We start from the raw sequence: 57,671 nt of genomic DNA, 5'->3' as shown, positions 1-57,671 counted from the left end.
AAATCTTATGCTTCAGTTATAGATGAAGGATTTGAGTTTTTGAAAGATAAAAAACAAGAACGAAAAATACCAGAATCAATAAATGAACCTATATTCGCAGCACATAATGTATGTGATGTAGATAGGGTAAAAAAAGCTTTGAGTGACCCAGATGTATTTACCATGGTTCAATGTGCACCAGCAGTTAGAGTAGCTTTAGGAGAGGATTTTGGATACTATCTAGGATATTTAAGTGCTGGAAAAATGGCAGCAGCACTTAGAGCATTAAATTTTGATAGAGTTTATGATACTAATTTCGCAGCGGATTTAACTATAATGGAAGAAGGTAGTGAGTTAATTAATAGAGTTACAGAAGGTGGAACTCTTCCAATGTTTACATCTTGTTGTCCAGCTTGGGTTAAATTTATAGAAAAAAATTATCCTAAATTAACTAATCACTTATCTTCTTGTAAATCACCTCAGCAGATGGGTGGTGCAATATTTAAGACATATGGCGCAGAAATAAATAATGTGGATGCATCTAAAATATTTAGTGTTTCTATAATGCCATGTACATGTAAAAAGTATGAATGTGATAGAGAAGAGATGGATTCTAGTGGATATAGAGATGTAGATGTAGTGTTAACTACTAGAGAGCTAGCTTACCTAATAAAAGACATGGGAATTGATTTTAAAAATTTAGGAGAAGAAAAGTTTGACAGCCCTTTAGGTAGTTACAGTGGAGCTGGAACTATATTTGGTGTTACTGGTGGAGTTATGGAAGCAGCTATAAGAACAGGTTATGAGCTTATAACTGGAGAAAGTATACCTAATGTAGAAGTAAAACAAGTAAGAGGAGAAAGTGGTTTTAGAAAATCAACTATTAAGGTAGGAGATTTAGACTTAAGAGTTGGTGTAGTAAGTGGACTGAAAAATGTAATACCAGTACTTGAAGATTTAGAAAAAGGAAAGTTGGATATAGATTTTATAGAGGTTATGACTTGTCCTGTTGGATGTGTAAGTGGTGGAGGTCAGCCAAAAATTTTACTAGAAGAATATAAAGACTTAGCCTATGAAAATAGAACAAAAGCAACATATGTGCATGACGAACACTTGGCAATTAGAAAATCTCATGAAAATCCTGACATTAAAAAATTATATGCTGAATATCTAGTAGAGCCATTAGGAGAAAAATCTCATCATTTATTACACACTACATATTGTATAGGAAAGGAAGTGGCTAAATAATGAATTATTTTGTTATAGCAGACCCTGATAAGTGCATAGGATGTAGAACTTGTATGATAGGATGTGTGGTTGCACATTCAGATGAAGATATTTTTTACAAAAGTCCAGATGAGATAAACTTTAACCCAAAACTTTCTGTCATAAAAACAAAGGAAGTTAGTGCTCCAATACAATGTAGACATTGTGAAGATGCTCCTTGTGCAAAGGCCTGTCCAAATGGAGGTATAGTTAGGGTGGGTAATACAATAAAAATAAATGAAGAAAATTGTATAGGATGTAAGACTTGTATGCTGGCATGTCCTATAGGAGCGATAGATATAGTTACACTAAAAGATGTAGATAAAGGAAAGCTTTGCTTTAGAGAAAGAATGACAGCAAATAAATGTGATTTCTGTATAGATTCACCAGAAGGACCAGCATGTGTAAATGTATGTCCAACAAAAGCATTTACTATAGTTAAAGATGAAGATATAGATAACACTGTTAAAAATAAAAGAAAGTTAGCTATATTATAATATAATTAATAAAAAGATGGAGTTCTAGTTGTTATTAGAGCCTCCATCTTTTTTGTATAATTTTTATAGAAATTAAGAATTAATTATTGTACCAACTTATCTAACCTATCCTTATTTAGCTTTGCCATTCCTATAGAAGCTGTGATAAGTAAAGCATAAGCGATTATAACTGATAAAATTATAATAGACCAAGAGAATTTATAACCAAAATTATCAACGAGCAATCCAAATAATGTTGAACCAAGTGCAAATCCAATTGCAAAAATTAATTGAACAATCCCAAAAATACTGCCAAACTCCTTTTGACCAAAAAAAGTACCAGTTAAATAAGCAGGTCCAATCATATAAGCAAATACAGAAAGACCCTTTAAAATAGCAAATACAAATGCAAGATTAGCAGATTTATCAACAAATAGTAATGATAAAGTAGCTATAAGTACAAATATAAAAGATATAATCAGTGGTTTTATTTGACCAAATTTATCAAATAATAATCCTCCAAATAAATTACCAATAAGAGCAAATAAGGCAAAAGTAGAACCTACTGTTCCTATTAAAATTGGATTTATATAATTTCTAAGGTAGGTTGGATATTGTACAGATAATGATGAAACATATATACCTACAAAAGCAAATCCAATTGTCATAATCCAAAAATATTTATTCTTTCTAGCTTCTTTTAATGTATAACCCCATACTGAAGGGGACTTTTTATTAGATGTTTTGTCATTTTTTATTTTAGAGCTTATTTTCTCATTAGTATCTTTAGGCATTTTAAGCATAAATAATGTTACAGGTATACCAACTATTAGTGCTACAATCCCAAATATTAGATAAGAACGGCTATATCCTTGAGATGCTAATGAGCGAACTACAAGTTGTTGTAGAAATATACTACCAATAGAGCCACCAGCAAAAGCAAATCCCATAGCCTTTCCTTTACTTTTTTCATCAAACCAAGCACTTATTAAAATTGGTATTCCTATCGCAGATATAATTGTAGCTCCAATTTGTACAATGCATGATACCGTATAAAATTGCCATAGTTCAGTACATATAGAAAATGTAGCAAAAGCAATGCTAGAAATTATACAGCCTAATAAATATAATATCTTAATATTGACCTTAGAAAATAATTTACCTATAAATGGTGATGCAATTGCTGAAGCAATAGTACCAAAAGTAAATATTAGAGAAAAAGATGCTAAGCTAAAACCTTCTCCTTCTACAACATAACTTATAAATTGGGGCTGTATACTTGCTACAATACTAAATGGTATAGCTTGTATCAACATACAACCAAGTACTATAATCCAAGCAGATGAAAAGTTTTTAATGCTAAAATTCTTGTTTAGTAGTGTCTTCATGGTATCATATCTCTCCTTTAGATTATAATTTGTAAATATTAATCTAATTATTCTAATTTTATATATTAGTTTTGGATAGTTGAATTAGTTATATGTAATTTGGGGTATTAATATAAAAATTATCTGTAAAAATTGATTATTTTAAATAGATAGGGTAAATTAAAATATATAGATAAATGAAAGGATGGATAAAATGTCATTTGAAAAAATAAATAATAATAATCTAGATAAAATACACAGCAGGAAGTGTATTATGTTTGTAAATTTTAATAAAAAAGAATTATCACTAATTAAAAATGTTAGTAATTTTGCTGGAATAAGAGACCATATCATTTTAAGTGATAAAAATGGTGAAAACATAGTAAGAGACATTTTGGATGGGAATATATCAAGTGAATGTGATAATGGAATTAAAAGTAAGTCTGTAATATTTAATAATATTTCCAGTACACAAGTAAATGCATTTTTAGAAGGATTGAAAAAAGTAAGAATAAATAGACCTTTTACAGCAATGGTAACTGAGACATCTATTGATTGGACATTAAATAATTTAATAGAAAATTTAGTTCAAGAACGCAATGCTATGTCTTCAGGAAAAACAATTGAGCATAAGTAAATTAGTTTTTAGAACCATCTTCTAATAAATTTAACCTCCTATGGCGAAATTCCTTTTCCTCGCCATAGGAGGTGGAGGATGTAAGCCTAACCGATAGGTTATTTATTTTACTTGATTTTCAAAAAATGTATTGTATTATAAAAACAGTAGTAAAAACTGAAATGAAGTAATTACAATGAAATTAGATAGTAATAATCATTCAGTATTTTTGTTACACTATCACTTAGTTATGTGTATAAAATATAGAAGAAAAGTAATAGATAACTCTATATCAGATAGACTAAAAGAAATCATAAGTTAGCGAAAGCTATAAGCGAAGCAAGTTGGTCGGAGCTCAGAAGAATGTTAGAATATAAAGCTAATTGGTATGGTAGAGAAATAATAGTAGCAGATAAGAATTTCGCATCTAGTCAATTATGTTCTAAATGTGGATATAAAAATCCATTAGTGAAGAACTTAGGACTAAGAGAATGGGAATGTCCAGAGTGTGGAGCATTCCACGATAGAGATATCAATGCAAGTATCAATCTACTAAACTTAGCCATATAAGTGGTAATCATAAGGGTTAGGAACTAGCCCAATAGCTTGGAGATACTGATAACAATAGTTATCTTGACCAAGAAGCCACCACTTCAAACATTACCGTAGGTAGTTAAGTGTATGGTAGTTCACCTAATATGTGTTAAGTATCATATTATACTGTAAGATATAAAAATCTTAATACAAGTGGATGGAGGAAAGTAAAATGAAAGTATTATTTACAATAAATTATGGAGAAGAAAAATTTAAAAAAATAAATGAATTAGGATATGATGTTATACATTATTCCGAAGATAGTATAGAAAATAATGAAGATGTAAACACTGCAGATGTGCTAGTTACATATAATCCTTTTGACAGACTGGATATTTCTAAAATGGAAAATTTAAAATATATACAAACAACAAGTGTAGGTATAGACCAAATCCCAAAAGAAGATGTGTTAAAAAGAGATATCAAGATAGCTAATAATAGGGGAGGGTATAGTATACCTATTGGTGAAAGCATCGTTATGTATATTTTAGAAATTTATAAAAATAGTGCAAAATTTTTTAAACAACAGCAAAATAAAGAATGGAAAATGGATTTTTCTGTATCAGAATTATATGGTCAAAGGGTTGGATTTCTTGGAACAGGAACTATATCATCAGAAGCAGCTAAAAGGTTAAAGGCCTTTGGTGTAGAAATATGGGGAGTCAATACTGATGGAAGCAACAAAAAATACTTTGACAAGTGTTTTTCTACTGAGGATATGAATGTTGTATTTAAGGAAAGTGACATAATAGTTGTAGCAATGCCTTCTACAAAGAGTACAGATGGAATAGTAAATAAAGATATGTTTAATCTTATGAAAGAAGGTTCTGTATTTATTAATGTAGGTAGAGGAAATACAGTTAATCAGAAAGATTTAGAAGAATGCGTAGAGAAATTTAGAGGTGTAGCATTAGATGTATTTGAAAGTGAGCCTTTAAGTAAAGATAATAAACTATGGGAAAGTGAAAATGTTATAGTAACTCCTCATAACTCTTGGGTGTCTGATAAAAATAAAGAGAGAACATTTAATATGGTCTATAATAATTTAAAACATTATATAATAGAAAATAAACCTGTAGATAATGTTGTTGATATATCAAAAGGTTATTAAATATGTAAAAATTCTAATGAAAATAAAAAACTCTTATTAGTGTTATTAGAGATACTATAAGAGTTTTTTTTGTAATAAATTTAAAGTCAAAAAAGTGATATACTAAAAAATATATAAATAGGAAATAATTAATTATAGGGAAATTTTAAAATGATTCAATTTAAAAAATATGAAGAGGTGCTAAGAGTGAGCGTTAAAAATGAAATTAATAAACTTATAGAACAAATAAAATATCATAATGAAAGGTATTATAACCAAGATAGCCCAGAGATATCTGACTATGAATATGACAAGCTAATGAAAGAACTAATATCTTTGGAAGAACAAAATCCAGAACTAAAGAGAATTGATTCTCCAACAAATAGAGTAGGAGGTAAGCCATTAGATAAATTTAATCAAATTGTACATAAAACTCCTATGCTGAGTTTATCAAATGCTTTTTCAGAGCAAGATTTGAGAGATTTTGATAAGAGAGTTCAGGAATATGTGGGAGATAGTGTTGAATATGTCGTTGAATTTAAGATAGATGGGCTTTCAGTAGGTCTTACCTATAATAATGGAGCATTTGAAAAAGGAGCAACTAGAGGTGATGGAGTCGTAGGAGAAGACATTTCTCAAAATTTAATGACTGTCAAAAGTATACCTCTTAAAATAGATGAAAAAAAAGAGTTAATAGTTAGAGGAGAAGTATATATATCAAAAGATAATTTTAGAAAAGTGAATGAACAACAAGAAGAACAGGAACAACCACTATTTGCTAACCCAAGAAATCTTGCAGCAGGTTCATTAAGACAACTAGACTCGAAATTAACTGCAAAGAGACCATTAGATATATTTGTATTTAATATGGAAAATATAGAAGATTATACTTTAGAGAGTCATAGTGAATCCTTAGAATATTTAGAAAAACTAGGTTTTTCAGTAAGTCAAAGTTATAAAGTTTGTAAAAATATAGATGAAGTTATTGAACATATTGAACATTGGACAGAAAATAGAGGTAATTTAGAATACGAGATAGATGGAATGGTAATAAAAGTAAATAATATAAAACAAAGGGAAGAGATGGGATATACTGCAAAGAGTCCAAGATGGGCAATTGCATATAAATTTCCAGCAGAAAAGAAAAAAACTAAAATAGTAGATATAATAGTAGAAGTTGGAAGAACTGGTACAATAACACCATCAGCAGTACTTGAGCCAGTTAGACTTGCTGGGACTACTGTAAGTAGAGCAACACTTCATAATGAAGACTATATAAAAGAGAAAGACATAAAAATAAATGATACAGTATTGGTTCAAAAAGCAGGAGATATAATACCTCAAGTTTTAGAAGTTATAAAAGAAGCTCGTACTGGAGAAGAAGTAGATTTTAAAATGCCAGAAAAATGTCCTGTTTGTTCAGAACCAACAGTAAGATTAGAAGGAGAAGCTGCTGTAAAGTGTATAAATATGTCTTGTCCTGCTCAAATAAGAAGAGGGATTATACATTTTGTATCAAGAGATGCAATGAATATAGATGGTTTAGGAGAATCTATAATTACATTGTTGCTAAATGAAAAAATAATTCAAGATGTGTCTGATTTATATTATATAAAAAAGGAAGATGTAGTTGATTTAGAAAGAATGGGTGAAAAATCTGCTGATAATTTAATAAATTCAATAGAAAAGTCAAAAGAAAATGATTTATGGAGACTTATAAATGGTTTGGGAATTAAATTTATAGGTGTTAAGGCAGCTAAGATACTTGCCTCAAAATTTAAAGATTTAGATGATGTGATTTCTGCAACAAGTGAGCAATTAGAAGATTTAGAAGAATTTGGGGGTATAATGGCAAATAGTGTTGTTGAGTTTTTTAAGGAAGATAAAAATATAAATGTCATAGAAAAACTAAAAAGTGTAGGAGTAAATACAAAATCATTAGAGAATACAGGTGAAACAGTAGAAAGAATATTTGAAGGAATGAAAATAGTATTGACTGGTACACTTCCTACATTAAAAAGAAATGATGCAAAAGATATGATAGAAAAAAGAGGTGGCAAAGCTACATCTAGTGTAAGTAAATCGACAACTTTTGTTTTAGCTGGAGAAGAAGCTGGCTCTAAACTTACAAAAGCAAATGATTTAGGAATTAAAGTTATAGATGAAGAGAGATTTTTAGAATTATTAACTTTATCATCGAAAGATGAAGTAAAAGCTGTATTAGAGGGCTAAAAAGTCATTTAATTTAGTAGAAAACTACTATAATTAATGATAGAATAGTTCAGTAAGCTATCGAATTATGAAAAATGACATTATATAAGATTAATAAAATTAAAACTTATAAAAATAAATTTATAAAATATATAAGGATTAAGAAAGGATATAAAAAATGACCAGAAGTTATGATAGAACTAATGAACAGATAAGACCTGTAAAGATTACTAGAAATTATACAAAGTATGCAGAAGGTTCTGTTCTTATAGAAATGGGAGAGACAAAGGTTATATGTACTGCATCAGTGGAAGAAAAAGTACCTCCTTTTTTGAGAAATAGTGGTACTGGATGGATAAATGCTGAATATTCAATGTTACCAAGGGCAACTCAACAGAGAAAAATAAGGGACGCATCTAGAGGAAAAATCGACGGAAGAACTCAAGAAATACAGAGGTTAATAGGAAGGGCAATAAGGTCTGTTATAGACTTAAATAAACTAGGAGAAAGAACTATTTGGGTAGATTGTGATGTGATTCAAGCTGATGGTGGAACTAGAACTGCATCTATAACGGGGGCGTTTGTAGCAGTTGCTGAAGCAATCTATAAATTATATAAAGCAAAAACATTAAAAGAAATGCCAATAACAAATTTTGTATCTGCAATTAGTGTTGGAATAGTAAATGAAACCCATATGCTAGATTTATGTTACGAAGAAGATTCTAAAGCACAAGTAGATATGAATATAATAATGACTGACAAGTATGAGTTTGTAGAAGTACAGGGTACTGGTGAAGAGAAACCTTTTTCAAGAAAAGATTTAAATTTATTGTTAGAGTTAGGAGAAAAAGGGAATAAAGAACTAATAAGACTTCAAAGAGAAGTTTTAGGTGAAATAGCAGATGAGATATTAGGAATGGATTATGGTAATGAAGTAGTGATTGCTACTAATAATGCTCATAAGCTAGAAGAAATAGGTGAAATCTTAAAAGATTTTGAATATGAGGTGTATTCTCTAAAAGATGTTGATTTAGCAGGTATAGAAATCGTAGAGGATGGAAAAACATTTGAGCATAATGCATTAATAAAGGCTAGAACAATAGCTAGAAAAACTAAACTTATAGCTATAGCTGATGATTCTGGCTTAGAGGTAGATGCTTTAGGAAAAAAACCAGGCGTTTATTCAGCTAGATATGCAGGAGAGCATGCTACAGATGAAGGAAATAGAGAAAAGCTATTAAAAGCCATGCAAAATGTGCCAATGAGTAAAAGAAATGCAAGATTTGTCTCTGCAATAGCAGTAGTTTTTCCAGATGGAAAAGAATTTGTAGTGAGAGGAATTTGTGAAGGAATGATAGGCTTTGAAGAAAAGGGCAAAAATGGCTTTGGATATGATAGCTTATTTATAGTAAAAGGATATAATAAAACCTTTGGTGAAATACCTAGTGTTATAAAAAATTCAATCAGCCACAGAGCAAATGCACTAAAAATTATGAAACAAGAGTTTATGAAAAGGGTAGTGAAGTAATGAAAATAGGCATAATAAGTGATACACATATGATGATTAAAAATATGGAAAAGACAATACCATATTTAGAAGAATGTGACTTAATAATTCATGCAGGAGACAACTTTACAGACTCAAGATATCTTCATAATATGACTAAGGTTGGAATTATTGCAGTTAAAGGAAATTGTGATTTTGATGCTATAGAAGAAGAAATTGTCTTTGAAGTAGCAAATAAAACTATATTTTTATGCCACGGAGATAAGTATGGTGTAAAATATGGCACACAAATGTTAGAAAATAAGGCTGCTGAGGTTAATGCTGACATAGTTATATTTGGTCATACTCATACTCCATTTAGAGAAATTAAAAATGGTGTGCTTTACATAAATCCTGGAAGTACTTCACTTCCAAGAGGAGTATCGTATAAGAGTTTTGTAATTATGGAGATAGAAGAAGAGGACATAAATATAGAGGAAATACGCATATAAAGGTGTATTTATCCAAAAAAATGGCAAAAAACACTCAAAAAATTAAATTTTATCAAATAAGTACAACGATATTAATGGAACACTTGTAAATAAAAAAACTTATGTGATATAATTAAGTGGTTGAATTATAAATAGAATGAATTATGATACCATTATCGGGTATTACATAAATATCACTAGGAGGATTAGAAGGATGAAAGCAGAACTAATTAAAAAAGAGGGTAATAAAGTTACTTTAAAAATAACAGTAGATAACAATAAATTTGAAGCAGCAGTAAATAAGGCTTATAATAAAAGCAAAGGCAAATATAATATACCTGGATTCAGAAAAGGTAAAGCTCCAAGAATTGTTATAGAAACTCAATATGGAAAAGGTATCTTCTATAATGATGCTATAGAAGTGTTATTCCCAGAAGTTTATCCAGAAGCTATCAAGGAATTAGATATAGATCCAATAGACAATCCAGATTTAGATATAGAAGAAATAAGCAAAGACAATGGATTAGTTATGGTTCTTAATGTTGAAGTTAAACCAGAGTTTGAATTAGGAAACTATAAGGGTATAGAAGTAGCTAAGGTTGAGAATACTGTAAGTGATGAAAATGTTGAAGCTAAATTACAAGAAATGGTTGAAAAAAATGCTAGATTAGTAAGTGTTGAAGACAAAGCTTTAGAAGATGGCGATACAGCTATAATAGACTTTGAAGGTTTTGACAATGGTGTAGCTTTTGATGGTGGTAAAGGTGAAAATTATAACTTAGTTATAGGTTCAAACACATTTATACCAGGATTTGAAGAGCAATTAGTAGGTAAAAAAGTTGGAGAAGAAGTTGAAGTTAATGTTACTTTCCCAGAAGAATACCACTCAGAAGATTTAGCTGGAAAGCCAGTTGTATTTAACGTAAAAGTAAATGATGTAAAAGTAAAAGAATTATCTGCATTAGATGATGAATTTGCTAAAGATACTAGTGAATTTGATACTTTAGATGAATTAAAAGCAGATGTAAGAGCTAAATTAGAAGAAGAAGCAAAAAATAAAGCAGATGCAGAAATTAGAAATTCAGTAGTAGAAAAAGTTGCTGAAAATACAGAAATAGAAATACCAGAAGTTATGGTAGAGCATCAAATAGATAATATGTTAAACGAACTTAACTACCAATTACAATATCAAGGATTTGGATTACAACAATTACTAGAGATGACTGGTAGAACTATGGAAGAATTAAGAGAAGAAAGAAAAGAAGATGCTAAAAAATTAGTTAAATCTTCACTAGTATTAGAAGCAATAACTAAAGCTGAAGGAATTGAAGCAACAGAAGAAGAATTTAAAGCTGAATTAGAAAAAATGGCTTCTGCTTACAATATGGAAGTAGAAAAAATAGAAACTACTTTAAGAGATGCTGATAAGGAAGATATAAAAGGACAAATAAAAATAAGAAAGACAATAGACTTATTAGTTGAAAGTGCAACAATAGCTTAATAAAATAACCGCTATAACTAATATAGTTGACGTTATAGAATGTTTAGTATATAATGTTGTGCAAATATAATTTAGTTAAATGCGTAAAATAATTTACAGTAGCTTAAAAAAGCTACTGTAAATTATATAGAATAAAGGGGGTATGAAACCATGGCATTAGTACCTGTAGTTGTTGAACAAACAGGAAGAGGAGAAAGATCTTATGATATCTTCTCTAGACTATTAAAGGACAGAATAATCTTCTTAGGAGATCAAGTTAATGATGCCACAGCAGGGCTTATAGTAGCACAGCTATTATTCTTAGAAGCTGAAGACCCAGACAAAGATATACATTTATATATAAATTCTCCAGGAGGAAGTATAACTTCTGGAATGGCTATATATGATACTATGCAATACATCAAACCAGATGTAAGTACTATATGTATAGGTATGGCTGCTTCTATGGGAGCATTCTTGTTGGCAGCAGGAGCAAAAGGAAAAAGACTAGCACTACCAAATAGTGAGATAATGATACATCAACCATTAGGTGGAGCTCAAGGTCAAGCAACAGATATAGAAATTCACGCAAAGAGAATTTTAAAAATAAAAGAAACTTTAAATGAAATATTATCTGAAAGAACTGGTCAGCCATTAGAGAAAATAAAAATGGATACTGAACGTGATAACTTCATGAGTGCATCAGAAGCCAAGGAATATGGCTTAATAGATGAAGTATTTACAAAGAGACCGTAGATAGAGAGAGGTGTTAATATGTCTAAATACGAAGAGAAACGACAATTAAAGTGTTCATTCTGCGGTAAAAATCAAGATCAAGTAAGAAGATTAATTGCAGGTCCAAATGTATACATTTGTGATGAGTGTGTTGAACTTTGTGACGAAATTATTCAAGAAGAAATAGAAGATACTATAGATGAAGATACTACATCTTTACCAAAACCAAAAGAAATGATGAATATATTAAATGATTATGTAATAGGTCAAGAAAAAGCTAAAAAAGCTTTATCAGTTGCGGTTTACAATCATTACAAGAGAATATATAGTAAAAAGTCTAGTAGCAAGGATATAGAAATCCAAAAGAGTAATATACTTTTATTAGGACCTACAGGTTCTGGTAAGACGTTATTAGCACAGACTTTAGCTAGAACTTTAAATGTACCTTTTGCAATGGCAGATGCTACATCACTAACAGAGGCTGGATATGTTGGAGAAGATGTTGAAAATATACTTTTAAAACTTATTCAAGCTGCTGATTTTGATATAGAAAAAGCTGAAAGAGGTATAATATATATAGATGAGATAGATAAGATTGCAAGAAAATCTGAAAATCCATCTATAACTAGAGATGTTAGTGGAGAGGGTGTTCAACAAGCTCTTTTAAAAATATTAGAAGGCACTGTTGCAAATGTCCCACCACAAGGAGGAAGAAAACATCCTCATCAAGAATTTTTAAAGATAGATACTACTAATGTATTATTTATATTAGGTGGAGCTTTTGATGGGCTAGAAAAAATAATCCAAAAACGTGGTGGAGATAAGACACTAGGGTTTGGAGCTAAGATAGAAAGTAAAAAAGAATTAGATTTAGGGAAGTTATATGAAAAAGTACTTCCAGAGGATTTATTAAAGTATGGTATAATACCTGAATTTATAGGAAGAATACCAGTTTTAGCTACTTTAGAATTACTGGATGAAGATGCACTAATGCAAATACTACAACAACCTAAAAATGCTCTAGTAAAGCAATATAAGAAATTATTAGAGTTAGATGATGTTGAGCTAGAATTTGAAGATGATGCTCTTCGTGCAATAGCTAAAAAGGCTATAGAAAGAAATACAGGAGCTAGAGGACTTAGAAGTATAGTTGAAAGTGTAATGATGGAAACTATGTTTGAAGTACCATCTAGAGATAATATAAAGAAGGTTATAGTAACAGAGAAATCTGTGAACGAAGACTCAGTAAATCCTATCATAGTACTTAAGGATCAAGAGGAAAGTGCATAAGATGATGAAAAGGAGCTTTAAAAGGCTCCTTTTTTTATGCTAATATGAAATTAGGTCTTATTATGATAAAAATGTGAGTAGAATACCTATAATACCAAAGACGAATACAATTGCAATAGAGCCAATTTTCCCTTTATATAGAAGGTAGAATGATGCTGCAAATGCGATTATTCCATATAAGTCCCAACTAACTTCTTTTGCAGATGAAAAAGCGGCTGACAGTATAAAACCTAAAGTAATTGGTCTAAGTACCATTAATAAATTTTCTACTTTTTTATTATTTTTGAACTTAGCAAATAACTTTGATATAATGGTTAAGCCTACTAATGCAAATATTGTAACACCGATAGTTGCAGATAGAGAACCAAAAAAACCAGCAGTTTTAAATCCTACAAATGTAGCACTATTTATTGCTACAGGACCTGGTGTAGATTGCGATATAGCAAGTAAATCTAAGAATTCTTGATTAGTTATAAGGTGGTATTTAGATATAAATTCTTGTTGAATAAATGGTAGCATAGCATACCCACCACCAAAACTAAATGCTCCTATTTTAAGGAATATTAAGAAGAGTAGTGTTATTTCTGACATAGACTATATACACCTCCTCCAATTATTAAATAAATAGGACTTATATTGAATACACCAACAGATAAAACTGCTATAATTAATAGTAGTATGTTAGTTTTAGACTTTGGCAGTTTCTTAAACATGCTCGTAAAAGAATACAATATAAGAGCTATTACTACAGGCGCAACTCCTTTAAAAAATCCATCTAAAATTTTAGATGAGGAATTTTTAAAATATAAATATGACAACACTAAGACTATACAAAATGACGGTAGAGCAGAGCCTAGGGTACATATAAGAACTCCTGGTATACCATAAAGCTTATATCCTAATAATACAGAGATATTAATTGCTAGTACTCCAGGATAACTTTGAGCTATGGATAGATAATCGATAAATTCTTCCTGCTCTAAAAGTTTTTGTTTGTTTACAAGTTCATCTTGTATAAGAGGAACCATAGCGTATCCACCACCAAATGTAAACGCACCAATTTTTAAAAAGGTTAAAAACAATTTCAACATAATAGAAACCTCCAAAAGATAAATAACATCTAAGTATACTAACACTAATATTATATCATAATAAAATAATAATATAATATGCTAAGAAGTTATCATTAATGTTGAAAATTAACATGTGCAAATATATAATATAAAATGCAAAATAATTAGACTAGAAAAGGAGTAATGTTGATGGAACAAAATTATACTAAAATAGATCATGAATTACCATTAATCCCTTTGAGGGGATTAGCAATATTTCCATATATGATATTAAATTTTGATATAGGAAGAGAAATATCTCTTAAAGCTTTAGACCAAGCTATGATGGATGAAGAGCTTATATTTTTAACATCTCAAAAAGAAGCAGATGTTGATGAACCAGGTGAAGAGGATTTTTATCATGTAGGAACAATTTGTAAAGTTAAACAAATGATAAAATTACCAGGAGATACAGTTCGTGTCTTGGTTGAGGGTGTATCAAGAGGTAGAGTAAAAAAAATAGAGCAAGAAGAAGGATACTTTAGAGCAGTAATAGAAGAAATTGTTTTTGATAGTGATAATTTAGATAGTGAAACAGAAGTTGAAATTGAAGCATTTGTAAGAAATGTATTTGATGCTTTTGAAGAATATATAAACATTGGAAATAGAGTATCACCAGAAATATTAATATCTTTAGCTGATATAGAGGATGTAGATAGATTTATAGATACAATAGCTGCAAATATTTATCTAAAATCAAGTCAGAAGCAGGAAATATTAGAAGAATTTGATATTAAGAAAAGACTTGAACTTATATATTCTATATTATTAGAAGAGATAGATATATTAAAAATAGAAAAAAAGATAACTTTAAGAGTTAAAAAACAAATGAATAAAGTTCAAAAAGAATACTATCTTAGAGAGCAATTAAAAGCTATACAAAAGGAATTAGGCGAGGAAGAAGACATAAATTCTGAAGCAGATGAGTATAGAGAAAAGCTTAAAAAAATAAAAGCACCTAAAACTACTAAAGAGAAAATAGAAAAAGAAATTGATAAATTTTCAAAGATATCTTCAATGTCTCCAGATGTATCTGTAAGTAGAAATTATTTGGATACTATATTCTCATTACCATGGAATAAAGAAACAAAGGATAAACTAGATATAATTAAAGCACAAGCTATATTAGATGAAGACCATTATGGGTTGGAGAAGGTTAAAGAAAGAATATTAGAGTATTTAGCCATAAGAACTCTTGCTAAATCACTTAAAGGTCCTATAATATGTCTAGTTGGACCTCCAGGTACAGGGAAAACATCTATAGTAAAATCAATAGCTAGAGCATTAAATAGAAAATTTGTAAGAATATCTTTAGGTGGAGTTAGAGATGAAGCCGAAATAAGAGGACACAGAAGGACTTATGTAGGTTCTATTCCAGGAAGAATAATTAATGGAGTCAAAGAAGCTCAGACTAAAAATCCTGTGTTTTTATTTGATGAGATAGATAAAATGGCAGCAGATTATAAAGGTGACCCAGCTTCAGCTATGCTAGAAGTATTGGACCCAGAGCAAAATAAGGATTTTGTGGACCACTATTTAGAAATACCTTTTGATTTATCAAAGATACTATTTGTTACAACAGCAAATAGTTTAAGCAATATTCCAAGACCACTATTAGATAGAATGGAAGTAATAGAGGTATCTGGATATATAGAAGAAGAAAAATTAAATATAGCAAAACAATACTTACTTCCAAAACAAATTAAAGAGCATGCTTTAAAAGAGAATTTTATAAAAATGGACGATGAAACTTTAAGAAGTATAATAAATCATTATACAAGAGAAGCTGGAGTAAGAACATTAGAAAGAACTATTGGTAAAGTTTGTAGAAAAATTGCCAAAAAATATGTTGAGGACCCAACACTTGAAGAAGTTGTTGTAAATAAGTCTGACTTAGAAAAATATCTTGGAAAAGATATGTTTAAATACCAACTTGCAGAGATTAATCCTCAAATAGGGCTTGTAAATGGACTTGCATGGACAGCAGTTGGTGGAGTTACCCTTGAAGTAGAGGTAAATGTGCTTAAAGGAAAGGGTGAAATTGTATTAACTGGAAAACTAGGAGATGTTATGAAAGAATCTGCTAAGACAGGTATTTCTTATATAAGATCAATAGTGGACAGGTTTGATATAGACCCTGATTTTTATAAAACTAATGATATTCATATACACATTCCAGAAGGTGCTGTTCCAAAAGATGGGCCATCAGCTGGTATAACTATGGCACTTGCAGTAATTTCAGCACTTACTAAAAGACCTGTGCCAGGTAATATAGCTATGACAGGAGAAATAACTTTAAGAGGTAGAGTGTTAGCTGTAGGAGGAGTTAAGGAAAAACTATTAGCAGCTCATAGAGCTGGTATAACAAAAGTATTAATTCCTAAAGAGTGTGAAGCTGATTTAGATGATATACCAGAAAATGTAAAAGAGAAGATGGAGTTTGTACTTGTAGAGCATATGGATGAAGTATTAGAACAAGCTTTATTAAAGAGTGGTGAAAAAAATGAAAATTAGAAGTTCAGAGATAACTATGAGTGCTGTGAATAAATCACAGTATCCAGCAGAAGGTATACCAGAGATAGCACTAGCTGGTAGGTCAAATGTTGGAAAATCATCAATAATAAATACATTACTTAACAGAAGAAACTTTGCTAGAACTAGTCAAACACCAGGAAAAACTAGAACTATAAATTTCTATCTTATAAATAACGAATTTTATTTTGTAGACCTTCCAGGATATGGGTATGCTAAAATAGCCAAATCTGAAAAAGAAAAATGGGGAGGTATAATGGAACGATATCTAGAAAGTAGACAAGAACTATGCTCTATATTCCTACTTGTAGATATTAGACATGAACCTACAGCAGATGATAAACTTATGTACGAATGGATAAAACATTTTGGATATAACTGTGTAGTTATTGCAACTAAGGCAGACAAAATATCTAGAGGACAATATCAAAAGCATATAAGTATTATAAGAAAGAAATTGCAAATGGAGAGTAGTGAAAAAGTAATCCCTGTTTCTTCATTAAAAAAGACTGGTGTTGAAGAACTTTGGGAAGAAATTGTAAATCAATACAATCAACATGGATATGAAATAACAGTAGATTAATTTTAAGTGTTTATATATATTAAAATCAAATAAAGGATGCCTCAAAATGTTTTTAATGGAGATTTTGTGGCATCCTTGTTGTTTATAAACAATAAATATAAGTAATTATTGTTAGAAACTAATAAAATTAGTGTAAATTAGTTTGTTTAAAGATTTAGTGATTTATATAATTAGCAATAAATCTTTACTGAGAAGTAGTTTTTTCTGTCTTTTTCATAAAGAAAATTGTAAGTATAAGTCCTATAAAGCATACTGCTGCTGCAATCCAGTAAGATTGATTACTAGCTGCGACATAAGCCAGTGTATGACTTGTAGACTTTTGATGATATATAAGTCTTTGTGCAAAGAAACTACTGAAAAATGCTGTCCCAAGGGCAAATGACAAATTACGAACAGTTGCTAGAAAACTTCCTCCATATCCTTGCTTTTGAGGTGGAACATCTGCCAAGATACTACTATTGTTTGGTGAGCTAAAAGAGCCTAATCCAAAGCCAAAAATAATTAAGCATAGAATCAAAAGATATAATGGAGAATCAGCTTTTAAAAGTGCCATTCCAACCAGAGCAATAGTCATAAATGAAAAAGATACAGTCAGAATATTTTTTGCACCATGTTTGTCAGAAAGAGAACCTGCAATAGGAGCTATAAGTACCATAATAAGTGGATGAACAGTCATGACAGAGCCAGCCATCATAGGAGATAAATTTTTTAGTTGTTCTAGATAAAAAGGAAGTAGGAAAGATACTGCCATTTGAGGAAAATAACAAGCTATTCCAATAATATTGCCTACAGTGAAATTTCTATTTTTAAACAAAGGTAAATCAATAAAACTTTGTTCAAATTTTACTTCTCTCAATACCAACAATAAAAATGCTATAATTGCCACTATTCCTAGATACCATTTTGTATTTCCTTCTCCATTCATTGCAAGCAATATAAGTGTGGTACAAGATGCAAATAATAGAAGACCTGGAATATCGAAACTTTTGTTTTGTTCATCTAAAATAGGTTTTGGTAGAAATTTTATCCCAAGAAAGACTGCTATAATACCAATAGGTATATTGATGATGAAAATAGAAGGCCATCCAAAGTGTTCTAAAAGTATTCCACCAATTACAGGACCACTCATATTTCCTATACCAACTACTGCTCCAGTAATTCCTATAGCCTTTCCCTTTTCATTTGCTGGAAATGCATTAGAAACTATACCAAGTCCAGTTGCCATTAAAATACTTGCTCCAATTGCTTGAAATATTCTTGATAAAATCAATGTTACTAGGTTATTAGATATACTACATAGAAAGGAACCTATTGTAAATATAAAAAATCCTAACGTATATAGATAATTTGAACCTACCTTATCACCTAGCTTTCCAAAAAACAACATAGTAGCTGTTACAACCAACATATAAGCTGTAACTACCCATTGGATTTGCGACATGTTAATTTTAAAGTCGGCAGCAATTGTAGGATTTGCGATATTTAGTATACTTCCATCAAGAGTAGACATAAATATACCAATACAGATGATAATTAATACTATCCATTTTTGTTTCACTGATAACACTCCAATCTTTTACATAGTAGATTTTGTTTTATAAGTACAGTATAGTTACAAAATAAACAACAAAAAAGCACCTATTTCTTAGGTACCTTAGAATATGTTTATTTTCATGAATAAATGCGGTAGTTGAAGGATTTGTATAGATTACTCATGTAAAATTACATAAAGGTACTCATATACTATTTTCTTCTACCATCCAGATTTTACTGTCGGCTTTGGAATTTGACCAAATTCTGCCATAAGGCTCGCGGGCTTTTACCGCCGATAGGGAATTTCACCCATTTCTGAAGAAAAACAGATGTATTTTTTAATTTTATTTTAACATAAAATAACAGTCGAGACAATTAGATTTAAGCAATACAGACAACTACACCACAGTATAGACAGTTTTATTATACTTTTGGACAAAACCTAAATTAGAGTATAGTAATAGATTGAAATTAAGTAAAACAAGTTATTGCCATTGCTGAATGATAAGTTTTATATTTAGCAAAAGCATAAAGCTGTAACAAAACTCGTATAATATTAATATCTTAATTAAGAGGTATGGTAAATTATGAGGAGGCGCTAATATGGAAGGAAAGATAAAAAAGGCATTTCCAGGTGGAAACACATCACAAGGGTCATATTCTTTTTTTGACTATATAATTCCTGAAAATGTAAAAAGAGTTTTTTGTTTAAAGGGTGGACCTGGAGTAGGAAAATCCTCACTAATGAAAAAAATTTATAAAGAGTTTTTGCATAAAGGATATGATATTGAATTATATCATTGCCCTTCTGACCCAAGTTCGTTGGATGGTGTAGTTATAAAGAAACTAGGCGTGGTACTTATGGATGCAACTGCTCCACATACTGTAGACCCTAAACTCCCAGGTGCTTTGGACGAGATAATTAACTTAGGCGATTACTGGAATACAGAGGAGTTAGAAAAAAATAGACAAGAAATTTCAAGCTATGATAAAGATATTAGTAATGCTTTTAAAAGAGCATTCAAATTTTTAAAATCAGCAGAACCAATTTTTAGAGATATCGAGGAAAAATATTCCGACTGTATGGATTATGGAAAAGTAAATTTAGTTACAGAAGAATTCATAAAAAGATTATTTGATGGAGTAGATAGTACAGGAAAGTTAAAGAAAGAAAAGCATTTATTTGGATCAGGTATAACTCCTGTAGGATGCTTAGATTATACAGAACATATTTTAAAGGATGTAGGTAAGGTTTATTATTTATCAGGAGAAATAGGCGCTGGGAAAACTACACTTTTGAGTAAAGTGTACAAAAAAGCCATTGAGAAAGGCTTGAATGTAGAAGTTTATCACTATCCACTTATTCCTGAAAAAATTGAAACCATATTATTAACTGATTTAGATATAGGAATAACTATAAGTAGTACTTTTAAAGATGAAGATACAATTGATTTGAATCAATTTTTAAATAGAGAAAAATTACTTAAGTATGAAGAAGACATTAAATTTGATGAAAAAGTTTTAGATGACTTAATTTGTTGGTCAGTTTTAAATCTTAAGAGAGCTAAATCAAAACATGATATTATAGAAAGTTACTATAGTCCTAACATGAGATTTGATGAAGTAGGAAAATTGAGAGATGAACTAGTTAAGAGAATTTCAAAGTATGAGGAAAATATATAAAATATGTCTGTTTAAAATTAATATTAACTAGTATATATAATCAACAGCAAACTGCTATAGCTTTGAAGCTATGGTAGTTTGCTGTTTTTTGCTATAATTTAAACAGATAAATCTTTGCACAAAAAGACAAGAAAATTTAGAGAATTTATTATAAAATATGGGGGTACATATGAAATGCAGTGGTTAGAGGGATTACAACAATCTATTGATTATATTGAAGACAATATTTTAGAAAAGTTAGATTATGAATATTTAGCAAGATAACATTAAAAATATCTTTAGATGGAGGAAATACTTTAGATTACAAAATTGTCGATAAGAGAGAATTTTCAGTAATTGCTTTAAAGAAACAATTTTCTAAAGATGAAGATGTATTTAGAAAACAAATACCAAGGTTTTGGCAAGACTTGTTTAATAGTAGTTTGTATAGAGAGCTAATTTCTTATGTGAAAGAAAACACTGTTACAAAAGGTGGTGTTTTGGGAATAGATGAAATGGCAGTTTCACAAAACAAACAATTATTTAATTATTATGCAGCTGTTGAGACAGATGAAAAACCTAAAAATGATAAATTTACCTTATTTACAATACCTTCTCATAAATGGGCTATTTTCAAGTGTACAGGTGCCATGCCAAATTCTATTCAAAATCTATGGGTAAAAATATATAGTGAGTTTTTCCAATACTCTAGCTATGAGCCAGTTGCTGATTTCAATTTTGAACTTTACTTTGAAGGAGATAGTAGTAAAGATAATTATGTTAGTGAAATTTGGGTTCCAATAAAAAATAGGAGGAGTTTATGAAAAAATGTAGAGTATCTGAGATAACAGCTTATTTTAATACAGACGTGGAAACAGTTTGGAATATAGTTACAGACAATCGTGATTATAAATGGAGAAGTGATATAAGTAAAATTGAAATATTAGATGGCAGAAGTACTTTTATTGAGTACAATAAGGATGGAAACAGAACAAAATTTACTGTTACAGAAAAACTAAAAATAAGCTTTATAAATTTGATATAGAAAATAAATTTTTCTATGGTAATTGGCAAGGCGAATTTTTTGAAGAGAATGGAAAAACTAAAATAGTGTTTATAGAAAATATATATGTTAAAAATCCTATTATAAAAGTTTTATCTTATTTCTTTATGAACTTAAAAAAAATACAAATACAATCTGTTGAAGACTTAAAAAGAAAATTAAATGAGATGTAAAATATTTTATTGTGAAAGTTGCAATAATTATATAATTGACCTTGATGATAATATCTAAAGTTGCATTTAAAAAAGTTACTATTATGAGTGACTTTTTTATGTAAACAAGAGTATATTCTAGTATATAACTAAGTTTTTATGGAATATATAGATGATTTTTGTATATTACTGTAGTATTATTGATATTAGATTTGTATTATAAATTAAATATAATAAAGAATGAAATTAAGATTTATACTAAGAAAAAATAAAATTGGAGGATTTATGAAAAATAAAATAATTATAGGTATTACTTTTTTGTCTGTATTGCTAATGTCTGGATGTGCCTCAAAACAAACAACAGAAATAAATGTATTAGCAACTACCGATTTACATGGAAATCTACCTTATGAGTTAACTTCTTATATAAAAGAAGAACGAGAAAAAGATAAAAATATAACTCTAGTAGATGCGGGAGATTTCTTTGATAGTGGGCCAATAGGTTCACCTATGGAAAAATATTTTGATGATAGACGAACAGATATTGATAATAAAACCGAGAAGTATATAGAAACTCCTATTGCAAAAGAAATGAAAGAATTGGGATATGATTCTGTAGTTCTTGGAAATCACGAATTTGTATCTAACTCTAAATTTTATTTAGATAATATGATATCTGATTTTAATAAACAAGGTATTGATGTATTATCAGCTAATACTTATAAAAAAGATGGGAGTAATTACACAAAGCCATATATAATAAAAAATATTAATACTCCTAAAGGTAATGTTAAATTAGGTATTTTAGGTCTTACAATAAAAGAAGTTGGAGAGAGTGTGGATTCTAAATCTTTGGAGTTAAAAGACCAAGGAGGCTATAATGGTGAGCTATATATGAATGATTTAGTAGATGATGCAAACAAATGGGTCGATGTAATGAAAAAAGATAAAGCAGATGTTATAGTTGCTGTAGTACATTCAGGTGAGAAACCTAAAAAACCTAAAAATCCAGGAAACAGAATACAAGAATTGGCTCAAAATGTTGATGGTATTGATGCAATAGTAGCTGGACATACACATGTTCAAATTAAACAACATGACTATAAAAATAATTTAGGAGAAAAAGTTATAGTTACGCAACCAGGAAAACATGGAGAATGTGTTTCTAAAATTAACTTTAAACTAGAAAAAAATAATGATAAATGGAATGTTGTTGATAAATCTAGTGAGTTATCCACGTTTGAAAAAAATCAAGAAATAGATAGAGTTAGTGAATTTTTTGGAAGTATTTTCAGTCTAGATAGCAAAACTAAAGAAATTAGCTTAGGGAAATTGCTTCCTTTTAAATGGGATAAACTATATATATTTGAACCATATACACCTGTTGAAACAATATATAAAACTGTAGGATATAAATGGAGAAATATCATACCAACAGATAGTGAGGATATAGTACAAATGGTATTTATGAGTAATAAAAAACCTATTTGTTATATATATGGTGACTCTAATAAGACAGGATTAAGTTTAAAGGTTGATAAGTCTGAATATAAAAATAGTATTATAACAGTTTTACCTAATGATAATTTTAAAGTTCAAAAAGATGAAAAAACTTTTAAAGTGAATCTTGAACATATCAAAAAGGATATATAAATAACTCATAGAAATTCTATGTTTACATAAAATATTTAATCTTCTCTTACTACTTTTTATAAGGATTCAATTAGAAATTTTATTATGATTGAATTTTTACAATGTACAGAAGATTTACTTTTAAATATATGTACATAAATGTTTGAAATTTTTATATAATTATATTGGAGAAATATTTTAATTTATAAATAAAAGGAAATGAATTAGTAAAAATTCATTTCCTTTTTCTATTTTAGATTTTAACTTTTTATAAATTTATATTTACACTATCGTCTACTTTTGTATAGTAAGAAAGATATTTTATAAGAAACTACTAAAATAATAAAACTAGCAATAAGCCCAAGAATAGAAAATATACCTTGGTTGTATATTATAAAATCTATTACAAATGATATTTTATCAATCAATGAGGTCATTAAAACTAATGTCAATACAATAATATATGGAATTAATGACCAAAATCTTGCTTTTAGGTATCCCATCTTAAAAAAGATAGGTATTTGAACTCCTACTATAGCAGAAAAAACTAAAAAAGAGGTACTTATTCCTAGTATAATCTCTTGAATATCAATAGATTTACTTTTAAAAAATAATACGACTATTGAAAGTATAGTAATTATAAATACTGTTAATACGAAGTTAAGTAAAATGAAAATATAGCGACCTAAAACTATATCTCTTAATTTAATTGAAAGAGTACCATATAGGCGACTTAAGTTGTTTTTTTCTTCTATGGCAAAAACGTTAGAAATCATAAGGGCAACAAACCAAGAACAAGTAATATAAAGTGTTAATGTTGATGAGCCCATATATGAAAAAAGCATTATAACAGGTAACAAAACTAAATTCATATTAAAATAAGATTTCATTGTAAAAATATCTAGTTTAGTAAATTTAATTGAATCGGTCATCTTACTACACCTCTCTTGCTAACTTTTATAACTATATCATCAATAGTAGCAGTATCTATGATACAGTTATTATATTTAATAGTATCATTTGTATGAATTAATGCATCAAATCCAATATCTGTTTCACGTAGACCAATAACATCTTTTTTAAGTGTTTCTGTTAAATCTTTTGGTCTTCCTTTAATTAATCTAAATTTTTCTAATAAATCTTGCAAACTTCCAGTATAAAATAATTCTCCATTATTTATAAAAGTAATATAATCAGCAACTTTTTCCAAATCAGTAGTAATATGTGTAGAAAATAACACACTTCTATCTCCATCTTTTATGTAGTCCTGTAGAATTTCCAAAAGTTCATCACGAGTTACTGCATCAAGTCCACTTGTTGGTTCATCAAGTATAAGCAACTTAGCATTATGAGAAAATGCACATGATAACATAAGTTTCATTTGCATACCTCTAGATAATTCACTTATTTTTTTATTTAGAGGTAAATTAAATCTGGTTATCATACTTTTAAAAATATCGTGATTCCAGTCTTTATAAAAAATAGATATAGCTTTTTCAGTATCTCTTATTGTCCAATTATCTGCATAAAATATATTGTCAAATACAACACCAATATTCTGTTTAATAAGATTTTCATTTTTAACATTGTCCATATCAAAAACTAAAATCTCTCCTTCATCTTTTTCTAACATATTTAGAATTAATTGTATAGTTGTTGTTTTACCTGCACCATTTGGGCCAATTAATCCCATTATATATCCCATTGGTAAGGTAAAATTTATATTTTTTAGATTAAAATCATTAAAGTTTTTACTAACATCCTTTAGTTCCAAATAATTATTCACCTTTTTCCACCTCCAATAATAATCTCAAAAGACTTATAATTTCTTTATCTGTCATAGACGCTCTTTGTGCTGCTTGTATTGCGCTATTAAGATTTGATTCTACTTCTTGTATTAACTGTTCATGAATAAGTTCAGAACTACTTGACATAACAAAAAATCCCTTGCCTTGACGGCTCATAATAAAACCTTCTTGCTCAAGTTCATTATATGCTCTAGTAGTAGTCAAAACGCTAATCTTTAAATCTCTTGCTAGTTGTCTAAGTGAAGGTAGAATTTCATTTTCTTTTAATTCTCCTGAAAGAATTTGTTTTTTTATCTGTTCTTTAATTTGTTCATAAATGGGTAAGTTAGAACCATTTGAAATAATTATATTCAAAAAAACACCTCTTTAACTGTATATTTTTATACAAGTACAGTATAAACAGTTGGATGTTTTTTGTCAATATAAAAAATTACAATATACATTTACAATAATAATCTATATGTATGTACTTATTTTGAAAAGTTTTTAAATTAAAGTGTGTAAGCTGAAAATAAAGTATGTAAGCAAAAATATTATCAATATACATTTTAAGCTTAGTTTATATTTATTTAGCTAGACATTATACTTTAACAGATATTAAAAGTATAAGTTATCTAATTAAATTATATGATTTTTACTATTTATAACAGAATCCTTTATATTCAATGCTAGTAGGGTGGGGACATAAGTATAATGTATGATATTATATACTAAAGATGAATTTTAACATATAACTTTGATATAATAAGCATATGTAAATGTTTAATATTTAATTAAAGAAAATTATCATATAAAAATAAATTTGTAAGGAGTAATACAGTATGAAAAAACAATATGTGTTTATAATACTAGCAAGTACTATTTTAGGTATGCTTGTTGGAACCATATTTAGAGATTATAGCAATGAAGAAACAGTTTATACAAGTAAGGATAAGTCAATAAGAAAAGAAATAAGAATAACAAGAAAATCTATAAAAGAACTGGCAAAAGAGAAAGATAAATTAGATAAAGAAATTAATTCGATGAAGAAAAATCAAAAAAATTCTAATGAAATCTCTAAAATAGAAAGTCTTAGGGAGAGTCTTTCATATTCAAATGTAAACGGTAGCGGAATAGTATTAAGTATAGATGCCATAGATGAAAAAACAGGAAACATTGCCAATAGCATAGACTACAATAAAATCTTAGTAAAAGTCATAAATGAATTAAAAACAAATGGAGGAAAATACATAGAAATAAATGGTCAAAGAATTAATCAGTACTCAGAAGTTGTACTTGCAGGTAGCCATATAAATATAAATGGAGTTCCAGTAGCGCAACCCTATGAAATAAAATGTATTGGTGATAAAGATAAACTATCTAGTTACATAGACAAAGGTAGTAAATATTTAGATAGTGTACAAAGTACTTATCCAATGAAAGTTAGTATAAAAGCTGAAGAAAATATCTCTATGAAAAAACTGAAAATACCTAATAAATTAAAGTATATAAAGGGTGATTAAGATTATATTAGAGGAAAGCAGTTTACCAATGTTAATACCAGAAAAACTTGCAAAAAAGTATAATGTATTTCCAGTAGAATTTCAAGATGATAATCTAGTAGTAGAAATAGAAGATGAAGATATATATGCACTACAAGACTTGAGATTAGCAACGGGGAAAGAAATTATATTAAAAAAAGAAAGAAGAGAACTTATAAGTGAGAAGATAGAAAAATATTATAATAACTTTGAACTTGATGAGAATTATGCAAAAAGATTATTTGAAAATCTTCTAGAAAAAGCTATAAAAGAGAACGCAAGTGATATACATATAGAACCATTTAAAGAACATTTGATAGTTAGAATGAGAGTTGATGGAGAGTTAAAAGAAATATCAAAGTTTTTAATAGATGTTTATCCAGCATTAGCTACAGTTGTTAAATTAAAGGCTTCAATGGACATAACAGAAAAAAGGCTTCCTCAAGATGGAAGAGTAGACATAAAGCTAGATGATAGCTTAATTGACATTAGGGTTTCATCAATCCCAACTGTATATGGTGAAAAAATTGTTTTGAGAATACTTAATAGAGATACTTTTTTAAAAGATAAATCAGAACTTGGATTTTCAGAAGAAGCGATAAACTCTATAAATCGTATAATAAGTAAAAGAGCTGGAATATTATTAGTGACAGGACCTACAGGGAGCGGAAAGACTACTACAGTATATTCCTTACTAAATGATTTAAAGGGTATAAATAAAAATATAATGACTATAGAAAATCCAGTAGAATACAAGATGGATGGAATAAGTCAGATACAAGTAAATTCAAAAGTAGGGTTGAGTTTTGATGTAGGTCTTAGAGCTATATTAAGACAAGACCCAGATATAATAATGGTTGGAGAAATAAGAGATGCAGAAACAGCTAAGATAGCAGTAAGAGCTGCTATAACAGGACATTTAGTTATAAGCACTTTGCATACTAATGATGCAGTATCTGCTATAGCTAGACTATTGGAAATGCAAATTCCACCATACCTTTTAAATGCATCTCTTATAGGTGTGATATCTCAAAAGTTGGTTAGAAAAGTTTGTAATCATTGTAGCCATGAGATTATGATAAAAGATGATTTTAGTGGAGATGTAAATACTAAAGTAGCTGTAGGATGTGAGAGATGTAATGATAAAGGTTATTTTGGTAGAACAGCAATTTATGAAATTCTAGAAATTAATGATGATATAAAAACATGTATAAGGGATATGAAGGATTCTAGTATTGTTAAAGAAGTAGCACGAAAAAATGGAATGATAACATTTGAAGATAGCTGTAAAAGGCTAATAAATGAAAAAATAACAACATTAGAAGAATGTTTAGTGGTAAATGAAATAATTTAGTTAAACAGTGTAACCAAATTTCATACAATCGATTTTAATTAAAAGTCTCGATTGTAAATTGTATCTAGATAAAATAAAATTAACATATTAAATTAGAAAATATCGAGCCTATTTAATTATAATTAATATAATTTGGAAGGAATTATAATACATGAAAGTATCTAAAAGTATATTTTATAATTTAAACAAGATTCATTTAGTATTAAACAAGATTAGTAATAAAGAGCTTAGAGTAATTTGCAAAGAGATAGGTATTTTACTGGAATCTGGATGTGAAATTACAAATATATTTCAAATTATTGAAGGACAATCTAGCAAAAAAGTAAAAAGTTTGTTTAATACAGTATCAAATCATATTCAAAATGGAAATTCTATAGCAGAATCATTTCACATCACAGGAACATTTTCTAAATTTTTTATAAGCATGATAAAAGCAGGAGAAACTAGTGGAAACTTAGATGTAATAATGAGCGATTTATCTAATTATTACGATAAAGAATATAAATTAAAAACAAAAATAATAACTATTTTAATCTATCCAATGATACTTATCATATTATCAATAATATTAATAATATTTATCTTTATATTTGTGATACCAAATTTTCAGGTGGTTTTTGCCAGTAATGGGATTGAACCACCTTTCATAACTAAGATTTTAATAGGAATTTCTATGATAGTTACAAATTATCTAGGTTATTTAATACTTAGTTTTATATTGATTTTAATAGGAACTATTTATTTTTTTATAATGAATAATAATCTAAAAAAATTAATTAATTCATTTAAATTCAAAATACCTTTTTTAAAAGGCATTAACCAATTAGTAGCTACAACCAGATTTTCAAGAGCGTTGTCTATTTTACTTAGTAGTGGCATACAAATAGTGGATGCAATAGACATGTCAGCAAGTGTCATAGATAATGAATTCATTTATGAGAGACTAAAGATTTCTAATAATTATATAAAAAAAGGAAATAGTATAGGTAAGTCTTTGAATCTAGCAAATATTTTTCCTAAGTTATTTGTTTCAATGGCAAATACAGGGGAAGAAAGTGGAAAGCTAGATAAGAGTCTAGATGTAATAAACAGATTTTATGAAAATGAATTAAATAATAAAATAGAGCAAATAATGAAATTTGTAGAGCCTGTAATAATTGTATTCATGGGATTGATTGTTGGAGTTTTTATTTTATCAATGGTTATTCCTATGTTTGATGCAATTACTAGTTTCTAATATAAAAATAAATTTTACTAAATAAAACTTTTAAAAAGGAGAGAAAATTTAATTGATAAATAAAAAACGAAAAGGGTTTACACTTGTTGAAATGATTGTAGTAGTAACAATTTTAGGGGTTATATCTAGTATAGCATTAGTTAAATATGGTAAAGTTCAAGAAAGTGCCAAGATGAATGCAGACTATACAAATGCAGCTAATATAGTAACTGCAGCTAGTATGGCTATTAATGATGATGAAAATATAGCAGAATCTCTAAGCGTAGAATCACTTAAAGAAAAAGGTTATTTAAGTACTGTTCCAGTTCCTCAAAGTACATCAGGTAAGTTTGAACTTGTTATAAGTGATAATGGTACAGATATAAGTGTAAATGTAAATTCAAAACAATTTTATCCAAGATAATATTTGTTTTTATACGTTTTTAGTATCAAATTATAAAGATATTTTTAGTATTCAATTGTAAATGTAAATATATTAAGTTTAATTAAAAAATATACAAGTTATCATTACTTAAGAAGGAGATGGTTATAATTAAAAAAATTTTGACTTTAGAAATAAATGATGATTATATAAGGTCTGTATTTTTAAGAAAAAACTATAAAAAAATCTTTATAGATAAATCTAGTATAAAAGAAATTGGTTTTAATATTAAAAATGACAGTGATGAGATTGAAAAAACTAGTTATGTAGAAAACGTAGTTAAATTAGTAAAAGATGATATAAATAACCTAAAAAAATCATACAAAAATTTGTACTTTAATATTCAGACTCAAGATATAGTTATTAGAAATATTGAGATATTGAATACTAAGAAAAAAAGAGATATATTAAACATGATAGAATTTGAGATAACCCAATATATTCCAATAAATATAAATAACTATTCAATAAAATATAAAATTATAAACTCTAGTAATGATAAGTTAAATATACAAGTAATTCTTTTTCCTAAAAATATTATACAAGTAATTAAAATCATTTCAGAAAATCTAAATATGAACCCAAAAGCTATAAACATAAATTTTGATATACTACAAAAACTTATAAGTTTAAATCTAATAGATAATTTTATAGAAGATGGAGTATTTATAGAATGTAAAAGGAATCAATTTATTATAAACATAACAAAAAATAAAAAAATAGAAGAAACATATCTATTATCAAAAGAAATAAAATCATATGACTCAGTAAAAAAATTAATAAGTAGATTTAAATATATTTACTATTATGGCATAGAAAATTGTTTTATAGATGAATATCTTAAAGACACAGAAAAAATTGCTGAAGTAAATCCATTGAAATTAAAAAATAAAGTAAGGGTGGAAAATAATTTTGATAAGGATTTAAGAGATACTAGTATAACTTATATAAGTAGTATAGGGATGATTATTTAAATGAAAGCTTATAAAACAATAAATTTTTTAAATGGATTTAAAGAAACTAAGCAATATAATAAAATCTATAAAATAACGATAATCTTAATTTTAACATGTGTTTCATTAAAAATGTTTATGTATATGAAATCTATAAATGAATTAGAAAATTATATAAGTCACAATAAAACCATAAATGAATCGAAGTATACTGTACCAAAGCTGGAAAAAACAAAAGAAAAGTTTTCTAGAATAAAGCTTGATGAAATAAAAAAAATATATAAAATAGTTGGAACAGATAACATTACTAAAATATCTATAGATAAAAACAAAATGGAGATGGAAGGCGTGTGTGATAATCTAGATATTTTAGATGATTTAAGAAAAATAAATTACATAAAATATTACTACATAGACAGCATTATAAGAGATGGAGAATGTTATAAATTTAGAATAAAAAGTTAGACAGGTGATTAATTTTGAAATTAAATAAGAGAGAAAAAAATCTGATAAAAATATTGCTAATATTAATTATTGTATTAGTAGTTAATGTAATGTCCAGACCTCTAGAAGAGAACCTAACTAATTTGAAGAAAGAAAAACAAAATATAGTGAATGAAATAAAACGACAAGATAATTATAAAATGAAGGATAAAAAGCATAAAGATAATAGATATGTAAAAAATGTTGAATTAGATAGCAATACAGAATTAAAAAATAATTTTAATAATTCATTTTTAGATAAAAAAACAAATAAAGATATAGTATTATTAGTAGAAAATGAATTGAGAGATATTGTAAGTGTGGAATATATCAATCAAGAAAGTAGCTTAGACAACTACAATAAAAAACAAACTAATTTAGAAGTAAAAGTTAATGGGGAACTTGAAAATGTGTTGAAACTTGAAGGTGTAATGAAGAACTTAAAGTTACATAATAAAATTGAAAAAATAGAAATTAATAAATTAAAAACAAGTAATCTTGAGGTCAAAAATCTTTCAAATGAATATAAACAAGAAAAAAGCAATCTTGTAGAATGTAAAATGACAATTAGAGTCACATAACAAAAAAGAATAGATAAAGTAAAAAACTATTATCAATTCATAAAACTTTATAGAAGAATTAGTTTTACGATAATCCATTTCTGTAAGAGGGATTGTTAGTGATTTTATCGAAATCCTAATTAAAGTGAATATATTGTACCAAAATATAAGTAAATTTGAGATAATATTTGCTTATACTATAGATTGATTGATAAAAAAATGGTATAATAACAAATTGTACTTTAATTTAATAATAAGGGAGTGGAAGTCATATTGTTAGGGAGAAATGAGCTATGCCCTTGTGGAAGTGGCAAAAAATACAAGAAATGTTGTTTAAATAAAGATATTGTTTCAGAAAGAGCAAGCAGAAAAACTGAACTTTCACAAAAGCAATATACAGATTTATATTCAAAATTATATGATTATTCAAGACATGATAGATTCAAAGATGAATGTGAAAAAGCTAAAGAAATGTTTTATATAATGCAAAATGATAATGTAAATGAAAAGTTTGAAAGATTTTTTAATACGTATTTAATACAAGACCACATAATGGAAAATAAAAAGGTCATGACGGTTGGATTTCTTGAAGAGAATGGTGCAAACCTAAGTCAATCAGAAATTGCAATATTAAAAAGTTTGTTTGAATCCTATGTAAGCATTTACGAAGTAAAAGAAATTTCTACAGGAAAAATAGTTTTAAGAGATTGTTTAAGTGGGAAAGAACTTTACACAGAAGATGTAAAACTTCTAAGAAGCTTTAAAATCGGAAGCTGTATGATAGCTAGAATAATTGATGTTGAAGGAACTAATATATTAATAGATGTAACTATAAGTATATCAAATGAAGTTAAAGATATAATTTTAAATGATGTTATGAATTTATTCAATCAATATGAAGACTTATATAAAGATATGAAGACGTTCTTAATTTATCATACACATGTATTATATAAATATATACAACAGCTTTTAGACCCAAGTATAGCTGAATATTTAAAAAGAGAAAGAGATAGGAATAATAATAAAAAAGTTAATTCAGAAGGTGAATTAGCTGAAGTAGAATGTAAGGTTTTAGATACTCTTAAAGAAAATGTGGAAAAAGAAAATATAGATGCATGTATAGAGTTCTGGAATGAATATAAGAAAAGTCATGAAAATATAAAAGGAGCTGAAAGTGGTTGGGCAGCTGCGGTCGAATACTATGTTAAGAAAGAAGCAGGACAAGCTATAACTCAAGTACAAATATCAAAAAAATATGATATAAGCTCTAGTACATTAGGAAAAAGATACAAAGATTTAAAAATATCTTAATTAATTATAAAAAGCTTTAAGTCATAGATAAAGAATCTATAGTATAATATATGTATAATGTGTAGAAAGAGGTATTAATAATGAGTCTTAGTTTAGGAAATGCAATTGCTGTATCAACAAACTTTATAAAATCTAACCCAGCAGTACCTGTATACGACGGAGAAGAAATATATGCAGTTATTTATCATATAGAAATAGGATATAATAATGGTGTATCACCTGATACTAAACAATATATAATAATAGACTATAAAGAGTTCGATTTACCTATGGATAGAAAAAATGAACTAATAGAAGTTGCTAAAGAGTACTGCAAATCTAAAGATATTGTAGAAAATGAAAATCTTGAAATAAATCTTTTGGATAATGAAGAAGCAGAAAACTTCTTAGAAAAAGTATTTAATAACATGAAAGTTATAAGAGGTCTTATAACTAAAAGAGGATAAGTTAATGGAGTTTATTGGGATAGAAAATATAACACCATATGAAAACATATATGAATTTAGTATATATAAATACGATGATGAAATCACTTTAGGTAGTGAAGAGTTATATATATGTGAATTAAGGGTTATATTAATTAAAGTGAATTCTTTATACGTTGAAAGATTGAATAAATCGGTTGAAGCGATGGTTTTAGTGAAAAATCTAAAAAAGGATTTGGATAAAGAACTTATTGTAGACAAAATAAAGAAATTTGTGCTAGACGAGATTTGGGTAGAAAATCTAGTAAAAGAGAATATAGAAGTTATATTTGTAGAAAGCTAGGAGTAACCCTAGCTTTTTTATATTACAATCTAAGAGAGGAAAACAATATGTTAAGGGTATCTAATATAAAACTTGGAATCGATAAAGATATATCTTTATTAAAAGATATTGTACTTAAGAAGTTAAGAATAAAAGAAAAAAATTTAATAAAATACAGCATATATAAAGAATCTATAGACGCTAGAAAAAAAGGAAAGATGGAATTTGTTTATTCTGTAGATGTAGAAGTTAGAGATGAAAGTAAAATACTAAGCTCAAAAATAAAAGATGTAACAAAGATAAAAGATGTAAAATATGTAAATGTAGCTATGGGTAATAAAAAATTAAATAATAGACCTTTAGTAATTGGAAGTGGACCAGCTGGCTTATTTGCAGGGCTTATTTTGGCTCAAATGGGTTATGAACCAATTCTACTTGAAAGAGGTCTTGATGTTGATAGTAGAACTAAGGATATAAGTGATTTTTGGACAACTAGAAAGTTTAAAAATAATTCAAATGTTCAATTTGGAGAAGGTGGAGCAGGAACTTTTTCAGATGGGAAACTCACAACTAGAATAAAAGATATACGATGTAGAAAAGTGCTAGAAGAATTAGTTCAGTTTGGAGCACCAGATGAAATATTATATTCACATAAGCCACATGTTGGTACAGATATATTAAAAAGTGTAGTTAAAAATATAAGAAATGAAATAATAAATCTAGGTGGACAAGTTAAATTTGATTCAAAAGTGACAGATATAGTTGTATTAAATAATTCTATACAATCTGTAATTGTAAATGATAGCGAAAAAATAGATACAGATGCAGTTATATTAGCTGTTGGGCATAGTGCAAGAGATACTTATGAGATGTTGCATTCAAGAGGTGTAAAAATAATTCAGAAACCATTTGCAATAGGAGCTAGAATTGAACATCCTCAAGACCTGATAAATAAAGCACAGTATAAGGAATTTTATAATCATCCTCGATTAGGAGCTGCTGATTATAGACTTATAGAGCATGTCTCAAATGGAAGAACAGCATATACTTTTTGTATGTGCCCAGGAGGCAGTGTCATAGCATCTGCATCAAATGATTTTGAAATAGTTACAAATGGAATGAGTGAACATGCAAGAGATAAAATAAACGCTAATAGCGCATTTCTAGTAAATGTACTTCCTGAAGATTTTGATAGTGATAATCCACTAGCAGGGGTTCATTTTCAGCAAAAATATGAGAAATTAGCTTTTGAATTAGGTGGTAAAAATTACAATGCTCCAGTTCAACTTGTTGGAGATTTTATTAATAATAAGACTTCTGAAAATTTAGGAAGTGTTGAACCATCATATAAACCTGGATATAAGCTTACAAATTTGAATGAATGTTTGCCTAGTTTTGTGATAGAAACTATGAGAGAAGCATTTATCTCTCTTGATAAAAAATTAAATGGATTTGCAATGCATGATGCAGTTTTAACTGGTGTAGAAACTAGGTCATCATCACCAATAAGAATAGTAAGAGATGAAAACAGTTTGGAATCAATAAGTGTTAAAAATTTATATCCTTGTGGTGAAGGTGCTGGATATGCAGGTGGAATAGTCACAGCGGCAGTCGATGGTATAAAATGTTCAGAAAAAATAATACAAAAATATGCTAATAGCACAAAAATTTAACATAAATTTAATGATTTTTTAATATTTAACATGAATTTAACATTACTACTCCTATAATTTGATAAAATACAATAGGTTATAAAATTTTTAAATATAGTAATCTCTTTACAAGGAGGAAATAATTTGAACATTATAATAAGTCTAATGGGTGGATTAGGGCTGTTCTTATATGGTATGAACCTTATGGGAGAAGGTCTACAAAAATCTGCTGGGACAAAATTAAAAAAGATAATAAAATTACTTACTAGTAATCTATTTATGGGAGTTTTAGTAGGTACAGGAGTTACAGCAGTAATACAAAGTTCAAGTGCTACTACTGTAATGGTTGTTGGTTTTGTAAATGCAGGAATAATGACTTTAAAACAAGCAATAGGGGTTATAATGGGTGCTAATATAGGTACTACTGTTACAGCCCAATTAGTATCTTTTGATTTAACTGGAATGGCTCCAGTAGCATTAGGTATAGGTATTATACTTTATTTATTTGGAAATAAACCTAGAATAAAAAATATAGCTGAAATACTTATAGGTTTTGGGATATTATTTACAGGTATGGATTTTATGAAAATGGCAGTTGAGCCATTAAAAGACTATCAAGGATTCACTGATTTACTTGTTACATTTGGTAATTATCCACTACTTGGATTATTATTAGGGTTTGGTATTACAGCAATAATACAGAGTTCAAGTGCATCTATGGGTATGTTGGTTGCATTAGCAGCAGAAGGTTTAATCCCATTGGCAGCAGCATTACCAATTCTTTATGGTCAAAATATTGGTACATGTGTAACTTCATTGTTATCAAGTATTGGTGCTAATAAAAATGCACGAAGAGCAGCTATGATGCATTTAATCTTCAATGTTTTGGGAACAGTAATATTCTTAGTGTTGTTGAATAAACCAATTGTAAATTTAGTTACAAGTTGGGACCCAAGTAATGTTGCAAGACAAATAGCTAATACACACACATTGTTTAATATTATATCTGTCTTAATACTTCTACCATTTACAAAGATTATCATAAAACTAGCAATTAAGCTTGTTCCTGATAAAGCTGGTGACGCAGATGAAGATGAAGCTAAGACTATTAAATATATAGATGATAGAATGATAGAAACTCCTTCTATAGCTCTTGCTAATACGATAAAAGAAGCACTTCGTATGGGAGAAAAAGCTAAGGAAAGTTTAAATGCATCTATGGAAGCGTTAGTAGAACATTCAACTGAAAAAATAGATAAAACATACAGACGTGAAAAGTTAATAAATGATTTACAAAAAGCTATTTTAAATTACTTGCTTAAACTTTCAAAAGCACCTTTAGATGATCATTCCAGAGAAGTTGTGGATACCTTATTTAATACAGTTAATGATATAGAAAGAATTGGTGACCATGCTAAAAATATAGCTGAATTATCTCAAGTTGCAATAGATTCAAATATTTCTTTCTCTAAAGAAGGACAATCTGAACTTGATATTATGTACAATAAAGTCGTTTCATCATATACTTATGCCTTAGAATCAATGAGAACTGATAATGTAGACTTGGCTTATAAAGTTATAAAAATTGAAGAGCAAGTTGATATAATGGAGAAATCTTGTAGAGCTAATCATATGTATAGATTGAATAATAACTTATGTAGTATAGAGAATGGTGTTATCTATTTAGATGTAATAAGTAATCTAGAGAGAATTTCTGACCATGCTGTCAACATAGCACAACAAGTTATAGCTAAAAGGTTAGGAAAGGATTAAAAATAATATCTTAAAATGATGTAAGAATTAAAATAAAGAATAAACAAAAAATAAACTCTAGATGATAGTTTAGAGTTTATTTTTTTATTGATTAATTACTGAAAATCCAATCATCTTTATTGTATAACTGTTTATTGTTTACCATATTTTAATCAACCTAAGTAAATAGGATTCTAGTTTTCTAAACTAAATACTTTGAAAGAAATTTCTCTGATATTTCAGCAATTTCTTTATATACAAATTTATATAGATTATGTGGATAATCAAATAATTCATATTGAGCAATTTTAATATTATTTAAATATTGTAAAGGATGGTTTATCCAACTCTGTTTTTCTATCCCAGTTCCTTCTCCATTTGATATAAAGAAAAGCATTGGAATCTGTAAATATGGATTGTCCCTTTCTATTAGAGCAATCGTATTTCTTAAATTTTTGGCTTCACTAATCCAATTTTGATTGGCAAGATTATGATATAACACGTTTTCAAGCTCTTTCTTTTCTATTAATGGAATACAATGTTCTTCTACTAATTGCTCTATTAAAGCGTTGGTTGTTACTTTTCTGAGGTGTTCATCATTTGATAGCTCTATTAGTTTATTTGTAGCATCATCTATGTTAAAGTCTCTATTATAGCATTCTGGTGTTGCGGGATCAATACCAATAATACCAGCAATTTCAGAAGGATTTTGCTGTCCCCAACGGAGAGCCTCTAAAAATCCCACACTATGTGCTACTAGTACAATAGGTGTTTTTATTCCTAACTCTTGTAGTATGCATCTGTACTCATGAACAACAACATTTATATTTCGGTTATTCTCAGATAAATCACTATGTCCGTAGCCCAGTTTTTCGATTCCAATCACTCGATAGGTTTTTGCTAACGTTTTTGCTAAAGACATATATTCAAAATTTGGGAAAGGTATGCCTGAACCTGATAAAAGCACTAAAGTAATGGAACCTTGACCATATGAATATATAAAATTCTTCTTACCATTTATTTCAATAAATTTTTTCATGAGAACTGTACCTCCAACTTAAGTTTATTTACATTTACCTATTGAGTATGTATAAAGCATATTTCAATCAGTTTAAACAAAACATTATTTTTTGTCAATCCTTACTGTAGTGTATTTTAATTCTTTATGAAATCCAGATAGGTATTTGAAGATATAACATCTAAAAATCATTTAAAGAATATGTTGTAATAGATGACAAATACCTTATCCATCCAGTATTTGGGAGTCATGTGCATCTAAAAGGAAGTTTGAAAGTGAGATAAAACCTATATTTGGTATAATTTTATTTAATTAAAATTTTATAATTGGCAAATAGTTGTAATATTTAGAAGAATCGATTTCCTAATAATGCTTGAGGATATATGTATTATTTTGTGGCAAACTTTTTAAAAAAACACCTAGATTTTGTGTTATAATCTCTGTAAAACGCATATGCTGAAAAGAGGGATTTAAATGGGAAAAATAAATTTTGATTATAGTAAAGCTACGGAATTTTTTTGCCAAAAAGAAATAGATGTCATGCAGCCGTATGTAGATGTGGCACATGATATGTTACATAATAAAACTGGTTTAGGAAATACTTTTTTAGGATGGATAGACCTTCCTAAAAATTATGATAAGGAAGAGTTTGCTAGAATAAAAAAATCTGCTGAAAAGATAAAGTCTGACTCAGAGGTTCTTTTAGTAATCGGTATAGGAGGCTCTTATTTGGGTTCAAGAGCTGCTATAGACATGGTAAGTCATTCTTTTAGAAATGGGCTTAAAAAAGAGCAAAGAAATGCTCCTGAAGTATATTTTGTAGGTCATAATATAAGTTCAACATATATTATGGATTTACTAGATGTAATTGAAGGTAAAGATGTTTCTGTAAATGTAATATCTAAATCAGGTACTACTACAGAGCCAGCTCTTGCTTTTAGAATATTTAAAAATTATCTAGAAAAAAAATATGGAAAAGAAGAAGCTAGAAAGAGAATATATGCAACAACAGATTCAAGTAAAGGTGCACTTAGACAATTAGCTACAGAAGAAGGGTATGAGACTTTTGTAATACCAGATGATGTAGGTGGTCGTTTTTCTGTATTGACAGCTGTTGGATTACTTCCTATTGCAGCTGCAGGACTTGATATTGATGCCATGATGAATGGTGCAAATGATGCTCGTGAAGCATTTCAAAATTCTGACTTAAAAAATAATGACAGTTATAAATATGCTGTAGCTAGAACAATTTTACATAGAAAAGGAAAAGATGTAGAGTTATTGGTTAACTATGAACCTCAACTACATTATGTGAGTGAGTGGTGGAAACAACTTTATGGAGAAAGTGAAGGAAAAGAAAATAAAGGCTTATTCCCTGCTTCTGTAGATTTTTCAACAGATTTACATTCTATGGGACAATATATTCAAGATGGAAAAAGACTTTTATTTGAAACAGTACTTAATGTTGAAAGTTCTAAGAGAAATATAACTATAAATTCAGAAGAAGTAGATTTAGATGGTTTAAATTATTTAGCAGGCAAAACTGTAGATTTTGTAAATCATAAAGCTTTTGAAGGGACTTTATTAGCACATACTGATGGAAAAGTGCCTAACTTAGTAATAAATATACCTCAATTAGATGAGTATAATTTTGGATACTTAGTGTATTTCTTTGAAAAAGCTTGTGGAATAAGTGGATATTTACTAGGAGTTAATCCATTTGACCAACCAGGAGTAGAAGCATACAAGAAAAATATGTTTGCTTTGCTAGGAAAACCAGGTTATGAAAAGGAAAAAGAAGAATTAGAAAAAAGACTTAAATAATTTTAGATAGTTAAGGTTTAATTAAGATTAGAATAATATAATGAAATCATCGAAAGAGAGTTTACTCAAAATAGATGATTTCATTTTTTTATGGAAAATTGGGAAAAATATATTTTGATAATTTATATTATATTAGATAGGGAGTGGTGTGAGATGTCAAGAAGAAAGAAAGGTATAAGTTTAGTAATATTAGTCGCTATAATAAGTTCAATACTTAGTAGTTTACTAACAATAATTTTAGTTAAAGATAATTTAGGAAGTAAATCTACAGGAAGTTCTACACCTATAGTTGTAAATGATGATGGAAAGAGCCAAAATATTTATCAAGCAGTTGCAGAAAAGGCAACACCATCTGTTGTAGGTATTACGACAACTAGTGTCGATACTAGTAATATGTTTGCAATACCAACTGAAACACAAGGAGTAGGAACTGGGATTATAGTAGATTCAAATGGATATATACTTACTAATTCTCATGTTATATCAGATGGTCAAGCAACTAGTGTTAATGTTTTATTTAATGATGGTTCAACAACATCAGGTAAAGTGGTATGGTTTGACCAACAACTTGATTTGGCTATAGTTAAAGTTGATAAAACTGGATTAACACCAGCTGAATTTGCAGATAGTGATAAAGTAAAAGTTGGAGATATATCAATAGCAATAGGTAACCCACTTGGACTAGACTTCCAAAAGACAGTTACTCAAGGGATAATAAGTGGATTAGATAGAACTATACAAACAGAAAAAACTAATATGACAGGATTATTACAAACTGATGCAAGTATAAATGCAGGAAATAGTGGAGGGCCGTTGTTAAATCAAAAGGGTCAAGTAATTGGTATAAATACAGCAAAAGCTTCTCAAGCAGAAGGGTTAGGATTTGCGATACCAATCAATACAGCTAAAAGCATAGTTGAAGAAGTAATAAAAACTGGAAAATATGAAAAAGTAACTTTAGGTATAAAAGGAACAGATGTATCAAATTATGAAGCAGCTACAGGTACAAAATTAAGTACTGACAAAGGAGTATATGTTGCAGAAGTGATATCTGGTTCATCAGCAGAAAAAGCAGGAGTAAAAGTAGGGGATATTATAACTAAAGTAGGAGATGCAGATATAACTGGTATGAATGACCTTAATAAAAAGTTATATACTTTCTCAAAAGGTGCTAGCACAAAACTTACATTAAATAGAGGCGGAAAAGCAGTAACAATAAATGTAAAATTCTAAATGTGACTAGAGAAACAGAGACTACATGGTAAAGTGTAGTCTCTATTTTTATTTAATTTTTATAGTATATATATCTAAATTAATTAAAATAACATATTGTTTATAGAGATTATCTATATTTACTTATAAAAATAAAATTAATAAATATTTAAATTTAATTTATAAAATCAATATAAATATCATAATAAAATAAAATTTTTTAATATTACTAAAAAAATATAGACAAAATAATAACAAATATAGTATTATGTAATTGTAGAAATGCTTTTCATAGAAATGACCTATGAAGATGAATTACATAAAGATGAAAAAAATGAAATGGATATTCTTTAGGGGTGAAAAAATTATGAATCCATTAGTTATAAATTTACAAAAATGTAGTATACATGATGGTCCAGGGATAAGAAGTACAGTTTTTTTTAAAGGATGCCCACTTGAATGTGTTTGGTGTCATAATCCAGAAAGTCAAACATATACAAAACAAGTTTTGTATAATGAAGAGAGATGTTCAAGATGTGAAGCATGTATAAATATATGTCCTCACAAAGCAATTTACAAAGGTGAAGCGAAAATATGTCTAGACCAAGATAAATGTAAGTTTTGTGAAACTTGTTTAGATTATTGTATAAACAATGCTAGAGAAATAGTTGGTCAAGAGTATTCTGTTAAAGAACTGGTTAAAGAGATAGAAAAAGATAGAATTTTCTATGAAGAATCAGGTGGAGGAGTAACTTTATCAGGTGGAGAAGTAATGGCTCAAGACATGGATTTTATTTATGGAGTAATAAACATGTGTAAATCAAAGGGAATTCATGTAGCAATTGATACTTGTGGATATGCAAAGTCAGAAAATTATGAAAGAGTTGCTAAATATGCAGATTTGTTCTTATACGATATTAAACTTATTGATGAGGAAAAACATATAAAATTTACAGGAAAATCAAATGATTTAATACTTAAAAATGTTAAACTTTTGAGTGAATCAGGAGCTAATATAAATATAAGAATACCATTAATTGTAGGAGTAAATGTAGATGATGAAAATTTAGAGGTTAAAAAAATGATAGAATTTTTAAAGCCTTTGAATATAAAAGATGTAAGTCTTCTTCCATATCATAATATTGGTAAACATAAGTATGATAAAATTTATAAAAAATATGAAGGAGAAGAGTTACAAAGACCTACTGAAGAAAAATTAGAAGAAATAAAAAGGCTGTTTGAAGCAAGTAATTTCAATACTAAGATTGGGGGGTAATAAAATGTCAAGAGGAACTTTTGAAAGAACTAAAAAATTAAGAGAAGAAAGTGTTAATGCAGAACCACACATATCTATTGAAAGAGCAGTACTTATGACAGAAGCTTATAAAAAATATGAAGGAAGTGTAGAAATTCCTGTACTTCGTGCTTTATCATTTAAACATTACATTGAAAATAGAACTCTTAGTATAAATGATGGAGAATTAATAGTAGGCGAAAAAGGAGATTCACCTAATGGAGCACCAACATATCCAGAAATTTGTTGTCATACAATGGAAGATTTAGAAGTAATGCATAATAGAGACATAATAAATTTTAGTGTATCTGAAGAATCTAGAAAAATACATCAAGAGGAAATAATACCTTTCTGGAAAAAGAGACAAACAAGAGATAAGATAATAAATGCTATGACACCTGAATGGTTAGCAGCATATGAAGCAGGTATGTTTACAGAGTTTATGGAACAAAGAGCTCCAGGACACACAGTTTGTGGAGATACAATATATAAAAAAGGATTTTTAGATTTAAAGAAAGATATAGAAGCAAGACTAAAAGAATTAGATTTCCTTAATGACTTAGATGCATACAACAAAAAAGCTGATTTAGAAGCTATGGCAATCGCTTGTGATGCAATGGTTATATTAGGAAAGAGATATGCTGAAAAGGCAAGAAAAATGGCAGAAGAAGAAACTGATGAAGCTAAGAAAAAAGACCTATTGTTAATTGCTGAAACTTGTGATGTTGTACCAGCTCATAAGCCAGAAACTTACCATCAAGCTATACAAATGTACTGGTTTGTTCATATAGGGGTTACTACTGAGCTTAATATATGGGATGCATTTACTCCAGGAAGACTAGACCAACATTTAAATCCTTTCTATGAAAGAGATGTAGAAAATGGAATATTAGATAGAGAAAAAGCACAAGAATTACTTGAATGTTTATGGGTTAAATTTAACAATCAACCAGCACCACCAAAAGTTGGTATAACATTAAAAGAGAGTAGCACATATACAGACTTTGCAAACATAAATACTGGTGGAATAAATCCAGATGGTCAAGATGGTGTTAATGAAGTTAGTTATATAATACTTGATGTTATGGATGAAATGAAATTAATACAACCTAGTTCAAATGTTCAAATAAGTAAAAAGACTCCTCAAAAATTCTTAAAGAGAGCTTGTGAAATATCAAGAAAAGGATGGGGTCAACCAGCATTTTATAATACTGAAGCAATAGTTCAAGAGCTTATGGAAGCTGGTAAAACTATAGAAGATGCAAGACTTGGAGGAACTAGTGGTTGTGTTGAAACTGGATGTTTTGGTAAAGAAGCATATGTTTTAACTGGATATATGAATATTCCAAAAATACTTGAATTAACATTAAATAACGGTTATGACCCAATTGCTAAAAAGCAAATAGGTATTAAAACTGGAGACCCTAGAGATTTTAAATCTTATGAAGAATTATTTGATGCATTTAAAAAGCAGTTACATTATATGATTGATATAAAAATACAAGGAAATGCTGTAATAGAAAATATATGCGCAAAACATATGCCTTGTCCACTTATGTCTACAATAGTTGATGATTGTATAGCAAAAGGCAAAGACTATCAAAGAGGTGGAGCAAGATATAATACTAGATATATACAAGGTGTTGGTATAGGAACTATAACAGATAGTTTAACAGCAATAAAATATAATGTATTTGACAAGAAAAAATTTGATATGGATACATTACTTAAGGCACTTGATTCTAATTTTGAGGGATATGAAGCTATACTTAACATAGTTGCAAATAAAACTCCTAAGTATGGAAATGATGATGATTATGCTGATGGAATAATGGAAGAAATATTTAATGCATATTACAATGAAGTAACTGGTAGACCAACTGTTTGTGGTGGAGAATATAGAGTAGATATGTTGCCAACTACTTGCCATGTATACTTTGGAGAAATTATGGGAGCAAGTGCAAATGGTAGACTTTGTGCAAAACCAGTTTCAGAAGGAATCTCTCCAGAAAAAGGTGGAGATACTAATGGACCTACAGCAGTTATAAAATCTTGTGCTAAGATGGATCACATAAAAACTGGTGGAACATTGTTAAATCAAAGATTTGCGCCATCAGTAGTGCAAGGTGAAAAAGGATTAGACAATATGGCTAATCTGGTAAGAGCATACTTTAATATGGATGGACATCATATACAATTCAATGTATTTGATAAAAATGTATTATTGGAGGCTCAAAAGAATCCTCAAGATTACAAAGACTTAATAGTTAGAGTTGCAGGATATAGTGACCATTTCAATAATTTAAGTAGAACATTACAAGATGAGATAATAGGTAGAACTGAGCAAACATTCTAGGATTGTTTGTAAATGAAACTTCTTACTATATAAAAATGTAGCTGGTATAATGGTATATATATTACTAGATAACATTTTAAAAAATTTTAGATTAATTCTGAGCTAACTTTCTGGATGGGAAGTTAGCTCGTTGAGTTTAATGAAAAAATCGTTAAATTTATATTTAATAAACTATATAAAGAAGTAATTTATAATAATCATAATAAAATTATATTTTATAATAACTAAGATAATTTTAAGCAGTTAAAATATTGTAAATTTAGCTACTTTAAAATAAAAACTAATAGAAAAAGAGGAGATTTGATATGAAAACTTTAGGATTTATTGGTTCAGGAAATATGGGAAGTGCAATGATAGGTGGTATAGTAAAATCAGGATTAGTAAAAGCAGAAGATATAACTGTATCAGACTTAAGTCAAGTTGCTTTAGATAAAGTAAAAGAACAATTTGGAATAAATACTACAACTGATTCAAAGGTAGCTGTTGCAAATTCAGATGTAGTGATAGTAGCACTTAAGCCTAATATATGTGAAAAAGCTTTAGCTCCACTTAAAGAATTAATAGATGCAAGTAAAATAATAGTATCAATAGCAGCAGGAAAAACTATAGAAACTCTTGAAAGCATTATAGGTTCAGATAAAAAGATAGTAAGAGTAATGCCAAATACTCCAGCACTTGTTGGAGAAGGTATGTCAGCTCTTTGTAAAAATGCAAATGTAACTGCTGAAGAATTGAATATGATTAAAGCTCTATTTGAATCATTTGGAGAAGCAGAAATAGTAGCAGAATATTTAATGGATACGGTTACAGGTATTAGCGGTTCTTCTCCTGCATATGTATTTATGTTTATAGAAGCTATTGCAGACGCAGCAGTACTAGCTGGTATGCCAAGACAGCAAGCTTATAAATTTGCATCTCAAGCCGTTATGGGCTCTGCTAAGATGGTTCTTGAAACTGGAAAACATCCAGGTGAATTAAAAGATATGGTTTGTTCTCCAGCAGGAACTACTATAGAAGCAGTTAGAGTGTTAGAAGAAGAAGGATTTAGATCAGCAGTTATAAAATCTATTGTTGCTTGTGTAGATAAATCTAAAGATATGAGCAAATAATTGATTTTAGATATATGCGTTTTTTCGCATTAGCTTGAAGCAATAGAAATTTGCCTAGACGAAAATGAAAATGTTAGTCTAAATTAGCTAGAAGAATACAGCTTTTTTATAAATTTTATAACTTTAAAATAAAAACGGTATAGCACTTAATTATGCTATACCGTTAATTATTCCAAAAAATTTTCTTATGAATCTATCCTTTAGAAGATAATACCATAATTTATTTACTTTTAAATATAAGATATCTATATATTAATGTATACTACTTTTTTTGTTATCATCTTCATCTATTGAGCAAGAATTAGAACCTGGACATCCAGAGCAACCAGAACATCCACTACAGCTACTTCCATTTTTTGTAGATTTAAATTTATTAAACAAAATTAAAAATGCAAGAACTATGATTATTCCACCAACTAAAGCTTCCATTATTGAATTTCCCATAAATAGTACTCCACCAATGCTTTTAACTATAAAAGCCATTATCCATGCTAATATAAATTGATATGCAAATGATGCAAACATCATCTTATTGCCATATTCTTTTTTCATAGTTGCAAGAGCAGCTATACATGGAGTATATAGAGCTGTAAATATTAAGAATGTATATGCAGTAACGCCATTAAATATTGTTGGCAATACAACAGTCAAATTACCATATAGTATATTCAAAGAGTTTACCACGATTTCTTTTGCTCCAAGACCACTTAAGATAGCAACTGAAGTTCTCCAGTCATCAAAACCAAGAGGTTTAAATATAGGAGATATAATATGCCCTATAGTAGCTAAAAAGCTTACATTTATATCTTCTGTAAATCCAAATACATTAAATGAAGAAAGTCCCCAAATAACAACTGACATTGCAAACATTACAGTAACAACTCTTATTAAAAATCCTTTTGATTTATTCCAAGTATTTTTAATAAGTGCATCTATAGTAGGTATTCTATATTCTGGTAACTCTAATATAAATGGTTCAGCTTCTGTCTTAAAAGCTGTTTTATTTAAAAATAGTGCAACCACAATTGCCATAACTATACCAACTAAGTATAATGATGTAGTTACTAAAGCAGCATTGTGTGGGAAAAATATAGCTACAAATAATGCATATATAGGTAGCTTTGCTCCACAAGTCATAAGTGGTGCAATAAGAGCTGTAACTCTTCTGTCTTTTTCACTTTCTAGTGTTCTAGTTGCCATTATAGCAGGAGAAGAACATCCCATACCCATAACTATAGGTATAAAAGCTTTACCAGATAGACCAACCTTTCTCATAACCTTATCCATCAAAAATGCTGTTCTTGACATATATCCACTATCTTCAAATAGAGATATACCAAAGAATAATGTAAATATTAAAGGGAAGAATGGTAAAGTACCACCAACACCTCCAATTATACCATCAACAATAAGTGATTTAAACCATGGACTAGAGTTAGCTAACATATCACTAACAGGTGTAGAGATATAAGCCTCTATAAGGCCTGCAAAGCCTTCTTGAAGTGGACCTCCAACCCAATCAAAGGTGAACTTAAATAAAAGAAACAATACACCAATAAATATAGGATAGGCTAATATAGGATTTAAAACTATATTGTCTATTTTATCACTGATAGATTTTTTTTGTGTATATGTAGTCTTTGTACATCTTGATAAGATAGATTCCAACTTCTTATATGTTTCTGTTTCACTTCCAAAGTCTGTTCGATATTTAAATGATTTTTTAGTAGCATCTTTAATTTCTGCTTCTATTTTTTCTACACCATCTTTCTTTTTTGCGATGATTGGAACAACGATTACTCCAAGTTCTTCACTTAATTTTTTATCATCTATATTAACACCTTTAGATTCTGCAATATCTAACATGTTAAGCAGTATAACTATAGGTTTATTAAATTGCATAAGTTGAGTTGTTAAGTAGAGATTTCTCGATAAGTTAGAAGCATCTACTACATTTACTATTACATCAACATCTTCATTTTCTAAATATGACTTAGAAACCTTTTCTTCATTTGAGAAAGTATCCATTGCATATATACCAGGTAAATCTACAACCTTTATTTCTTTCCCAATAAATCCTTCTTTTTTTTCAATAGTAACACCAGGCCAGTTACCAACATACTGATTTGAGCCTGTAAGCAGGTTAAAAACAGTAGTCTTACCAACATTCGGGTTTCCTAATAATGCTACATTAATCACGGGTAGCTCCTCCTCTATTATTGTAAAGAAATATTTTTAGCATCAGATTTTCTAATAGCTAGGTCAAATCCTCTAAATCTAATTATAATTGGGTCTCCAAATGGGGCAACCTTTTTAACTTCTATTTCAGTACTATTTATACATCCAAGTGCAAGTAATCTTTTAGATAATTTAATATCTCCATCTATATTATTAATAAGTCCTTTTTCTCCTATTTTCAAATCGTAAACAGTCATTATTAACACCTCCTAATGAAATTCATTATCATTAAAATTGTAACAAGTATGATACAAAAAGTCAAGGATTATAGGGGGAATTACAAGTTCAAATTACTGATATTTATTTTAAATATATTATAGAATATTTTAGTCTAAATTAGGTGTTTTTATATATTTTGTATTATAATGTAATATGATATATAAAATTTGGAGGAGTTAACTTAATGAAAACTAGAAAAATGACATTTTTAGGTCTTATGATAGGATACAGTCTAGCCTTATATGTGTTAGAGACATATATACCAAATCCTCTTATAGTTATATTTCCAGGAGCAAAATTGGGTTTGAGTAATATTATAACTTTAATTTCATTAATGTTGTTAGGTGTCAGAGATACTGTTATAATTGTTACTATCAGGGTAATTTTGTCATCAATATTTGCAGGTCCTCTATCTTATCTTTTATTTAGCATAGGAGGAGCTTATTTGAGCCTTTTATTTATGTATTTAGCAAGTAAAATAAAGGGATTATCAATGATAGGAATAAGTATTTTAGGGGCAATAGGGCATAATATAGGTCAATTAATAGTTGCAAGTTTAATAATAGAAAATATACTTGCTATAGGATACTTGCCATTTATGTTAATGGCATCATTAGTAACGGGTATGTTTGTAGGATTAGTATCTAGGTATACAGTACCCAAATTAAAGCATTTTTATAGTAAGTTTTATTGACATAATATTGACAAAATATAATATTGTTTGATAAAATGTATATAAAAATATACAAATTTGTAATAGTGGTGATTATTATGGCGAACAATGAATTAGAAACGTTAAAAAATGAAATTGAAGCAGTTAGGGAAGAGATAAATACATACATAGAATATCCAGAAATATTTCAAGAAGAGCTCGTAGAATCAAGTAAGAAAATAGATATATTAATAAATAAATACATGTACTTAAGCAAATAGCCCACAGTTGTGGGTTTTTTTGTATTAAAAATTAACAGATATTACTATTTCTCATATCTTAATAATAATATTAAGATATAAGATATTATCTCTGATATAGAAATTATCTGTATGATATGATGTGTGATGTGGAAGTTATTTATATGATATAAATTATAATTGGGTCGGGAGGTTTTATATTATGGGCGATATAGGAACTAAGGAGATAGCAATAAGATTATTATTAGCATTAGTTATAGGAGGCATAATAGGGCTAGAGAGAGAAAAGATAAGGCAGTTTGCAGGATTTAGAACACATATATTAATAGCAATAGGTTCTTGTATTACTTCAATAACTTCAATCCAGTTATTGTCTGACTATAGTTTATATACAAATGCTGACCCAGCAAGAATGCCTGCGCAAGTACTGTCAGGAATTGGTTTTTTAGGTGCAGGAGCAATTCTAAAGAACAAAGGTGGAGTGAAGGGGCTTACTACAGCCGCAGGTATGTGGGCAACTGCATGTATTGGTATAGCAGTTGGTTATGGTTATTATGAGCTAGCAATTTTGGGATGGTTGTTTGTAATGATAGCATTATTTGTGCTTAGGATACTAAATACGTTTCTATTTAGCCAAGAAAAAAATGTATTGATATTAAAAATAAATAATTTAGATTCAATACCTTTTTTATATGATAAATTTGAAAAAAATCAACTTATTGTAAGGAATATGGAAATAGAATGTCGTAGCGAAGAATATTGGAAAGTTAACTTTTTTATATCTTATGATAAGAGAATACACTTACATGATGTTATGAAAGAAATAAATATGATAGAAGGAGTAATAAATGTAGATTATTTGGACTAAAATATATACAATATATTTTGTAAAGCAAATAAAATATAAAAATGAATTAAAATAGAGGTGTATAATATGGGAACTGATAGAAGTACAATAGAAGAAAAATACAAATGGAAAATAGATAAGATGTACTCTACTAAAGAAGACATTGAAAAAGACATAAGTAAAGTAAAAAATCTTATTCAAGAAGTAAAAGAATACAAAGGTAAACTTTCTGAGAGTAAAGAAAATTTATACAAAGTATTAAGTATCTCTGAAAATGCATCTAGAATCATCCAAAATCTATATGTATATACTCACATGAAACAACATGAAGATACTAGAATCAATGATAATCAAGGAAGAGCCACTAAGACAGAAATGCTATCAACTGATTTAGGAGTGGCTACTTCTTATATAGTTCCAGAAATACTGTCTATAGAAGAAGACAGATTAAATGAATATTTAAAGGATGAGAAGTTATCATTTTATACCAAATATATAAAAGATATATTGAGAGATAAACCTCATACTTTGAGTGAAAGAGAAGAGGAAATACTTGCAGCTACATCTGAATTATCAACAGTTCCAGAAAGTGTATATGATATGTTAGCATATGCAGATATGGAATTTCCTGAGATAGAAGATGAAAAAGGTAATAAGGTTAAACTTTCTCATTCAAACTATTCTTTATTTATAAAAAGTAAAAATGGAAGAGTTAGGAAAGAAGCCTTTGAAGGAGAATTTTCTACTTATGGAAAATATAAAAACACATTTGCTTCAACACTTTATGGTGGAATAAAGTCAGAGATATTTTATGCAAAAACTAGAAAATATAATTCAGCAATAGAAGCATCTCTATTTTCAGATGATGTAAGCTTAGATGTTTATAATAACCTTATATCAGCAATAGATGAAAGTCTTCCTATTTTGAATAAGTATGTTGAACTTAAAAAGAAGTTCTTAGGATTAAATGAAATACACATGTATGACTTATATGTTCCTCTAACTGATAAATTTGATATGGATATACCTTATGAGAAAGCGCAGAGTATTATATTAGAAGCACTTAAGCCTCTAGGCGAAGAATACTTAAAAGTTATAAAAAATGCATTTGAAGAAGGTTGGATTGATGTATATGATAATGAAGGTAAAAAAGGAGGAGCTTACTCTTGGGGAAGCTATGATTCGCATCCTTATATACTAATGAGTTATAAAAATGACCTTAATTCTCTATTTACATTAATTCATGAATTAGGTCACTCTGTTCATAGCCATTATTCGAGAACAAGTCAGCCATTTTTATATTCAGATTATAAAATATTTGTTGCAGAAGTTGCATCTACATTAAATGAATTACTTCTTATAAATTATTTATTAGAAAATTCCAAGTCTAAAGATGAAACTATATATCTATTAAATTATTATTTAGAGCAATTTAGGACTACAGTTCATAGACAAACTATGTTTGCTGAATTTGAAAAAATTGTACATGAAAGAGTAGAAAGTGGAGAGCCTCTTACTGCTGATGAATTTACTGATATATACTATAAATTAAATGAGAAGTATTATGGAAAATCTGCAATAGTAGATGAGCAAATAGGGATAGAGTGGGCAAGAATTCCACATTTTTATTCAAATTTCTATGTGTATAAGTATGCTACAGGATTTTCTGCTGCAAGTGCGTTAAGTCAACAGATACTTTCAGAAGGTAGCACTGCTGTAGACAGATATATAAACTTCTTAAAAAGTGGAGGGTCAGAGTATCCTTTAGAACAATTGAAATCTGCTGGTGTAGACATGACGAAGAAACAATCTATAGAAGAAGCTTTAAATGTGTTTTCCAGTTTAGTTAATAAACTAGAAAAAGAATTATAAAATATGATAAATTAATAGATTAGATAAAAAAATATGAGAATATTATACGATGTATTATACTAGTATTGATTGAAGATTACTTAAAAAAATTAATCTAATTTTAAATATACTATATAAAATTAAATCTTTACATGCATTTAACAATATTTACATTTACTTAACCTCGCTCTAATATTCACTTAACAAAAAATATGTATTATTAAAATATAGCAAATATGAAAACAAAAAAATTAAAATATAAGCGGGGGTAAGTAAAATGTTCAAAAAGAAAATAGGAGTTCTTTTAGCTAGTACAATATTGGTTGGAGTCTTAGCAGTGGGATGTGGTTCTGACTCTGGAGGTTCAGGAGACTCAAGTAAAGTTTCTGTTTCAGGTTCAACTTCAATAGGTCCTCTTATGGAAACTATCGGAGAGAAGTTTCAGGAAAAAAATCAAGGTGTTAGTGTAGAAGTACAACAAATTGGTTCTTCTGGAGGTATAAAAAATGCAATAGAAGGAACATCTGAAATAGGTATGAGTTCAAGAGATTTAAAGGATGAAGAAAAAAGTGCTGGATTAAAGGAAACTAAGATAGCAATAGATGGGATAGCATTAATAACTAATAAGGACAACCCAGTAAAAAATCTTACAATGGACCAAATAAAAGGTATATACACAGGAAAGATAACTAACTGGAAAGAAGTTAACGGAAATGATGCACCAATAGTAATAGTATCAAGAGAAGAAGGTTCAGGAACTAGAGATGGATTTCAAGAAATTGTAGGATTCAAGTCAGAAGAATTAACTAAAGATGCACAAATAAGTGATGGTTCAGGAAATATAAAAACTACAGTTGAAGGAAATAAAAATGCTATAGGATATATATCATTTGGATATGTTGATGAGAAAGTAAATAGTTTAAAAGTAAATGATGTTGATGCAACTGATGCTAATGTAATAGCTAATAAATATCCAATATCAAGACCATTTATATTAGTTAATAAAGAAGATAACTTATCAGAAAAAGGTAAAGCTTTGATAGATTATATATTGAGTGATGAAGGACAAGCACTTGTCTCAGAAAAAGGATTCATTAAAGTTAATCAATAAGATAAAGTTAATCATTAAGATAAAAATTTAACATAAAAAATATATGATACCCTGCAAAGTGAGCTTATAAAAATGCTACTATAACTTGCAGGGTATTGTCTATTATTGATGATAGAAATATAAACATTTTTAAGTAAAAAATATATACAGTTAGTACATTATATTTAAAAAATATGTAAATATTGACAAGATAATATTACAATGTTAGAATAGAAAGGAAATTTATCAGGACAATTTAAACACGTTTAATGAAAATATTTTAGAAACTGAGAAGTATACCTTATTATTGGGCATCTAGAGGTATATGGAGTTAGTGGTGCAACCGGCTATGAATATAATTTTATATTGCATAGCTTTTTTTGTTTTAAATTTAACATAATTGATATAAAATTTGAAAATGATAAGTATTAATAACTTTACTTATATGTATAAATGGCTATATTTAGCCAAAGTAGCCCTTTGTTGGAAAAGGGATATTTTTAAAAAAATATAATGCAATTATAATGAAATGATAAAAACTTTATAATTAATTAAAATACATAATATAATTTTTTTATAACAATATATTTACTAAAATAATACAATTTATTTTATATTATAACCATATAAACCGTATAAATCAATACTCAAGCTGGCTAATGGACAAGTTTCTATAAATATCTTATCTTGATGATATATAATGACTTTAAGTTCCATTTTTCCAACAATCGGAGACTTTGATTAGTATTTAATAATGAATGCTTAATATTTAAGACAATGTTCAAGAATTATTCAAAAATACTTAAGTTTTATAGTCTAGTTTGTAAAGATATTATAAAATAATAATATTAGTTAGATAAAAGGTAAAACATTATAATTTGTAATACTTGTAACTTTAGATTATGATTAAAATATTTTTGAATGGAGTGGTGTAATGTATAACTTATTGGTTGTAGATGATGATGTTGATATTTTAAACATAAATCAAATTTACTTTTCTAACATAGGTTTTAATGTATACACAGCAGAGACTGCCAAAAGTGCAATGAAGATAGTAGACAATATAGTTTTAGACTGTATAATACTAGATATTGCATTACCAGATTTAGATGGATATAAAATATGTAATGCTATAAAAGAAAAGGTTAACATACCTATAATATTTTTATCTAATTATGAACATGAAGAGGAAAGAGTTCAAGGTTTTTTATCTGGAGGAGACGATTACATAACAAAACCGTATAGCTTAAAAGAACTTGAACTTAGAATCTATGCTCGAATGAGGCAATATAAAAACATTACATCAGTTCCTAATGTATTAAAGTTTTCATCTTTAGTAATAAATGTAAATTCAAGAAAAGTAACATTTGATGAAAAGAGTATTGACTTAACCACCATGGAGTTTGAAATACTATTATTTTTAGCTGAAAATAAAGAACAAGTATTTTCAAAAATAGAGATATATAATCAAGTTTGGAAAATGCCTGATGTTGGAGACCAACATACTGTACAAGTTCATATTGCACAGATGAGGAAAAAAATTAATTCTTTAAGCAGAGAGCATCAATATATTCAAACCGTATGGGGAAAAGGATATAAGTTTGTACCATAAGTAAGATAATGTAAGCAATAAATAATTCTTGTTTTATCATTTAATATTACTACAAAAGAAAGAGATGTGGTTAATGCAATGAAAAAGTCTAATGTATTAAAAGGAACTCTCATTGTATTGATAGTCTCTCTGTTGGCAATAACAGGATTAAATTTTCTGTATAAATATGATAATAAATATACATATAAGTCTATTAGAGCGAGTGATGGAATTTTAACTATAGATGAGGATACCTTTTCTAAAAATAAACTTGTTTTTTTAATAGATGATTGGGAATTTTACAACCATAAGATATTTAAGCCAAAAGATTTTATAGAGAAACACATAAAACCAGAATACATTTTTATAGGACAATATCCAGATTTTTCTATGAGAAAAGAAAAACAGTCGCCATATGGAAATGCAACTTATCGCATGAGGATAAAAAATGAAGGTAAAGACAAAGTACTAAGCCTAGAACTTCCAGAAATTTTTTGTTCAAGTGAAGTTTGGATAAATGGTGAGATGGTCTCTAAATTGGGAGATATAAGTACAGAAAGATATAGACCTAAAATTAAAAACACAGTAGTAAGTTTTGTTGCAAAGAAAGATACAGAAATTATAATCAATGTGTCCAATTTCTCACATTATTATAGCGGTTTGTATTATCCACCTGCATTAGGAAAAACAAAAGATGTAAGTAATATGATATTTTATAGATTACTTTTTTATAGTATCATTTGTTTTACAACTATTGCAATAGCTATATTTTCTCTAGCTGTTTGGGCACTTTCAAAACAAAGCAAGCTATATTTATACTTTGGATGTATGTGTATTTTTTTTGCTATACATGTGTCATACCCTTTTATACATTTAATGGGGTTTCCTTTAGTGAATTTTACATATGCAGTTGAAGATTCATCATATTTTATAGCAGTTTTATGTATTATTTGTATAAATGGAAACATATCCAAAATTGAGAGAAATAAAGTATATAGATTTTTAATTTTACCATTAGGAATTACTATGTGTATCATATCCATTGTGATACCAGTTATTCTTCTTCCATATGATATATACTTTGTTAATATCTATGGAAAATTAATAGACATATATAAATACGTTGTATTTATTTATATATTGATGTCTTCAATAGTTTCAATTTATAAAAAAACATACTCTGAGCAATTAAGCTCCTATATTTTAGTTTCAGCAGACATAGTGTTTGGTGTCAGTATATTATTTGATGTAGTGACTAGTAATAGGTTTGAACCTATATTTACAGGATGGCAAACAGAATACTGTGGGTTTTTAATAGTTATTTTATTTTCTATTATGATGATAAATAGAAATAGAATAATAATAAAAGAAAATGAAAAACTCACACAAAATCTTGAGCATGAAGTTGAAGTAAGAACTAATGAACTTACAACACTATTAAATGAACGTAAAAAATTCTTGGCAGACGTAGCACATGATTTAAAGGCACCTGTTTCAGCTATACAGGCATTTATAGATTTAATAAAGATTGGGAATATTCATGTAGATGAGGAGACAAAAACCTATCTTTATGCCATAAACCAAAAATCAAATGAAGTGCAAAATAGAGTACGTAGTTTACAAGAATTTACATCACAAGACAAAAAAATTGGCCTTAGTGAAAAAATATGCCTAAATGACTTTATTAGGGAGGTATATGAAAATAATTTACCAGATACACAAGCATGTGGTGTAAATTTTGAAGTTTATATATTAGATAAAAAAATATATGCAAAAGTAAATAAAGAAAGATTGGCTAGAGCATTTGAAAATTTAATTTACAATGCTTTAAGCTTTACTCCATTTGATGGGAAAATAATTTTGTCAGTGAATAAAGAAGATGGATTTGCAATTATTAAAATTTCTGATAATGGCAAAGGGATACCAGCAGAAAATATACCAAAGATATTTGACCGATTCTTTACAGAAAGGGACAATAGTACTTCAAAAGGTCAAGGTTTAGGATTATATATTGTTAAATCCATTATAAGAGAACATGATGGAGAGATTTTTGTAGATTCAGAGTTGGGAAAAGGAACTGTTTTTACAATAAAATTAAGTTTATGTTTTTTATAATAAATGGTTATTTAATATAAAAGAATAATGATATTTAGGAGTGATTATAATGCAAACTAAGATATTAATAATAGATGGAGACAAGAATAATTGCCAGGAATTAAAAAATTTCTTGGAGCAAAAAGGAATAAATGTAGATTTGGCGTATAACTGTGAAGAAGCTATTGGAAAAATATTTAGCAATAAATACGATTTGATATTTTTAGAAATAATCTTAACTGATGGTGATGGATGGACTTTATGCAAAAAGATTAGAAATGTAACTACGTGCCCGATTGTTTATATGACTTATATAAATGAAGACCAAAGTATTTTAAATGCTTTAAATTCTGGTGGTGATGATTATTTAATTAAACCTTTAAATTTAGAAATACTATATGCAAAGGTAAAAGCAATTTTAAGAAGAGTAAATTCATACATAAATAACAATGAAAGTAATACAAGATTAGAAGAATACAATAGAACAAGTGGAGTAATAAAATTAGAAGATAAAATAATAAAATTAACTCCAACAGAAAATAAGTTGTTGAACTATTTTATAGAGAATCCGGAAAAGACCTTAACTACTAAAGAGATATATGAACATGTATGGTTAAATGATTATCTAGAGGATAATTATAGTGTAGTAGTTGCAGTAAATGGACTGAGAAAGAAAATAGAGAAAGATTACAAAAATCCTCAAAAAATCATAACAATAAGAGGAGCAGGATATTACTTTAATAAGGAATAATAAATACGTATAAACAAACATAAATAAGTGTTAAAACGTGCAGTTTTAGCGATATTTAAAATAAGTTATTATAAAATAACTGACTGACATTTAACTGACAAAACCTATTTTTTT

The 57,671-nt window shown here is 28.3% G+C and carries 51 protein-coding genes, 2 pseudogenes and 2 riboswitches (1 of these 55 running past the window's edge); of the genes and pseudogenes, 43 read left to right on the top strand and 10 right to left on the bottom strand.

Going from position 1 to position 57,671, the window contains the following annotated elements:
* A protein-coding gene (locus tag KGF48_RS13560; RefSeq protein ID WP_227840332.1) for a [FeFe] hydrogenase, group A crosses the window boundary here: on the top strand, positions 1-1,227 show its 3' portion. 150 nt of this gene lie to the left of the window's left edge; 1,227 of the gene's 1,377 nt are visible here — the last part of the coding sequence; its start codon lies off the left edge, out of view; it ends in the stop codon at positions 1,225-1,227.
* Positions 1,227-1,742, top strand: a complete 516-nt coding sequence (locus KGF48_RS13555) for a 4Fe-4S dicluster domain-containing protein (protein ID WP_227828267.1) — start codon at positions 1,227-1,229, stop codon at positions 1,740-1,742. The genes KGF48_RS13560 and KGF48_RS13555 overlap by 1 nt, the downstream gene beginning before the upstream one ends.
* An 83-nt stretch (positions 1,743-1,825) precedes the next feature.
* Here the strand turns inward: KGF48_RS13555 and KGF48_RS13550 are convergent, their stop codons facing one another.
* Positions 1,826-3,109, bottom strand: a complete 1,284-nt coding sequence (locus KGF48_RS13550; RefSeq protein WP_227840331.1) for a conjugated bile salt MFS transporter — start codon at positions 3,107-3,109, stop codon at positions 1,826-1,828.
* A gap of 193 nt (positions 3,110-3,302) precedes the next feature.
* On the opposite strand from KGF48_RS13550, the gene KGF48_RS13545 reads away from it, so the two are divergent.
* The 10 genes and pseudogenes from KGF48_RS13545 (at position 3,303) to clpX (ending at position 13,081) form a co-directional block, all read left to right on the top strand.
* Positions 3,303-3,725, top strand: coding sequence for a DUF3783 domain-containing protein (locus KGF48_RS13545; protein WP_227828269.1), 423 nt, complete (start codon positions 3,303-3,305; stop codon positions 3,723-3,725).
* 175 nt (positions 3,726-3,900) lie between these two features.
* Positions 3,901-4,017: pseudogene (locus KGF48_RS13540) on the top strand (transposase); the annotation flags it as partial.
* Positions 4,011-4,274 (top strand): annotated as a pseudogene (locus KGF48_RS13535) (RNA-guided endonuclease TnpB family protein); the annotation flags it as partial. The pseudogenes KGF48_RS13540 and KGF48_RS13535, both read left to right, overlap by 7 nt.
* Positions 4,275-4,470: 196 nt before the next feature.
* Positions 4,471-5,409, top strand: coding sequence for a phosphoglycerate dehydrogenase (locus tag KGF48_RS13530; protein WP_227840329.1), 939 nt, complete (start codon positions 4,471-4,473; stop codon positions 5,407-5,409).
* A gap of 186 nt (positions 5,410-5,595) precedes the next feature.
* Positions 5,596-7,620 carry an NAD-dependent DNA ligase LigA gene (ligA, locus tag KGF48_RS13525; RefSeq protein ID WP_227840328.1) on the top strand — a complete coding sequence of 675 codons (2,025 nt, stop codon included), beginning with the start codon at positions 5,596-5,598 and terminating at the stop codon, positions 7,618-7,620.
* Positions 7,621-7,777: 157 nt separating this feature from the next.
* Positions 7,778-9,127, top strand: a complete 1,350-nt coding sequence (gene rph / locus KGF48_RS13520) for a ribonuclease PH (protein WP_227840327.1) — start codon at positions 7,778-7,780, stop codon at positions 9,125-9,127.
* Positions 9,127-9,597 carry a metallophosphoesterase gene (locus KGF48_RS13515; protein ID WP_227828273.1) on the top strand — a complete coding sequence of 157 codons (471 nt, stop codon included), beginning with the start codon at positions 9,127-9,129 and terminating at the stop codon, positions 9,595-9,597. The genes rph and KGF48_RS13515 overlap by 1 nt, the downstream gene beginning before the upstream one ends.
* A 193-nt stretch (positions 9,598-9,790) precedes the next feature.
* Positions 9,791-11,077, top strand: a complete 1,287-nt coding sequence (tig, locus tag KGF48_RS13510) for a trigger factor (RefSeq protein ID WP_227840326.1) — start codon at positions 9,791-9,793, stop codon at positions 11,075-11,077.
* Between the two features lie 150 nt (positions 11,078-11,227).
* Positions 11,228-11,812 carry an ATP-dependent Clp endopeptidase proteolytic subunit ClpP gene (clpP, locus tag KGF48_RS13505; protein ID WP_227435751.1) on the top strand — a complete coding sequence of 195 codons (585 nt, stop codon included), beginning with the start codon at positions 11,228-11,230 and terminating at the stop codon, positions 11,810-11,812.
* An 18-nt stretch (positions 11,813-11,830) separates the two neighbouring features.
* Entirely contained in the window at positions 11,831-13,081 is a 1,251-nt protein-coding gene (clpX, locus tag KGF48_RS13500; protein ID WP_227435752.1) for an ATP-dependent Clp protease ATP-binding subunit ClpX, read from the top strand.
* 60 nt (positions 13,082-13,141) lie between these two features.
* Here the strand turns inward: clpX and KGF48_RS13495 are convergent, their stop codons facing one another.
* Positions 13,142-13,672 (bottom strand): chromate transporter, encoded by a 531-nt coding sequence (locus tag KGF48_RS13495; RefSeq protein ID WP_227840325.1) that lies wholly within the window; start codon positions 13,670-13,672, stop codon positions 13,142-13,144.
* Positions 13,660-14,172: a chromate transporter gene (locus tag KGF48_RS13490; protein WP_227435756.1), complete on the bottom strand. Its 513-nt coding sequence runs from the start codon at positions 14,170-14,172 to the stop codon at positions 13,660-13,662. Before KGF48_RS13490 ends, KGF48_RS13495 begins: the two co-directional genes overlap by 13 nt.
* A 171-nt stretch (positions 14,173-14,343) precedes the next feature.
* Here KGF48_RS13490 and lon point away from each other — a divergent pair, with 171 nt between their 5' ends.
* Positions 14,344-16,707 (top strand): endopeptidase La, encoded by a 2,364-nt coding sequence (lon, locus tag KGF48_RS13485; RefSeq protein WP_227828276.1) that lies wholly within the window; start codon positions 14,344-14,346, stop codon positions 16,705-16,707.
* Positions 16,697-17,308 (top strand): ribosome biogenesis GTP-binding protein YihA/YsxC, encoded by a 612-nt coding sequence (gene yihA / locus KGF48_RS13480; RefSeq protein WP_009891775.1) that lies wholly within the window; start codon positions 16,697-16,699, stop codon positions 17,306-17,308. Before lon ends, yihA begins: the two co-directional genes overlap by 11 nt.
* A gap of 184 nt (positions 17,309-17,492) precedes the next feature.
* On the opposite strand, the gene KGF48_RS13475 is transcribed toward yihA, so the two are convergent.
* The gene (locus KGF48_RS13475) at positions 17,493-18,866 is read right to left on the bottom strand and encodes an MFS transporter (RefSeq protein WP_227828277.1); all 1,374 of its coding nucleotides are present in this window, start codon (positions 18,864-18,866) and stop codon (positions 17,493-17,495) included.
* A gap of 186 nt (positions 18,867-19,052) precedes the next feature.
* A riboswitch (FMN riboswitch) is annotated at positions 19,053-19,168 on the bottom strand.
* 276 nt (positions 19,169-19,444) lie between these two features.
* Here KGF48_RS13475 and KGF48_RS13470 point away from each other — a divergent pair.
* The 4 genes from KGF48_RS13470 to KGF48_RS13455 all read left to right on the top strand — a co-directional run bounded on the left by KGF48_RS13470 (position 19,445) and on the right by KGF48_RS13455 (position 23,371).
* Positions 19,445-20,524 carry an ATP-binding protein gene (locus KGF48_RS13470; protein ID WP_227828278.1) on the top strand — a complete coding sequence of 360 codons (1,080 nt, stop codon included), beginning with the start codon at positions 19,445-19,447 and terminating at the stop codon, positions 20,522-20,524.
* A gap of 248 nt (positions 20,525-20,772) precedes the next feature.
* On the top strand, positions 20,773-21,327 hold the full coding sequence (locus tag KGF48_RS13465) for a GyrI-like domain-containing protein (RefSeq protein ID WP_413894811.1): 555 nt from the start codon (positions 20,773-20,775) through the stop codon (positions 21,325-21,327).
* Positions 21,324-21,548, top strand: coding sequence for a hypothetical protein (locus tag KGF48_RS13460; protein ID WP_227840324.1), 225 nt, complete (start codon positions 21,324-21,326; stop codon positions 21,546-21,548). The genes KGF48_RS13465 and KGF48_RS13460 overlap by 4 nt, the downstream gene beginning before the upstream one ends.
* Positions 21,549-22,003: 455 nt before the next feature.
* The gene (locus tag KGF48_RS13455; protein ID WP_227840323.1) at positions 22,004-23,371 is read left to right on the top strand and encodes a metallophosphoesterase; all 1,368 of its coding nucleotides are present in this window, start codon (positions 22,004-22,006) and stop codon (positions 23,369-23,371) included.
* A gap of 266 nt (positions 23,372-23,637) precedes the next feature.
* Here KGF48_RS13455 and KGF48_RS13450 read toward each other — a convergent pair whose 3' ends face one another.
* The 3 genes from KGF48_RS13450 to KGF48_RS13440 are packed head-to-tail and all read right to left on the bottom strand — an operon-like array spanning position 23,638 to position 25,512.
* Positions 23,638-24,282 (bottom strand): ABC-2 transporter permease, encoded by a 645-nt coding sequence (locus tag KGF48_RS13450; RefSeq protein ID WP_227840322.1) that lies wholly within the window; start codon positions 24,280-24,282, stop codon positions 23,638-23,640.
* Positions 24,279-25,136 carry an ABC transporter ATP-binding protein gene (locus KGF48_RS13445; protein WP_227840321.1) on the bottom strand — a complete coding sequence of 286 codons (858 nt, stop codon included), beginning with the start codon at positions 25,134-25,136 and terminating at the stop codon, positions 24,279-24,281. The genes KGF48_RS13450 and KGF48_RS13445 overlap by 4 nt, the downstream gene beginning before the upstream one ends.
* Positions 25,129-25,512 carry a GntR family transcriptional regulator gene (locus tag KGF48_RS13440; protein WP_227868139.1) on the bottom strand — a complete coding sequence of 128 codons (384 nt, stop codon included), beginning with the start codon at positions 25,510-25,512 and terminating at the stop codon, positions 25,129-25,131. The genes KGF48_RS13445 and KGF48_RS13440 overlap by 8 nt, the downstream gene beginning before the upstream one ends.
* A gap of 467 nt (positions 25,513-25,979) precedes the next feature.
* Here KGF48_RS13440 and KGF48_RS13435 point away from each other — a divergent pair, with 467 nt between their 5' ends.
* From KGF48_RS13435 to KGF48_RS13380, 12 genes are all read left to right on the top strand, one after another.
* Positions 25,980-26,660 carry a DUF881 domain-containing protein gene (locus tag KGF48_RS13435; protein ID WP_227840319.1) on the top strand — a complete coding sequence of 227 codons (681 nt, stop codon included), beginning with the start codon at positions 25,980-25,982 and terminating at the stop codon, positions 26,658-26,660.
* Positions 26,661-26,688: 28 nt separating this feature from the next.
* Complete coding sequence (locus KGF48_RS13430; RefSeq protein WP_227840318.1) at positions 26,689-28,032, top strand: GspE/PulE family protein; 1,344 nt, start codon at positions 26,689-26,691, stop codon at positions 28,030-28,032.
* A gap of 151 nt (positions 28,033-28,183) precedes the next feature.
* On the top strand, positions 28,184-29,269 hold the full coding sequence (locus KGF48_RS13425) for a type II secretion system F family protein (RefSeq protein ID WP_227868138.1): 1,086 nt from the start codon (positions 28,184-28,186) through the stop codon (positions 29,267-29,269).
* Positions 29,270-29,321: 52 nt separating this feature from the next.
* The gene (locus KGF48_RS13420) at positions 29,322-29,672 is read left to right on the top strand and encodes a prepilin-type N-terminal cleavage/methylation domain-containing protein (RefSeq protein ID WP_227840316.1); all 351 of its coding nucleotides are present in this window, start codon (positions 29,322-29,324) and stop codon (positions 29,670-29,672) included.
* A 119-nt stretch (positions 29,673-29,791) separates the two neighbouring features.
* Positions 29,792-30,664: a pilus assembly protein PilM gene (locus KGF48_RS13415; protein ID WP_227840315.1), complete on the top strand. Its 873-nt coding sequence runs from the start codon at positions 29,792-29,794 to the stop codon at positions 30,662-30,664.
* Positions 30,665-31,108 carry a hypothetical protein gene (locus tag KGF48_RS13410; RefSeq protein ID WP_227840314.1) on the top strand — a complete coding sequence of 148 codons (444 nt, stop codon included), beginning with the start codon at positions 30,665-30,667 and terminating at the stop codon, positions 31,106-31,108.
* 14 nt (positions 31,109-31,122) lie between these two features.
* Complete coding sequence (locus KGF48_RS13405; RefSeq protein ID WP_227828290.1) at positions 31,123-31,707, top strand: hypothetical protein; 585 nt, start codon at positions 31,123-31,125, stop codon at positions 31,705-31,707.
* A 252-nt stretch (positions 31,708-31,959) separates the two neighbouring features.
* Entirely contained in the window at positions 31,960-33,000 is a 1,041-nt protein-coding gene (locus KGF48_RS13400) for a YecA family protein (RefSeq protein WP_227840313.1), read from the top strand.
* An 80-nt stretch (positions 33,001-33,080) separates the two neighbouring features.
* Positions 33,081-33,446 carry a hypothetical protein gene (locus tag KGF48_RS13395; protein ID WP_227828292.1) on the top strand — a complete coding sequence of 122 codons (366 nt, stop codon included), beginning with the start codon at positions 33,081-33,083 and terminating at the stop codon, positions 33,444-33,446.
* Between the two features lie 4 nt (positions 33,447-33,450).
* A complete protein-coding gene (locus KGF48_RS13390) occupies positions 33,451-33,768 on the top strand; it encodes a hypothetical protein (RefSeq protein ID WP_227828293.1) in 318 nt (105 codons plus the stop codon).
* A gap of 47 nt (positions 33,769-33,815) precedes the next feature.
* Complete coding sequence (locus tag KGF48_RS13385; protein WP_227828294.1) at positions 33,816-35,420, top strand: FAD-dependent protein; 1,605 nt, start codon at positions 33,816-33,818, stop codon at positions 35,418-35,420.
* Positions 35,421-35,543: 123 nt separating this feature from the next.
* On the top strand, positions 35,544-37,172 hold the full coding sequence (locus tag KGF48_RS13380) for a Na/Pi cotransporter family protein (RefSeq protein ID WP_227828295.1): 1,629 nt from the start codon (positions 35,544-35,546) through the stop codon (positions 37,170-37,172).
* A gap of 181 nt (positions 37,173-37,353) precedes the next feature.
* Here KGF48_RS13380 and KGF48_RS13375 read toward each other — a convergent pair whose 3' ends face one another.
* The gene (locus KGF48_RS13375; protein ID WP_227840312.1) at positions 37,354-38,190 is read right to left on the bottom strand and encodes an alpha/beta fold hydrolase; all 837 of its coding nucleotides are present in this window, start codon (positions 38,188-38,190) and stop codon (positions 37,354-37,356) included.
* Positions 38,191-38,643: 453 nt separating this feature from the next.
* Here KGF48_RS13375 and KGF48_RS13370 point away from each other — a divergent pair, with 453 nt between their 5' ends.
* The 5 genes from KGF48_RS13370 to proC all read left to right on the top strand — a co-directional run bounded on the left by KGF48_RS13370 (position 38,644) and on the right by proC (position 45,964).
* On the top strand, positions 38,644-39,993 hold the full coding sequence (locus tag KGF48_RS13370; protein WP_227828297.1) for a glucose-6-phosphate isomerase: 1,350 nt from the start codon (positions 38,644-38,646) through the stop codon (positions 39,991-39,993).
* A 153-nt stretch (positions 39,994-40,146) separates the two neighbouring features.
* Entirely contained in the window at positions 40,147-41,226 is a 1,080-nt protein-coding gene (htrA, locus tag KGF48_RS13365) for a serine protease HtrA (protein ID WP_227828298.1), read from the top strand.
* Between the two features lie 346 nt (positions 41,227-41,572).
* The gene (locus tag KGF48_RS13360) at positions 41,573-42,481 is read left to right on the top strand and encodes a trans-4-hydroxy-L-proline dehydratase activase (protein WP_227868137.1); all 909 of its coding nucleotides are present in this window, start codon (positions 41,573-41,575) and stop codon (positions 42,479-42,481) included.
* A gap of 4 nt (positions 42,482-42,485) precedes the next feature.
* Positions 42,486-44,855 (top strand): trans-4-hydroxy-L-proline dehydratase, encoded by a 2,370-nt coding sequence (hypD, locus tag KGF48_RS13355; protein ID WP_227840310.1) that lies wholly within the window; start codon positions 42,486-42,488, stop codon positions 44,853-44,855.
* Positions 44,856-45,160: 305 nt separating this feature from the next.
* Entirely contained in the window at positions 45,161-45,964 is an 804-nt protein-coding gene (gene proC / locus KGF48_RS13350; RefSeq protein ID WP_227868136.1) for a pyrroline-5-carboxylate reductase, read from the top strand.
* Positions 45,965-46,216: 252 nt separating this feature from the next.
* Here the strand turns inward: proC and feoB are convergent, their stop codons facing one another.
* Positions 46,217-48,163, bottom strand: coding sequence for a ferrous iron transport protein B (feoB, locus tag KGF48_RS13345; protein ID WP_227840308.1), 1,947 nt, complete (start codon positions 48,161-48,163; stop codon positions 46,217-46,219).
* Positions 48,164-48,180: 17 nt separating this feature from the next.
* Positions 48,181-48,399 carry a FeoA family protein gene (locus KGF48_RS13340; RefSeq protein WP_227433680.1) on the bottom strand — a complete coding sequence of 73 codons (219 nt, stop codon included), beginning with the start codon at positions 48,397-48,399 and terminating at the stop codon, positions 48,181-48,183.
* Positions 48,400-48,605: 206 nt separating this feature from the next.
* Between KGF48_RS13340 and KGF48_RS13335 the strand changes: the two genes are divergently transcribed.
* The 8 genes from KGF48_RS13335 (at position 48,606) to KGF48_RS13300 (ending at position 57,557) form a co-directional block, all read left to right on the top strand.
* Complete coding sequence (locus KGF48_RS13335) at positions 48,606-49,115, top strand: Gx transporter family protein (RefSeq protein ID WP_227828303.1); 510 nt, start codon at positions 48,606-48,608, stop codon at positions 49,113-49,115.
* Between the two features lie 77 nt (positions 49,116-49,192).
* Positions 49,193-49,354 carry an aspartyl-phosphate phosphatase Spo0E family protein gene (locus tag KGF48_RS13330; RefSeq protein WP_021386276.1) on the top strand — a complete coding sequence of 54 codons (162 nt, stop codon included), beginning with the start codon at positions 49,193-49,195 and terminating at the stop codon, positions 49,352-49,354.
* A gap of 181 nt (positions 49,355-49,535) precedes the next feature.
* Positions 49,536-50,201 (top strand): MgtC/SapB family protein, encoded by a 666-nt coding sequence (locus KGF48_RS13325; RefSeq protein WP_227828304.1) that lies wholly within the window; start codon positions 49,536-49,538, stop codon positions 50,199-50,201.
* A 66-nt stretch (positions 50,202-50,267) separates the two neighbouring features.
* Positions 50,268-52,052 carry an oligoendopeptidase F gene (gene pepF / locus KGF48_RS13320; RefSeq protein WP_227868135.1) on the top strand — a complete coding sequence of 595 codons (1,785 nt, stop codon included), beginning with the start codon at positions 50,268-50,270 and terminating at the stop codon, positions 52,050-52,052.
* Positions 52,053-52,308: 256 nt separating this feature from the next.
* Positions 52,309-53,142, top strand: coding sequence for a phosphate ABC transporter substrate-binding protein (locus KGF48_RS13315; RefSeq protein WP_227828306.1), 834 nt, complete (start codon positions 52,309-52,311; stop codon positions 53,140-53,142).
* A gap of 253 nt (positions 53,143-53,395) precedes the next feature.
* A riboswitch (cyclic di-GMP riboswitch) is annotated at positions 53,396-53,479 on the top strand.
* 576 nt (positions 53,480-54,055) lie between these two features.
* Positions 54,056-54,733: a response regulator transcription factor gene (locus tag KGF48_RS13310; protein WP_227841187.1), complete on the top strand. Its 678-nt coding sequence runs from the start codon at positions 54,056-54,058 to the stop codon at positions 54,731-54,733.
* A 78-nt stretch (positions 54,734-54,811) separates the two neighbouring features.
* Positions 54,812-56,827 carry a sensor histidine kinase gene (locus KGF48_RS13305; protein WP_227868134.1) on the top strand — a complete coding sequence of 672 codons (2,016 nt, stop codon included), beginning with the start codon at positions 54,812-54,814 and terminating at the stop codon, positions 56,825-56,827.
* A 49-nt stretch (positions 56,828-56,876) separates the two neighbouring features.
* Positions 56,877-57,557, top strand: a complete 681-nt coding sequence (locus KGF48_RS13300) for a response regulator transcription factor (RefSeq protein WP_227433687.1) — start codon at positions 56,877-56,879, stop codon at positions 57,555-57,557.
* Positions 57,558-57,671: the final 114 nt, after the last annotated feature.

Source organism: Clostridioides sp. ZZV15-6388 (assembly GCF_020657755.1).
Classification (GTDB): domain Bacteria; phylum Bacillota; class Clostridia; order Peptostreptococcales; family Peptostreptococcaceae; genus Clostridioides.
The sequence above is the reverse complement of the archived record's forward strand: the minus strand, read 5'-3'. Positions and strand labels throughout refer to the sequence as shown.

Excerpts from the sequence above, each read along its gene's own strand:
- KGF48_RS13555 (WP_227828267.1), top strand. The coding sequence starts at position 1,227 with ATGAATTATTTTGTTATAGCAGACCCTGATAAGTGCATAGGATGTAGA.
- KGF48_RS13550 (WP_227840331.1), bottom strand. The coding sequence starts at position 3,109 with ATGAAGACACTACTAAACAAGAATTTTAGCATTAAAAACTTTTCATCT.
- KGF48_RS13545 (WP_227828269.1), top strand. The coding sequence starts at position 3,303 with ATGTCATTTGAAAAAATAAATAATAATAATCTAGATAAAATACACAGC.
- KGF48_RS13530 (WP_227840329.1), top strand. The coding sequence starts at position 4,471 with ATGAAAGTATTATTTACAATAAATTATGGAGAAGAAAAATTTAAAAAA.
- rph (WP_227840327.1), top strand. The coding sequence starts at position 7,778 with ATGACCAGAAGTTATGATAGAACTAATGAACAGATAAGACCTGTAAAG.
- KGF48_RS13515 (WP_227828273.1), top strand. The coding sequence starts at position 9,127 with ATGAAAATAGGCATAATAAGTGATACACATATGATGATTAAAAATATG.
- tig (WP_227840326.1), top strand. The coding sequence starts at position 9,791 with ATGAAAGCAGAACTAATTAAAAAAGAGGGTAATAAAGTTACTTTAAAA.
- clpP (WP_227435751.1), top strand. The coding sequence starts at position 11,228 with ATGGCATTAGTACCTGTAGTTGTTGAACAAACAGGAAGAGGAGAAAGA.
- clpX (WP_227435752.1), top strand. The coding sequence starts at position 11,831 with ATGTCTAAATACGAAGAGAAACGACAATTAAAGTGTTCATTCTGCGGT.
- KGF48_RS13495 (WP_227840325.1), bottom strand. The coding sequence starts at position 13,672 with ATGTCAGAAATAACACTACTCTTCTTAATATTCCTTAAAATAGGAGCA.
- KGF48_RS13490 (WP_227435756.1), bottom strand. The coding sequence starts at position 14,172 with ATGTTGAAATTGTTTTTAACCTTTTTAAAAATTGGTGCGTTTACATTT.
- lon (WP_227828276.1), top strand. The coding sequence starts at position 14,344 with ATGGAACAAAATTATACTAAAATAGATCATGAATTACCATTAATCCCT.
- yihA (WP_009891775.1), top strand. The coding sequence starts at position 16,697 with ATGAAAATTAGAAGTTCAGAGATAACTATGAGTGCTGTGAATAAATCA.
- KGF48_RS13470 (WP_227828278.1), top strand. The coding sequence starts at position 19,445 with ATGGAAGGAAAGATAAAAAAGGCATTTCCAGGTGGAAACACATCACAA.
- KGF48_RS13460 (WP_227840324.1), top strand. The coding sequence starts at position 21,324 with ATGAAAAAATGTAGAGTATCTGAGATAACAGCTTATTTTAATACAGAC.
- KGF48_RS13455 (WP_227840323.1), top strand. The coding sequence starts at position 22,004 with ATGAAAAATAAAATAATTATAGGTATTACTTTTTTGTCTGTATTGCTA.
- KGF48_RS13450 (WP_227840322.1), bottom strand. The coding sequence starts at position 24,282 with ATGACCGATTCAATTAAATTTACTAAACTAGATATTTTTACAATGAAA.
- KGF48_RS13435 (WP_227840319.1), top strand. The coding sequence starts at position 25,980 with ATGAAAAAACAATATGTGTTTATAATACTAGCAAGTACTATTTTAGGT.
- KGF48_RS13430 (WP_227840318.1), top strand. The coding sequence starts at position 26,689 with ATGTTAATACCAGAAAAACTTGCAAAAAAGTATAATGTATTTCCAGTA.
- KGF48_RS13425 (WP_227868138.1), top strand. The coding sequence starts at position 28,184 with ATGAAAGTATCTAAAAGTATATTTTATAATTTAAACAAGATTCATTTA.
- KGF48_RS13415 (WP_227840315.1), top strand. The coding sequence starts at position 29,792 with ATGGTTATAATTAAAAAAATTTTGACTTTAGAAATAAATGATGATTAT.
- KGF48_RS13410 (WP_227840314.1), top strand. The coding sequence starts at position 30,665 with ATGAAAGCTTATAAAACAATAAATTTTTTAAATGGATTTAAAGAAACT.
- KGF48_RS13395 (WP_227828292.1), top strand. The coding sequence starts at position 33,081 with ATGAGTCTTAGTTTAGGAAATGCAATTGCTGTATCAACAAACTTTATA.
- KGF48_RS13390 (WP_227828293.1), top strand. The coding sequence starts at position 33,451 with ATGGAGTTTATTGGGATAGAAAATATAACACCATATGAAAACATATAT.
- KGF48_RS13385 (WP_227828294.1), top strand. The coding sequence starts at position 33,816 with ATGTTAAGGGTATCTAATATAAAACTTGGAATCGATAAAGATATATCT.
- KGF48_RS13375 (WP_227840312.1), bottom strand. The coding sequence starts at position 38,190 with ATGAAAAAATTTATTGAAATAAATGGTAAGAAGAATTTTATATATTCA.
- KGF48_RS13370 (WP_227828297.1), top strand. The coding sequence starts at position 38,644 with ATGGGAAAAATAAATTTTGATTATAGTAAAGCTACGGAATTTTTTTGC.
- htrA (WP_227828298.1), top strand. The coding sequence starts at position 40,147 with ATGTCAAGAAGAAAGAAAGGTATAAGTTTAGTAATATTAGTCGCTATA.
- KGF48_RS13360 (WP_227868137.1), top strand. The coding sequence starts at position 41,573 with ATGAATCCATTAGTTATAAATTTACAAAAATGTAGTATACATGATGGT.
- hypD (WP_227840310.1), top strand. The coding sequence starts at position 42,486 with ATGTCAAGAGGAACTTTTGAAAGAACTAAAAAATTAAGAGAAGAAAGT.
- proC (WP_227868136.1), top strand. The coding sequence starts at position 45,161 with ATGAAAACTTTAGGATTTATTGGTTCAGGAAATATGGGAAGTGCAATG.
- KGF48_RS13340 (WP_227433680.1), bottom strand. The coding sequence starts at position 48,399 with ATGACTGTTTACGATTTGAAAATAGGAGAAAAAGGACTTATTAATAAT.
- KGF48_RS13335 (WP_227828303.1), top strand. The coding sequence starts at position 48,606 with ATGAAAACTAGAAAAATGACATTTTTAGGTCTTATGATAGGATACAGT.
- KGF48_RS13330 (WP_021386276.1), top strand. The coding sequence starts at position 49,193 with ATGGCGAACAATGAATTAGAAACGTTAAAAAATGAAATTGAAGCAGTT.
- KGF48_RS13325 (WP_227828304.1), top strand. The coding sequence starts at position 49,536 with ATGGGCGATATAGGAACTAAGGAGATAGCAATAAGATTATTATTAGCA.
- pepF (WP_227868135.1), top strand. The coding sequence starts at position 50,268 with ATGGGAACTGATAGAAGTACAATAGAAGAAAAATACAAATGGAAAATA.
- KGF48_RS13315 (WP_227828306.1), top strand. The coding sequence starts at position 52,309 with ATGTTCAAAAAGAAAATAGGAGTTCTTTTAGCTAGTACAATATTGGTT.
- KGF48_RS13310 (WP_227841187.1), top strand. The coding sequence starts at position 54,056 with ATGTATAACTTATTGGTTGTAGATGATGATGTTGATATTTTAAACATA.
- KGF48_RS13305 (WP_227868134.1), top strand. The coding sequence starts at position 54,812 with ATGAAAAAGTCTAATGTATTAAAAGGAACTCTCATTGTATTGATAGTC.
- KGF48_RS13300 (WP_227433687.1), top strand. The coding sequence starts at position 56,877 with ATGCAAACTAAGATATTAATAATAGATGGAGACAAGAATAATTGCCAG.